This is a genomic window from Falsirhodobacter halotolerans, assembly GCF_022899245.1.
Lineage (GTDB): Bacteria > Pseudomonadota > Alphaproteobacteria > Rhodobacterales > Rhodobacteraceae > Falsirhodobacter > Falsirhodobacter halotolerans.
Window position 1 is genome coordinate 1118818 of the sequence record NZ_JALJAZ010000001.1, and the last position, 53659, is coordinate 1172476.

Sequence of the window (53659 nt, forward strand, 5' to 3'; positions counted from 1 at the left end):
GCCCGCCGCGCCTGTTCGTTCATCACCTGCAGCTGGCATTGCGCCTCCCACCGCTGCCCGCCAACCACGGCATCCACATGCCACGCGCCCTTGCCGTCCAGGCGCAAATCTTCGGCCACGTGCATCGCATCGGTCAGCCGCATCGCACCCCGCGCCGGAGCAACCGGAGCCGCCGCCATCGCCTTCGGGGGCGTGGCGTGGGTCAGGCGGAAGTGCCGCGCCCGCGCCTCGGACTGACCGGCCCGCCGAACACGGCCCACCCGATCAGCGCGATCCCGGTCCCGCTGGACCAGCCGATCGGCGGTGCGCCCGACCAAGGCCACCGCGTCATCCCACGCATCCCGCCAGACCCGCGCGGCCAAAGCTTCAAGGCTCTGCTGATCACCCCACGCGCGGATGCCCGCGATTTCCGCTGCCACTGTCGTCATGCCGTCATTCCTTCCTGCTTAGCGAACCGGCGTTCCGCACCCGCCCGCACAATGTCATTCGCCTCGCGCTGATCGGCGGCATAGGCCACGACCCACCGGCGTTCCTCTTCGGTGGCCGTGCCATGCTCCATCCGCTCGCGGAAACGGGCCAGCGTCCCGCTGTTGTTGCGCGCGGCCTCGTTGATCTTGATCTTGTCGAACGGCCCCGGCGGACGCCCGTTCTGGCGGAGGTAGCGGTAAAGCTCGACCAGATGCCCCGCCATTTGCGCGGACGGCCCCTCGATCGACGCGAGCCAGCTGGTCATGATCCGGTTTGCTTGTACCGGACGCTCCTGCAGCCCACGAGCCATTTGCCGGATCACCAACTCGGACGGGCACTGATCGCGCTTTGGCCCGCTCGCATTGTCCAGCACTTGTTCGGCCAACGTCCGCAGGTTCTCGGTGTGCATGTAGGCTAGCCACTCCACCTGCCGATCGAGCATCTGATCGAACGCGCCTGCCGCCATTCCCTTCGGCTTCTGGATCCCCGCATCGCGCAACCGCTCCACAAAGTGCACCCGCACCGCCTGCCGTCCCTCTGGGGCATCGTCGTGGTGTCCTGCCGTCATCGCCATTCCCCTTTCTCAGCCTGCCCACTTATCCACAGGCGCACCCGCCGGTCGGCCCGCGAAACGGTTAAGTCTCGTTTCATCTGATTTCTTCTTTTCTCCTCTCAGTCCGGAAGAAACCGAGGCGAAAAACAGCGCGGAATATTCCGAAACCTTCCGGTTTCTTTCCGGTTCATTCCCATTCTTTCCGGCGGAAGAAACTTGGAAGGTTTTCATGTCACCCCCCGACGCATGGACAGATGCTCCAGCGCGGTCCGCATGACAGTCACCGTGCGGTTCTTGTTCGGGTAGTGATCGAGGAGGAACTGGTCGACCTGCATGACGAATGCCTGATCCTGCGCCATGCGCTCGGTGCCACCGGCGCGCAGGATCTTCGCGGGCAGATCGCCCAACCGCTTGCGCTCGCGATCGGAGGCGAGGTTCTCCAGCGCCTGATCCCGCCGCGTGACGGCCTTTAGTGTCACCTTCAGAAGGCTGGGATTGTAAAGCCGGATGCGCCCGTCATCACAACGACACCGAACCCATTCCGACAGCGGGCCGACCTGTCGCGCGCTCAAATCTCGCCACACGTCGAGCGAGACTTTTACGAGGCTGGCGAGGATGCGTTCGTCGGTCGGAAGTGTCCCCACCGGCGTTTGGTCCTGCGCCTCACAAATCAGATCAAGCGCGATCCCCCGCACGTCCGGCGTCGCCAGCTGGCGGAAGTCGCTGCCCTGATATTCGCGATAGTTGAAGGCGATGAAATGGTGGCTGTCGAGCCGATCATCCGCCGACAGCGGATAATCGAACAGATCCTCATCCGACGCGGCAAGGCGGAACGCGGGGGCATTCATGCGATCGCCTCCAATTCCGCCAGAAACGCGGCAGTGACCGGCCCCGGCGCAACGCGCATGACGATCACCCCGTCCCGCACCACCAATTCACGGGTGATGTAAGTGTCGGGCTGATCGGTCAGGCGCAGGTTCTGGTGAAACGCGGTGACCCGCGCGGCTCCGTCCGGCAGACGGGATGCGTGGCTGTCCAGCGCCTGGACGGCAGCGAGCCATTCGGACGGATCGCGGCGGTAATCGGTCATCATTTGCGCATCGCCTCCATCGTGCCGATCAGCCGGTCAGCTGCGCCCCGCACATCGTGCAGTTCCTTGATGGCTTTTGCCTTGTCATCCGGGGTGCGGGCGGACAGCACGGCGCTCATCGCATCGCCGTATTCTCGGGACAGGTCAGCCGCGCCCGCGATGTGACAGGCCAGCACCTCCGGGTCATCGTCCAGCGAATTGAGCCAGTCGAACACGGGTCGCTTGCCTACCGCTTCTTGCAACGCGATCACGTCCGTGACCGTCCAGTCCAGAATGCCGGACTTCTTTTTCGACAAGGTGCCCTTCGAAACGGGGTGATCCCACCGCGCCTCCAGAATGGCGACCGCTGCGTCATATCCCCCGCATTGCGCGATGAGCTTTGACATGAAGGCCGTCAGGATCTTGCGCTCATCAGGCATGAGAAACCTCGTTTTCTTGTGGGGGTGGGGGCGGTGCGACATATCGACACTGCGCATTTCGTTTTTTGAAATCTGCGAGTTGGAGGGGCGAGTTGCATGAAGACAATTTCAAGACGCCCCGCCTGTAGGCGGGAGGAAATCATTGCCGGTAAGGCTAACACCTACACTCGCACCCGCAGCGATGATCTTGGGCACATGCCTCATGGGGATCATGCCGTTAGTGCCACCGCTCTCTCGAGAACGCTTCCAATTGGACACTCGAGTGCGGTGAATCCCAAGGATCTTTGCGAGCCGCGTTGGGCCGCCGAGCGTTTCAATGATCGAAGATGCAGGTTCCATAGCTCTCATGTAGCGATAAACGATACATCTGGCAACACTGATGTCGCGATTATAGCGACCGACATAAGTAGGGATAATCGCTACCTTATGCGTATGGCGAAAAAACCTTCATATGCGAACCCTCCGGTCTCACCAATGAATGCTTGGGTGCGCGAAGTTCTTGACCGCTCTGGATGGTCTTACCCCGAAGCTGCCGCCATCCTCACGCGAGCAGGTCTGGGGAACTACGACCGCTCCAAGGTGCAGAAGATGACCGTAGGGCGCAAAGTAACGCTGGCCGAAGCCGAAGCACTTGCTAAAGCTAGTGGAATTCAGGCACCTGTAACTAATCCGGTCGATGATTACGCATCAAAGATACGTCTTCTATCGGACAGCGATCGGGAGATGGTGTTTGCGCTGATTGACCGCCTGCCAAAAGCCGATCCACCAAATTGAGAACGAGCACTTGGCCGTCCAAGGTCAAACTTTCAAATTTGGCACGTGCACCTTGGTCGTCGTAGGTCACCCAGCCCCCCTCGCGTCTTGTTCTCTATAAGTTCACGTCCACCATATAACGGCTTCGCTTTAGAATTATAGATTTTTTTGGAACGCCGAAGAAAATTGTCATGACGTCGAACCACTTTCTTCATTGAAATAAGGCGTTTGGACGACCGACACCGCACCTACCAAGGACGCTTCAGCTTGTGGTTCTCGGGGAGACTAGCGGCAGAGCGCTTACATATCAGGCGCGGAAAATAGTTCGTATCGAATGTCGCTACATTAATTGTTGACCATGTAGCGTATTTCGCTACCTTGCAGCCATCGAACCCGATGGAGGCAACCCGTGTTCCACGTCACAGACAGCGCTTTGCGCACCCCACAGGCCTCGATCAACGCCCGCCGCATCTGGCGCGAGCGGATCGTCCGCAGCCTGCCCAATTTCGCCTACTACCTAACCGTCTTCGCAGGCGCCTCGTTTCTCGCGCTTGCCGTCATCCACATCACCTACATCGGCCTGACCCGTGGCGTCCCCGCTACGCTGGAGCAGGCCGACCGCTATCGGGGGATGTGAAGATGCAGCCCGAGCGCATAACCCCGACCCACCTGACCCGGTCGCAATTCCAAGCCTTCCTGCACATCCGTTGGAAGAACTCAGACGAGGCCGACACGGTATTCATCTCCGACCCGCAATCGAAGGATGACGCTGTAAAGACGGCTCAGAAGGCGACCGTCGATCTTGCAGATCATGTGAACATGCTCGGTCTGACGGGCTGGATTGCATTCTCAGGCTTCGTCATCGCCATGGATCACGTCGCCTTGATCGGTGCCGATGTCCAAGAAGTCGCGCCGAATGTGCGTGTGCAATGACCAGCCGCAAGATCACCCCCGCAATCCGCCAGAAGGCCCGCGCCTATGAAATCTGGTGCCACTGCAATGCGCGCAAATGGGACTGCACCATGGCCGAGGTGGCAGAGGCGCTGTCGCTGACGGTGAAGGTCGTGCGCAGCATCTGCGCCGTCGAAGGCTGGACCCGCCGCCTGCAGGCCGAGGTAGGGCACGAAAACGAAGCCCGTGATCTGATGGAGGAATTCGCCTGATGGACGGTAGCACGATGTTCCCGCCCGAGGATGAACCGAACCGCCCCGGCAAGGTGTCCGACATGGAAGCCGCCGCCCGCAAGGGACGCACCCCCATGCGCGAGACGGAAGCCGACCGCGCCGTGGCCGATCAGGCATACGGGATCGCCGCCGACGAACTGCGCCAATTCATCGAACGCTTCGAGCAGCTGGAGTCCGAAAAGAGGGACGTGAACGAGCAGCAGAAGGAGCTGATGGCCGAGGCAAAAGGCCGGGGCTACGACACCAAGGTGATGAAGAAGGTCATCGCCCTGCGCCGCCGCAAGCCCGACGAGATCGCCGAAGAAGAGGCGATCATGGACATGTATAAAGCCGCATTGGGGATGCAGTGATGGCCGACACACACTTGCTCATCGAACGCCAGCAGACTGCCCCGTTGGCCGATCAGCATGTCACGCAAATCTGGCTGTCAAACGGCACCTGCATCCGGGGCGAGGGGCCTACGTCTGCCGTCGCCAATCTGAATGCGGCATGGGCCTTCCGTATGGCCGAGGAAAACGCGCGACGTGGCGGTGAAATGGCGCAGCCGTTCCCGGTCGATTTCCCTGTGAAGTTTGCCCACCCGCGCGACGTGCTGCTAGCTCTCATCTGCGACCGCCTGGACGGTTGGCCCCAGTTCTCGGACGTGCGGCGCGAGGCCCTGATTGAGCTGTATGGGGAGATCCCCGAGTGAGCGTTACACTGGACTTCGCACCCCGCCTTATGCCCGCGCCGCAGGCGGCGCACTACCTCGGGGTGTCTGCAACGACGCTGCGGGATCTGCCAATCGCCCGTCGCGTATTGGGTGGCAAGCGGGTCTATGACCGCTTTGACCTTGACGCTTATGCATCCGGCCTGCCTGTTGAGGGCGAACAGGTCGAGGTGAACACATGCGCAGGCAGATTCGGGAGACGTGCGTGACACTGAGGCACGTTCAAACCATCCGAAAGGGATCGACGGTCTATCGATATCTGCGGATACCGGGCAAGCCGCGCATCCGCCTTCCTGACCTGCCGATGGATCATCCCGACTTCCTGACGGCCTACGCAACCGCGATGCGGGATGCCCCGACGAAGGTGCGCGCCCCCATCGGCTCGATTGCCGCCCTGATCGAGACATTCATGCGTTCGGAGCGATACCTTTCGCTCTCGCAAAGCTACAGGATGAAACTTCGCAAACACTGCGATGCCATACGCGATCAGGCGGAAGATGCGCAGTTGCGCCATCTTAGGCCTGAAGACATTCAGGCAGACTTGGCTGCGCTGACCCCGGTGGGCGCGCGGGACAGGATGAAGGCCTGGCGCAAGCTCTGCGACTACGCGCTTGAGGTTCAGTTGATCAAGGTCGATCCCACGGTGTCAGTGCGCAGAGCGAAGTATGTGGGAGGGGAGGGGTTCTTGCCATGGTCTGCCGACCAGATCGCCGCCTATCGCGCCCACTGGCCGATCGGCACCACACAGCGCGCGGCTATGGAGCTTCTCTATTGGACAGGATCGCGCGTCAGCGATGTTGTCATGCTCGGGAAAGGCATGATCGACCGGCAAGGCGTTCTGACCTATCGTCAACAAAAGACAAAGACTGAGGCTTATGTGCCCTGGACGTGTACGCTTCCGGCTCACGCTGCGCGTGGGGTAGGGGATCGAGACATGCTGCACGACGCTCTCAAAGCGTCGGACAATGGACATATGACCTTTCTGGCAACACGCGAAGGGCGCACCCGCTCGCATAAGTCACTCGGTCATATGATTGCCGAAGCCGCATCAGATGCTGGCTTTGACAGAAGTGCCCACGGGCTGCGCAAATCCCGCGCCGTATTTCTAGCCGAAGGCGGAGCGAACCCCCACCAGATCGGGGCTTGGACCGGGCACCTGAGTCTTTCCGAAGTTCAGCACTATACCAAATCGGCAAGCCGGAAATTGGCAGTCATCGGAACGGAACAGGACCAGAACTCTGTAAACTCGCCTCAGCCAACTGTAAACCGACAGTCTAAGTAGCTATAGTTCCAGTATATTCTTGTCGGGGTGGTAGGCCCGGAGGGACTCGAACCCCCAACCAAGGCGTTATGAGCGCCCTGCTCTGACCATTGAGCTACAGGCCCGACGGGAACTGCCTACGGCGAAGCGGAAGGCGGGTCAAGCTGCGTTGCGCTGGAACGGGGGATCGTCTAAGGCAGACACGAACGGGTTTTCGGGGGCTGATCCATGACCAAGACGAACGGTTTGACCTATGCCGATGCGGGCGTGGACATCGACGCGGGCAACGCTTTGGTGGACCGCATCAAGCCGGCGGCAAAGCGCACCGACCGACCGGGGACGATGTCCGGTCTTGGCGGGTTTGGCGCACTGTTCGATCTGAAGGCGGCGGGGTATCGGGATCCGGTTCTGGTGGCCGCGACCGACGGCGTGGGGACCAAGCTGCGGATCGCCATTGACACGGGCGTGGTGGACACGATCGGCATCGACCTTGTGGCGATGTGCGTGAACGATCTGGTCTGTCAGGGGGCCGAGCCCTTGTTCTTCCTGGATTATTTTGCCACGGGCAGGCTGGATGTCGATCAGGCCGCCCGCATTGTCGAAGGGATCGCCGAAGGCTGCGTCGCCTCGGGCTGTGCGCTTGTCGGGGGTGAGACGGCCGAGATGCCGGGCATGTATCACAAGGGGGATTTCGATCTTGCCGGGTTCGCCGTGGGCGCGATGGAGCGGGGGGGGAGCCTTCCTGCCGGCGTTGCGGCGGGGGATGTGCTGCTCGGCCTCGCTTCGGACGGGGTGCATTCCAACGGCTATTCCTTTGTGCGCAAAGTGGTTGAAATGGCCGGTCTGGATTGGGCGGCACCCGCGCCGTTCGGCGATGGGTCGGTGGGGGAGGTTCTGCTGACCCCGACCCGCCTTTATGTGAAACCGGCCTTGGCTGCCCTTCGTGCGGGGGGCGTTCATGGCCTGGCCCACATCACCGGCGGCGGTCTGACGGAAAATCTGCCCCGCGTCCTGCCCGACGATCTGGGCGCGACCATTGATCTGAACGCCTGGACCCTGCCGCCTGTGTTCCGCTGGTTGGCGGAAACCGCAAATATGGAGCAGGCAGAGCTGCTGAAGACGTTCAACTCCGGCATCGGGATGATCCTGGTCGTCGCCCCGGATCAGGCGGACGGGCTGACGGATCTTCTACGCGCTGTAGGCGAAACCGTCACCCGTCTGGGCGTGGTGGAGCAGGGGGCGGGCATCCGCTACTCCGGCGCCCTGCTGTGAAACGCGTTGCGATCCTGATCTCCGGCGGCGGGTCGAACATGCTGGCGCTGGTGCGCAGCATGACGGGCGATCACCCGGCGCGGCCGGTTCTGGTCGCCTCGAACGATCCCGCGGCGACCGGCCTGGCAAGGGCGGCGGCGGAGGGGATTGCGACGGCGGCGGTGGATCATCGCCCGTTCAAGGGCGACCGTGCGGCGTTCGAGGCGGCGCTGTTGGAACCCATTCTGGCAGCGCAGCCCGACATTCTGTGTCTGGCGGGCTTCATGCGCGTTCTGACGCCTGGGTTCGTGCAGCGGTTCGAAGGGCGGATGCTGAACATCCACCCGTCGCTTCTGCCGAAATATCCCGGTCTGCACACCCACCGACGTGCGTTGGAGGCGGGCGATACCGAAGCGGGATGCACCGTGCACGGGGTGACGGCGGTTCTGGACAATGGCCCGATCCTCGGTCAGGCCCGCGTTCCGGTGATTCCGGGCGACACGGCTGATACGCTCGCGGCCCGTGTCTTGGTGGAGGAGCACAAGCTCTACCCCGCCTGCCTGCGTCAGTTCGCCGGGGCGGGGCGGTAATCGCCGTCACGCCAGAAGGCGGGCCTCTCGTCGTGAAAGGCAGCGACGCGCTTTTTCGCGGTGCATGTCGTGCAGTTCGGGGAACAGGGCCTTCAACTCGTCCCGCATTGCATCGCTCATGCCGGCAAGGATGGTCGGTCCGAAAAACATCGTCTCCGTGATTGCGCCATCCGCCTCGATGATCTCATGCCCGGCGCAGGCGATGTGGACATAGGTGACATCGAACGTCGGCTCGATCCGAATGGTTGTTCCGTTCACCAGATGGACGGCGGCCACGAGAACCTCGGCCTCGGCGAACTGCGCCTCCACCGCCGTGCCGCGCAGCATCATGCGGTGTTGCTGCGACACGCGCATGTCGCTGGTGTTGCCAAGCGCTCCCGCCTCGATCAGCACGGGGGCGAAGGGGCCGACACCCAAGGTCCGTGACGCCCCCGCCCACAGGATCGGTTGCGGCCCGTTGTCCCGGGTCACCACCAGATCGCCGATGCGCAACGTCTCCACCGCGCGCAGGCCGTTCGGGGTGCGAATTTGCGTGCCGGGGGTGAAGCAGGCACTTGCGGTTTGCGGCGTGGTGGCCAGCGCGTTGAACGGCAGCTTGGTGTTGCGCTTCGGCTCCACCCCGGGACCATAGGTCAGGGTTCCGGGGGCGATGCCATGCATGTCGATGACGAAGTTCCTGCCGCTGAAGATTTCATGCGTGGTGCTGGCGGCTCGTCCCTGAAATTCGTCGTTCTGCGGATTGCCGGACGAGAAGATCACCTTGCCGCTGGCATCATAGACATCGACAAACTGCCCGTTCTGAAAATGCTGCGCGCCATTTGTCTGGCGAACAACAATCTTAAAAACATCCTGATTTGTCCCGAGAGGCTTCACACCTTTCATGACCACCTTCATCTCATCACCATTCCCCCCTTGGGACAGGCTGTCGTAACGCGCAATCTTGTCGCCGGAAATATAGAGGATGACGTCGGAACTCATGAAAAACTCCTTTGACTTCGGATTTTTTCATTCGATGCGGCGAACCCCGGATATACTCAACCAAGATAACTCAGCGCATATGTTTAAAATTATCATGATAACTGTTCTTACAACCAACTTAACAACCACAGGTTTTAATAGCGTGTCATGAACAGCAATAATCAACTTGGGGTAGAATTATGTTTCAATTGCATGTCCAAATAAGTTACCGCCGCGACCGACGAAGGCTGACTGCAAATGGCCAAAATCCCAGTATCCCTGTCTGAAATTTGGCGTCTTCACCTTCGGGCGTGCCGCCGATAAGAATCAGGTGCTGCCGGATGACCCGGCGTGAAAGGCGTTCATGCGTACCATCACCACCACCGATGACCTTGCCGCATTCTGCGAGGTTGCCAAGACCCACCCCTATGTCACCGTCGATACCGAGTTCCTGCGCGAGCGGACCTATTGGTCCAAGCTGTGCCTGATCCAGATGGCATTGCCGGATGGAGAGGCCCTGCTGATTGATCCGATCGAGGGCGAGGGGATGGACCTTGCCCCCCTCTATGACCTTTTCCGTTGGGAAAAGACCGTAAAGGTGTTCCACGCCGCGCGGCAGGATCTGGAGATTTTCTTCGTCGAAGGCGGCGTCATTCCAAAGCCTTTGTTCGACACGCAGGTGGCGGCCATGGTCTGCGGATTTGGCGAGCAGGTCGGCTATGAGACGCTGGTGCGCCGCATAGCCAAACAGGATCTGGACAAGACCTCGCGCTTTACCGACTGGTCGCGCCGCCCGCTTTCGGATGCACAGAAGAACTATGCGTTGGCTGATGTCACCCATCTGCGTGACATCTACGAATATCTTGACCAGCAGTTGAAGAAGACCGGGCGCGAACGGTGGGTGGGCGAGGAATTGGCGATCCTGAACGATCCCGCAACCTACACCGTGCATCCTGATGAAGCCTGGCTTCGTGTCAAGACGCGCACCACCTCGCCCAAGTTTCTGGCCATTGTGCGCGAACTTGCGAGGTTCCGCGAACATTACGCGCAGTCCAACAACGTGCCCCGGTCGCGGGTCCTGAAGGATGACGCCTTGCTGGAGGTCGCCTCCACGCGCCCCGCCACGGTCGAAGATCTGGGCCGGTCGCGGCTGCTTTTGCGCGAAGCGCGGCGCGGTGATATTGCCGATGGCATCCTTGCCGCAGTCAAGGCGGGGCAGGAAACGGCGCCCAAGGATCTGCCGAAGGTGGTCGCGACCAAGGACGCCGCGCAGGTCAATCCCGCGCTGGCCGATCTTCTGCGCGTGCTTCTGAAGGCGAAGTCCGAAACGCTGGGGGTCGCGTCGAAGCTGATCGCCTCCTCGTCCGATCTCGACGCCCTCGCGGCGGGGGAACGGGACCTGCTGCCGCTGAAAGGCTGGCGGATGGAGGCGTTCGGTGATGATGCCCTGCGCCTGTGCCGGGGCGAGATTGCCCTGTCGGCCAAGGGCAATTCGGTGAAAGTCGTGACGCTTTAACGCGCTTGGGACAGGGCGTTTGACGCGCCCTGCACCACGATCCGGCGCGTGTTGGCCAAGGTGGCATTGGTCAGCGCCGTCGCCGCGACGATCTGGCGGGATGTCGTCGTGCCCGTGGGCATGGCCGTGGCCGGGGCGGTCGCGTGGAACTTCAGGATCAAGGTGCCATCCGGCTGAGCCGTCTGCGCGATCAGGGCCGGGCCATACCAGCCCTCGGTGGGGGCGACCCCCGTGGCGCGGACGATCGCCCCGTTCGGGGTGCGGTCTACCTCCACCTCGGTGACCTGAGCGATCAGCGGGCGGGGGTCTTCGGTCACGACGGTCTGGGTGGGCGCGGGCGTGTCGCCCCCGCTGTTCAGCCAGGTGCCGGGGTTCAGGCGGTTGCAGCCGCCAAGTGTCGTGCCAAGGATCAACAGGGCCAAAAGCGGTCGTGTCATCGCCATCTCCATCACGTGCATCCGTGCTACCCCACGGGCCGCCGTTTGAAAAGCGCGGACTGGACGCGGGCCGCCGGTCGGCATACCTCTGCCGCAACGAAGGAGGTGCCGATGGCCACGCAAGCGTTCGAAGATATCGCCGACACATTCGAATTTCTGGACGATTGGGAGGACCGCTATCGCCACGTCATCGAATTGGGCAAGGCGATGCCGCCCATGTCCGATGCGTTGAAGACCCCGGCGACGAAGGTGGACGGTTGCGCCAGCCAGGTCTGGATTCATCCCACGGTCGCGGATGGCACCTTCACCTTTGCCGGCGACAGCGATGCGATGATCGTGCGCGGGCTGATCGCGGTCCTGCACGCCTTGTATGCGGGCGTACCGGTGGGCAAGGTGACCGCGATCGATGCGGGGGCCGAACTGGGGCGGCTTGGGCTGGACCGGCACCTGTCGGCGCAGCGGTCGAACGGCGTGCGAGCGATGGTCACCCGCATCCGTGAGGTGGCGGCGGCAGCCTAGAGCTGCTCCACCGTTACCTTAGCCCCGTCGAACGTGATATACCCGTCCAGACGTTCGGTGGACGGGCCGGTCGCCTCAAAGGCCCAGGCCACGTCCGTCACGGTGTCGGAGGCCGAGACGAGCGAAAAGCGCATCGCCTCTCCCCCACGCCGGTTTTCAAATCCGCTGGCATCCAGAAAGGCCATGGCCACATCGCTGCGTGGAAAGAACAAAAGCGGTGCCTGCGGCCCGTCCTCCATCTCCAACGCCTCGGACGTTTCGGCCAGGATGGCATCGCTGCTGCGCACGACCCAACGCCCCGGACGTCTGCGGATACGAATATCAGCCGGCATGGATACCCCCATCATGTGTGATTGGGCGCACTATACCGGCGGACGTTAGCGCTGTCACCCCACCAAAGGCTGTGTTGCGGCGATGAGCCAGTCCTTCGCCGCATCCCCCACGCGGGGGGCGATGCGGGCCGCGACCTCGGCGTGATAGGCGTCGATCCAGGCCCGCTCCTCGGCCGAGAGGGTGGCGGTCAGGATCAGCCGACGGTCGAAGGGGACGAAGGTCAATGTCTCGAACCGAAGCTGGGTCCGGTCATCCGCCATTCGGGGGGCGGGTTCGACCGCGATCAGGTTCTCAAGGCGGATGCCGAACGCGCCCTCACGATAGTATCCCGGTTCGTTCGACAGGATCATGCCCGGTTCCAGCGGCACCTCGGAAATGCGGGCGATACGCTGCGGCCCTTCATGCACCGAAAGGAAGGCCCCGACCCCGTGGCCCGTGCCGTGATCGTAATCACGCCCGTCCACCCAAAGCGGAAACCGCGCCAAGGCATCCAGATCCCGTCCGGCCAACCCTTTGGGCCAGCGCGCGCGCGAAACCGCGATAAGCCCGCGCAGAACGCGGGTGTAGCAGTCCCGCGCCTCGTCCCCCGGATCGCCGATGGCGATGGTGCGGGTGATGTCGGTCGTGCCGTCCACATACTGCGCGCCGGAATCGACCAGAAGAAGTTGGTCATTCTCGATCTTGCGGTCGCTGTCATGCGTCACGCGGTAATGCATGATGGCCCCATTGGGTCCCGCGCCGCAAATCGTCTCAAAGCTGATGTCATGAAGGGCGTTGGTCGCGCGGCGGAACCCCTCCAGCGCTTCAACCACCGAAATCTCGGTCAGGTCGCCGGGGGCGGTGCGGTCCAGCCATGCCAGGAACTCGACCACCGCCGCGCCGTCGCGCAGATGGGCCTCGCGCATACCTTGCAATTCGGCCTCGGTCTTGCGGGCCTTGGGCAAGCGGCAGGGATCGTCCCCCTCCACGATCTTGGTGCCGCAATCCAGCAGGATCTGCCGGATGGCAATCGGGGCGGTGGCGGCATCGAGGCGAACGGGGCCCGTGAGGCGGCGCAAGGCCGAGTCAATATCGTCGGGCGCGTGCAGACGCACATCCGGCCCCAGATGGGCGCGCACCTTCTCGCCCACCTTTTCGGGGGCGATGAACAGATCGACGGTCGCATCCTTGTGCAGCAGGGCAAAGCCGTGCGGCACCGGATTGCGCGGCACGTCCGATCCGCGGATGTTCAGCAGCCAGGCCAGGCTGTCGGGCAGGGTGATGACCGCCGTCTCGGCCCCCATGGTCGCGGCCAGATCGGCGCGTTTGTCGGCCGCGCTGCGCCCGGCCAGAGATTCTGGCTGAACGAAGGTCTGCCCCATCGGGGCGTCCGGTTGGTCGTCCCAGATACGATCCACAAGATTGGTGACCGGGCGCAGATGAACGCCCGCATCGCGCAGCTTCGTAATCTCGGCATGGGTGTGCAGCCAAGGATCGTAGCCGATGACATCCTTCGTACGCTCGGTGATCCACGGACCCGGCTGCGTCTCGGGCCACGGCACGGGGGTGTAGGCGGCCAGATCCACCTGACCCTTGATCTGGGTGCGATAGCGACCGTCGATGAACACCCCGGCCTGATCGGTCAGCGCAACGCAGAACCCGGCCGATCCGGTGAATCCGGTCAGCCACGCCAGACGTTCGTCCCGCCGGGCCACGTATTCGCCCTGATGGACGTCGGCGCGGGGGATCAGGAACCCTCCAAGCCCTTCGCGCGCCATCTCAGTCCGCAGGGCCGCCAGTCGGTCCGCCCCCAAATCGGGGCGCGCGGTCGTCGTAAAACTCTGCAGCATCAGCCCATCTTCCTCATTCCAAGAACGCGCGCGCGCTTGCGCGGATCGGCGTCGAACAACGAGGCGAGCTGCTCCGTCATCGCCCCCGCCAGCTGTTCCACATCCGTGATGGTCACGGCGCGTTCGTAATAGCGTGTGACGTCATGCCCGATGCCGATGGCGATAAGTTCGACCGCGCGGCGGCGCTGGACCATCGCGATCACATCGCGCAGGTGCTTTTCCAAGTAGTTTGCGGGATTGACCGACAGGGTGCTGTCATCCACCGGCGCCCCGTCCGAGATCACCATCAGGATCTTGCGGGATTCGTTGCGTGCGGTGATGCGGCGGTGCGCCCATTCCAGCGCCTCGCCGTCGATGTTTTCCTTCAGCAGGCCTTCCTTCATCATCAGCCCAAGGTTTGGACGGGCCCGCCGCCACGGCGTATCCCCCCCTTTGTAGATGATGTGCCGCAAGTCGTTCAGCCGCCCCGGGTGGGCCTTGCGCCCTTCGGCCAGCCACGCCTCGCGGCTTTGGCCGCCTTTCCACGCGCGGGTGGTGAAGCCGAGGATTTCGACCTTCACCTGGCACCGTTCCAGCGTCCGCGCCAGAACGTCGGCGCAGATCGCCGCGATGGAAATGGGACGCCCGCGCATCGAGCCGGAATTGTCCAGAAGCAGCGTCACGCAGGTGTCGCGGAATTCGGTGTCGTGTTCGATCTTGAACGACAGGGGGGTCGTCGGGTTCGCCACGACCCGCGCCAGACGGCCCGCATCCAGCGTGCCCTCCTCCAGATCGAATTCCCACGACCGGCTTTGTTGCGCCTGAAGGCGGCGTTGCAGCTTGTTGGCCAAACGGCTGACCGCGCCCTTCAGCGGATCCAACTGCTGATCGAGATAGGCGCGCAGGCGTTCCAGTTCCGCCGGTTCCGCCAGATCCTCGGCGTGGATTTCCTCGTCGAACCGCGTGGTGAAGGCGGTGTAATTCGGATCGGCGGCGGAATGGGGGGCAGGGGGCGGAGGTTCGTCCTGCGTGTCGTTCTCCGGCGCCTCGGCCTCCTCGCCCTCCATCTGGTCCTGCGTCTCGTCCATGGAGACCTGGGCCTGGGTCGCGTCCTGCTGCTGATCCTGGCTTTGTTCGGGCGAGGCGTCGGACTCGTCGGCCTCACCGTCCTGATCGGCGGTGGATTCGGGTTCCTCGTCGTCCTGCTGGGCGTCGTCGGGGGCCTCGTCGCCGGGATCGGCCTGATCGGGATCGTCGCCCAGCTGATCGGCATAGCCCATGTCGGCGATGGCCTGCCGGGTAAGCCGCGCGAAGGCCGCCTGATCGGACAGGACATCGCGCAGATCGCCAAGCGTGCCGCCCGCCTGATCCTCGATGAAGCCGCGCCACAGATTCATGACGTTGTCCGCCCCTTCGGGCAGGGGCCGTCCCGTCGCCAGATGGCGGACGAGATAGCCCGCCGCCACCGACAGCGGCGCATCCTGCGACCGGCGGATCTGGGCATACCCCTTCCGCGCCGCCTCGTGCCCGATCCGCGCGTCGATGTTGGTGGCGGTGCCGGGCATGTCCTCGGCCCCCATCGCTTCGCACCGCGCGGTTTCCATCGCGTCGTAAATGTCCCGCGCCAGGGGCCCGGTCGGGGCATAGCGGGCCGACGTCCCCTCGTCGTGATAGCGGCGGCGCAGCGCATAGGCGTCCGCCGTGCCGCGCGCCAGAAGCACCTCGTCGCGCGTCATGCGACGGGTGACTTGCGGCAGACGCATCCCCTCCGCCGTCATGCCCGGCGGATCGACCGAAAAGGCGACCGTCATGTCGCGGTCGCGGGCCATGGTCCGCGTCGCCTCGGTCAGGGCCTTCTTGAACGGATCGGCGGGATTGTCGGAGGGTTTGCTCATGGCCCCTTACTTCATCGCTGTGGAGGCGGCGCTTTCGGGCAGTTCCTCGCCAAAGCAGCGTTGATAGAATTCCGCCACGGTCTGCCGTTCCAGCTCATCGCATTTGTTCAGGAAGGTCAGGCGGAAGGCATAGCCCACATTGCGGAAGATTTCCGCATTCTGCGCCCAGGCGATCACGGTGCGCGGCGACATCACGGTGGACAGATCGCCGTTCATGAAGGCCGTCCGCGTCATGTCGGCCACGGTGACCATCTGGCTGATCTCCTTGCGGCCCTTTTCGGTGTTGTAATGCGGGGCCTTCGACAGGACGATGTTCACCTCGGCGTCATGCGACAGATAGTTCAGCGTGGCGACAAGGCTCCACCGGTCCATCTGACCCTGGTTGATCTGTTGGGTGCCGTGATAAAGGCCGGTCGTGTCGCCCAGACCCACGGTGTTCGCGGTGGCGAACATGCGGAAGGACGGGTGGGGGCGGATAACCTCGTTCTGGTCCAGAAGCGTCAGCTTGCCGTCGGTTTCCAGAACTCGCTGGATCACGAACATCACATCCGCGCGGCCCGCATCGTATTCGTCGAAGACGATGGCGCAGGGGTTGCGCAGCGCCCAAGGCAGGATGCCTTCCTGAAAGCTGGTGACCTGCTTGCCGTCCACCAGCTTGATCGCGTCCTTGCCGATCAGGTCGATCCGGCTGACATGGCTGTCGAGGTTGACCCGCACGCAAGGCCAGTTCAGGCGGCTGGCGACCTGTTCGATATGCGTGGATTTCCCCGTCCCGTGATACCCCTGGATCATCACCCGGCGGTTGTAGGCGAAGCCCGCGAGGATTGCGAGCGTGGTGTCGGGATCGAACTTGTAGGTGGGATCCTCGTCCGGCACACGTTCGGAGCGTTCGGCAAAGCCCTTCACCTTCATGTCGGTGTCGATGCCGAACACCTCGCGGACGGAAAGTTCCTCGGTGGGTTTGGCTGGCATGTCCGACATGGCGTCCTCTTATCTATGACTGGGTGTTTTGTGGAACATCCTCCGCGCGGGCGCAAGGCCGGAACCCATGGGAAATCCGCCCGTTGATTGGGCAGCATCCATCATCAACGGAGACGGAAAATGAGATTTCAGGACAAGATCGTTGTCGTGACGGGCGCGGGATCGGGCATCGGCGCGGCGACCGCCCGGCGGTTTTCGCAAGAGGGTGCGACGGTCGTTCTGGTCGGACGGACCCAAAGCAAGCTGACGGCCGTGGCGGCGGATCTGGACAGTGCGCGCACGCATGTGGTCGCGGGCGACATCGGGACCGAGGAGGGGATTGCGACCATCCTCTCCGCCGTCGAAGGGCTGGGGGGTCTGGACGTTTTGGTGAACAATGCCGGCATCGCGGTCATGGGCACGATCGAGGATATCTCGGTGGAGGATTGGCGTCGGCAGATCGACGTGAACCTGACCGGCACCTTCATGATGACCAAGGCCGCCTGGCCCCATCTGAAGGCGCGCAAGGGCAATATCGTCAACGTCTCCTCGGTTTCGGGCCTGGGCGGGGATTGGGAGATGCTCGCCTATAACGCGTCGAAGGGCGGGATCTCGAACTTCACCCGCGCGCTGGCGCTGGATGCGGCCAAGGCGGGGGTGCGGGTGAATGCGGTCAACCCGTCCTTCACCAAGACGGGCCTGACCGAGGATATGCTGGACAACAAGGATCTGGTCGCGAAATTCGCCGAGAGGATGCCCCTGGGGGCCCCGGCCGACCCCTCCGATATCGCGTCGGCCATCCTCTTCCTCGCCTCGGACGACGCGCGTTTTGTCACCGGGGTCAACCTGCCCGTGGACGGGGGGCTGATGGCGTCGAACGGCCAGCCCGCGCAATGATCAGTCGCGGAAAAAGCGGCTATCCTTGATCTGATCCCACGCCCAGACGACTTCCTGCAACCGCTCCTCATCGGCGCGGTTGCCGCCGTTCATGTCGGGGTGAAGGTCCTTGACCAGGGATTTGTATTGCTTGCGGATGTCCACGCGTGTCCAGGTGTCGCGCGCATCCAGGATCTCCAGCGCCTTGCGTTCGGTGGGGGGCAGTTTGCGCGTGGCACCGCCGGCCGGACGGGTCGGCGCCGTCGGGGTTTCGCCAAGAATGCCGATCGGATCGTCGATGCCCAGACGGGACCATACATGTCCTTCGTCCGGCTTCTTGGTCGGGCCCCACGCCCGATCCTTGTCAAGGAATTGCTGGAAATCCTCCTCGGTCTTGCCGGTGAAGAAGTTCCACTTCAGATTGTATTCCCGCACATGCTCCTTACAGAACCAGACATATTCGTCCAGATGGTCGGGCGACCGCGGGGCGCGGTAAAGGCCGGGTTCGGTGCAGCCCGCATGGGCACAGGGATGGGTGGAGCTTTCCTGCGCCCCCGACATGCCCCGACGCCCCGTCTTGCGGCGCTTCTTGTCGGATGACACACGCATGTCGAAGTCGAAGGGGGATTTGGTCATCGTAAGGGCCTTTCCGAGTCGGAGGCGAGAGTTTAGTCATTTGACGCGCAAGATGAAGGGGGGACCGCCCATGAAAATCGCGGACGAGATGGAGCGGCGGCTGATCGCCGCCTTCACGCCGACCGAGTTGACCGTGACGGACGAGAGCGACAAGCATATCGGCCATGCGGGGTATCAGGAGGGGGGGCAAAGCCATTTCCACATCCGTGTACGTGCGGCAGCCCTTGGCGACATGACGCGCATCCAGCGGCATCGCGCGATACATGCGGCACTGGGTGACATCGTTCCGCGCATTCACGCGCTGTCCTTGGATGCGGGAGCCTGACATGACCGTCCGCCTGGCCGATTACGCCCCGCCCAGCCATCTGATTGAACATGTGGATCTGTCCTTCCGGCTGGACCCGCAAGCGACGCGGGTTCTGTCCACCATCCGATTCGTCCCAAATCCCGCCGCCCCGTCCGCCACGCTCCGCCTGAACGGCGAGGGGCTGACCCTGATCGCCGCCAGCATCGACGATGCGCCGATCGCCGATGTGCCCGACGCGACCGGCCTGTCGCTGACCGTGCCGCCGCACCCTTTCACCTTCCGCGCCGAGGTGGAGATTTCGCCCGCCACCAACACCGCGCTGGAGGGGCTTTACATGTCGAACGGCATGTATTGCACCCAATGCGAGGCGGAAGGGTTCCGCAAGATCACCTTCTATCCCGACCGGCCCGACGTGATGGCCCCGTTCCGGGTGCGGATCGAGGGGGACCTGCCGGTACGTCTGTCCAACGGGGATGAGGTTGCGCCGGGTGAATGGCACGACCCGTGGCCCAAGCCCGCGTATCTTTTCGCGCTGGTCGCGGGGGATCTGGTGGCGCATTCGGACCGCTTCGTGACCCGATCGGGCCGCGATGTGGCGCTGAACATCTGGGTTCGCAAGGGGGACGAGGATCGCTGCGCCTATGCCATGGATGCGTTGAAACGGTCGATGGCCTGGGACGAGCGCGTCTATGGCCGGGAATACGACCTGTCGGTGTTCAACATCGTCGCGGTGGACGATTTCAACATGGGCGCGATGGAGAACAAGGGGTTGAACATCTTCAACTCCAAATACGTGCTGGCCCGTCCCGAAACGGCAACGGATGAGGATTTCGCCCGGATCGAGGCGATCATCGCCCATGAATATTTCCATAACTGGACCGGCAATCGCATCACATGCCGCGACTGGTTCCAGCTGTGCCTGAAGGAAGGGCTGACCGTGTTCCGCGATCAGCAGTTTTCCTCCGATGAGCGGGGCGAGGGGGTGAAGCGGATCGAGGATGTCCTGACCCTGCGCGCCCGCCAGTTCCGCGAGGATGCGGGGCCGCTGTCCCACCCGGTGCGGCCTGCGGAATATGAAGAGATCAACAACTTCTACACCGCCACGATCTATGAAAAAGGTGCGGAGGTGATCCGTATGCTGCGCCTGCTGGTGGGGCCTGAGGCCTATGACCGGGCGCTCGATCTTTATTTCACCCGCCACGACGGTCAGGCGTGCACGATCGAAGATTGGCTGACCGTGTTCGAGGATGCGACGGGCCGCGATCTGACGCAGTTCGCGCGGTGGTATACCGAGGCCGGAACGCCCGCCGTGACCATGTCCGAAGCATGGCAGGACGGCAAACTTACCCTGACCCTGACGCAAGCTGCCCCGGCGATGGTGATCCCGGTGGCGATCGGGCTTCTGGCGCCCGATGGGGCGGAGGTGCTGCCGACGACCGTTCTGGAGATGACGGAGGCCGAGCAGAGTTTCACCTTCGACGCCCCGACGCGTCCGGTGGTATCCGCGTTGCGCGGATTTTCCGCCCCCGTTCTGCTGTCGCGCCCCGATGCGCCGGAGGAGCGGGCGTTTCTGCTGGCCCACGACAGCGATCCCTTCACCCGATGGGAGGCGGGGCGGTCGCTGGGCAAGTCGGTCATGGCGAACGTCATTCTGGGCGACGGTGTTTCGACCAAATGGCTGGACGCGCTGGCACGCCTGACCACGGATGCGTCGCTGGACCCGGCGTTCCGCGCGCTCAGCCTGCGTTTGCCGGCCGAGGATGACATGGCCCGCACCTTGGCTGCGGCGGGCACGGTGCCCGATCCCGAGGCCCTTCACGCCGCGCGGGGTCGCATGGCGCAGGCGCTGGCCGAACGGCTGGCGGACGACCTTGCGGATCTATGCGCGCCGGTTCCGGGCGCATGGTCGCCCGATGCAGGGCAGGCGGGCCGGCGCGCGTTGCGGATGCAGGCACTTGCCCTGCACTCCCGTCTGGACGGCGGGGCTGTGGCGCAACAGGTCTTCGATCGGGCCGACAACATGACCGAGGAGGTGGGCGCCCTGACGGCATTGCTGGAGGTCGGGGTGACGGCGGCGGCGGATACGTTCCTGTCCCGCTGGCGACATGATCGTCTGGTGATGGACAAATGGTTCACGCTGAACGTCCTTCATGCCAAGGATGCCCCGGCGGTGGTGGCCGACCTGATCCGCCACCCGCTGTTCGATGCCGCCAATCCCAACCGCTTCCGCGCCGTCTTCGGCGCGCTTGCCGCCAACCATGCGGGGTTCCACCGCGCGGACGGGGCGGGGTATCGGCTGATGGCCGACGCGCTGATCGCGCTGGACCCTGTCAATCCGCAGACGGCGGCGCGGGTATCCTCGGCGTTCGAGGGAGTCGCGATCTATGACGCGGCCCGGCAGGCCCGGATGCGCGAAGAGTTGCAGCGGATCGCGGTCACCCCCGGCCTGTCGACCGATCTTCGGGAAATGGTGGCACGGATGCTGAAGGACCGGCGGAATTGATCCTTTCGCCGGGGCGTGCCCTTGCGTTTCGGGGGGTTTCACGCCATTTTCCAGATCACGCCGCCGTTAGGTAGAGATCATGAAAGACCGTATTGACCCCCTTATCGCCGAGCGCGCGCCTTGGCTGTTTTCGGGGCGACCTCATCATCGGCTGGCTTATGCGGCACTGACGCAAGTTTTGGGATATCCCAAGACCTTGGCCTTGGCCGAGGAATACCGCGATCTGACCACGCCCGAACTGATGGGACGCGTGGCCGCGCTGATTGCGCGGGACATCCAGATCACGGGGCTTGAGAACATTCCCCGCAACGGTCGGGCGATGATCGTGGCCAACCATCCGACCGGCATCGCCGACGGCGTGATCCTGCATCATCTTCTGTCGCCGCTGCGCCCGGACCTGTTCTTTTACGCCAACAGCGACATTCTGCGCGTGATGCCGCAGATGGCCGACCTGATCTGTCCGGTGGAATGGCGGCAGGAAAAACGCTCGTTGCAGAAAACGCGCGAGACGATGGAGTATACCCGCAAGGCGATGGAGGCGGGACGTCTGGGGATCATCTTCCCCTCGGGGCGTCTGGCCAAGCGCACGGGCCTGAAGCTGATGGAGCGGCCTTGGATGGCCTCGGCCGCGATGATCGCGCGCAAATTCGACGTGCCGGTCATTCCGCTGAACATCCGGGCGCGGAATTCCACGCTGTTCTATCTGTTCGATCTGGTCCACCCGACCTTGCGCGACATCACCCTGTTCCATGAGGTGCTGAACAAGCACCGTCAGCCGTATCGGGTCGCGGTCGGCAATCCGATCCTGCCCGACCGCATTTCGAACAAGTCCGAAGAGGGGATCGAGATGCTGCGCGCGGAAACGCTGGCGCTTGGCGGGGAATACGCCCCGGCGGTCAGCCTTGTGCAGATGACGAAACTGCCGACGTTCAAATCCTCGGCCCGTCTGACGACATGAAAAAAGCCCGGCAAGGCCGGGCTTTCGCATCAGATCGCGCAGTAATCCTGCGACCGGGTCCATTGCGCCATTTCGGCGCGTTTGGCCGAGGATCGGAAGGGGGCCCAGTCACGCCCCATACCGCGACGCCCCTGCGCGCCCGCCACCATATTGTCGCGCGACACCTGGGCCGAGGCGATGTTGACCGCGCAGGCCAGATTGGCCGAGCCGTTTTTCAGTTCGGACGTCGTCGTGGCATCGCAGTCATAGGCGCGGGCCGTGCGGGGGGCGATCTGCACCAGACCGATCCACTTGCCACCGCCGCCGGATGCGGCCGGGTTCCAGGTGCTTTCGTGCTTGGCCAGCGCCGACAGCATCGCCGTCCAGAATGCACGACGTTCGTCCATGGAGGCGGTGCGGTAACCGGGGCACCATGTGTCGATGTCATTGGGAACAAGGGCAGCCAGATCGGCGTCTTTCTGCGAAACCGCGGCGAGTGTCTGACGGGTCCAGGACGACGCTTCCGGGCGGAAGTCCCACCGCATCACCGGCAAGGAGGCCGGTTCGGTGGTTTTGGTCTGGGTGGCACATCCGGCAACCGGCAACGCGAGCATCGCGCCGAAAACAAGCTTCCTGAACGTCATGGATCCTGAAATGGTGGCACCGCCCGTTGCAGGCGGCCCGGCGCTTTTGGCCGGAATCGTCCCAAGTGGCAACCGTTTCGCGCGGATGCCGGCGGGAATCTGCCGGATGTGCGATCCTGCACAGGGTTGATGCGGGGGACGGAGCGGCATAAAACGTCAGCAATCCATGAGGAATGACGATGCTGGACCTGACCTACGACACCCCGACCCCCAAAGTCATCGCCGGCGCGCGCGAGGATTGGGAACTTGTGATCGGCATGGAAATTCATGCGCAGGTGTCGTCCCAGGCCAAGCTGTTCTCCGGTGCCTCCACGGGATTCGGGGCGGAGCCGAACAGCCATGTGGCCTTCGTCGATTGCGCGATGCCCGGAATGCTGCCGGTCATCAACGAATACTGCGTCGAGCAGGCGGTGCGCACCGGGCTGGGGCTGAAGGCGGGGATCAATCTGCGTTCGGCCTTCGACCGCAAGAACTATTTCTATCCCGATCTGCCGCAGGGGTATCAGATCAGCCAGCTTTACCACCCCATCGTGGGCGAGGGGGAGGTTCTGGTCGAGATGGGGCCGGGGGTCGCCCGTCTGGTTCGGATCGAGCGGATCCATCTTGAACAGGACGCCGGCAAGTCGATCCACGACATGGACCCGAATATGAGCTTCGTGGATTTCAACCGCACCGGCGTCGCGCTGATGGAGATTGTTAGCCGCCCCGATATTCGCGGCCCGGAAGAGGCGGCGGCTTATGTGGTGAAGCTGCGCCAGATCCTGCGCTATTTGGGCACCTGCGACGGCAACATGCAGAACGGCAACCTGCGGGCGGACGTGAACGTGTCGGTCTGCCGTCCGGGGCAATACGAGAAGTTTCAGGCGACGGGCGATTTCAGCCATCTCGGCACGCGGTGCGAGATCAAGAACATGAATTCCATGCGGTTCATTCAGGCGGCCATCGATTACGAGGCGCGCCGCCAGATCGCCATTCTGGAGGACGGCGGGTCCATCGTTCAGGAAACGCGGCTGTATGACGCCGAAAAGAATGAGACGCGGTCTATGCGCTCGAAAGAGGAGGCGCACGATTACCGCTATTTCCCCGATCCCGACCTTTTGCCGCTGGAGATTGAGCAGGCGTGGGTGGACGACATCGCGGCGCGGATGCCGGAATTGCCGGACGCCAAGAAGGCGCGCTTCATGGGCGATTTCGGCCTGACGGATTATGACGCGAACGTCCTGACCGCCGAACTGGATGCGGCCGGCTTCTTTGAGGATGTGGCCAAGGGCCGCGACGGCAAGCAGGCGGCGAACTGGGTCATCAACGAATTGTTCGGGCGTTTGAACAAGGAAGGGCTGGGCATCGACGCCTCGCCCATGTCGGCGGCACAGCTGGGCGGCATCCTCGATCTTATGGCGTCCGGCGAGATTTCGGGCAAGATGGCCAAGGATCTGTTCGAGATCGTCTGGCTGGTGGGGGGCGATCCGGCGGAGATCGCGGCCGCGCGCGGGATGAAGCAGGTGACCGACACCGGCGCGATCGGGACGGCGGTGGACGAGATCATCGCCGCCAACCCGGCGCAGGTGGAAAAGGCCAAGGCCAACCCCAAGCTGGCCGGGTGGTTCGTCGGTCAGGTCATCAAGGCGACGGGGGGCAAAGCCTCGCCGCAGATGGTGAACGAGGTCGTGGCGGCCAAGCTGGGCTTGTGATGGAGCGTGATGCGCTTGCCACCTTGAACGAGCGCATCAAGATGATGGCGGGGTTCAACAACGCCATGGGGCTGGGCCTGATTGCGGTGGGCGTTCTGCGCCCGCTGTCCGAGGGGCGGATCGGGTCGGTTCCAGTCTTTGCGATGTGGATCGTGGCGGGTCTGGCTTTTCACGGGTTCGAGCTCTATATTCTACGATACATGCGGAAGGAGGCTGTCATATGATGTTCCTCGATTACGGCATTCCCTTGATCGCGCTGGCGCTTGGCGGCTGCGGTATCCTTGCGGCGCGCGAGATGTCGCGCCGGTTTGACCGACAGATGGCCGAGGCGGCGCGACGCAAACACCATCCAGCCGAATGAAAAAGCCGCCCCCCGGGGCGGTTTTCCTGTTTCAGGACCGACCTTCGCCTGTGCCACGGGCGGATCTGCCGTCCGTCTTTGCGGGCGCGTCCGATATTTGGCCTTTCCTCGGCGGGGAAATTGCGACAGGACGCGCGAAAGGAGATATCCATGGCAGGTTTCGGTTTTCAGATTGATGCCACCGACGGCAAGGCGCGGCGCGGCACCATCCAAACGACGCGGGGCGACATCCGCACCCCGGCCTTCATGCCGGTGGGCACAGCGGCGACGGTGAAGGCGATGATGCCCGACAGCGTGCGCGCCACCGGGGCCGATATCCTGCTGGGCAACACCTATCACCTGATGCTGCGCCCGACGGCCGAACGGATCGACCGGCTGGGCGGGTTGCACAGGTTCATGAACTGGGACCGGCCGATCCTGACGGACTCGGGCGGGTTTCAAGTGATGAGCCTGACGGCCTTGCGGAAGATGAGCGAGGAGGGCGTGCGCTTCAAATCGCATATCGACGGCAGCACGCATCATCTGACGCCGGAACGCAGCATGGAGATCCAGCGGCTTCTGGGATCGGACATCGTCATGGCGTTCGACGAATGCACCCCCTTTCCGGCGGATGAGGCGACGGCCCGCAAGTCGATGGAGCTGTCGATGCGGTGGGCGAAACGGTCGCGCGATGCCTTCGGGGATCGTCCGGGTCATGCGCTGTTCGGCATCCAGCAGGGCAGCGTGTTCCCCGATCAGCGCGCCGAAAGCGCCGAGGCGCTGCGCGCGATCGGCTTCGACGGTTATGCCGTGGGCGGTCTGGCCGTGGGCGAGGGGCAGAAGACCATGTTCGAGGTGCTGGACTACGCCCCCGACATGCTGCCCCAGGACAAGCCGCGTTATCTGATGGGGGTGGGCAAGCCCGATGATATCGTGGGCGCGGTGGAGCGGGGGATCGACATGATGGATTGCGTCCTGCCGTCCCGCTCGGGGCGGACGGGGCAGGCGTTCACGCGGCACGGGGTGGTCAACATCCGCAACGCGCGCCATGCCGACGATCCGCGCCCGTTGGACGAGGCCTGCACCTGTCCGGCCTGCCGCAACTATTCCCGCGCCTATCTCCACCATGTGACCCGCGCGCAAGAGATCATCGGGTCGATGCTGATGACGTGGCACAATCTTCATTACTATCAGGAGTTGATGCAGGGTCTGCGCGACGCGATCGGGGCAGGGCGGCTGGCCGCCTTTGTGGCCGATTTTCACGCGCAGCGGGCGGCGGGGGATATCGAACCTCTGTGACGGCTGGTTGACACGATTTGTTCGACCCCCCAAATATGCTCGACAGACCCGGGGAGGGCCGAGTGTTGCCGATTGACGGGACCGGAGCCTTCCTGCGAAAGGACAAGACATGAACGACCTATCTGCACACAGCTTTCCCGTGCTGCCGCTTCGGGATATCGTCGTCTTCCCGCATATGATCGTGCCGCTGTTCGTGGGCCGCGAGAAATCGGTCCGCGCGCTGGAGGAGGTGATGGCCGAGGATCGCCAGATCCTGCTGGCCTCGCAGAAAGACCCCTCGGTGGACGAACCGGGCAGCGACGGAATCTACCGCACCGGCGTTCTGGCGAATGTGCTGCAACTGCTGAAATTGCCCGACGGCACCGTGAAGGTGTTGGTCGAGGGCAAGGCGCGCGTGCGGATCACCGATTTCCTGCCGAACGAGAGCTTTTTCGAGGCGAATGCCGAGACGCTGGACGAGACGTCGGGCGATGCGGACACCGTGAACGCGATGCTGCGGGCGGTATCGGAAGAGTTCGAGCGTTACGCCAAGATCAAGAAGAACATCCCCGAGGAGGCGCTGGCCGCGGTGTCGGACGCGCAGGATCCCGCGCGACTGGCCGATCTGGTCGCGGGACACCTTGGGGTGGATGTGGCCCAGAAGCAGGCGCTTTTGGAAACGCTGGTGATTTCCGAACGTCTGGAAGGCGTCTATGGTCACATGCAGGGTGAGATGGGCGTTCTTCAGGTGGAGAAGCGCATCAAGTCCCGCGTGAAGGGCCAGATGGAGAAGACGCAGCGCGAATATTATCTGAATGAGCAGATGAAGGCTATTCAGAAGGAGCTTGGCGACGGCGAGGACGGCCAGAACGAGATCGCCGAACTTGAAGCCCGCATCGCCAAGACCAAGCTGTCCAAGGAAGCGCGCGAAAAGGCCGATGCCGAGGTCAAGAAGCTGAAATCCATGTCGCCGATGAGCGCGGAGGCGACGGTGGTGCGCAACTACCTCGACTGGCTGCTTGGGGTGCCGTGGGGCGTGAAGTCCAAGGTGAAGAAGGATCTGGGCAAGGCGCAGGCCGTGCTGGATGCCGATCACCATGGGCTGGAAAAGGTCAAGGAACGCATCGTCGAATATCTGGCGGTTCAGGCGCGGGCGACCAAGCTGAAGGGGCCGATCCTGTGCCTTGTCGGTCCTCCCGGCGTGGGCAAGACCTCGCTTGGGAAATCGGTGGCGAAGGCGACGGGACGGGAATTCATCCGCATCTCGCTCGGCGGCGTGCGCGACGAATCCGAGATCCGTGGCCACCGTCGGACCTATATCGGGTCCATGCCCGGAAAGATCATTCAGGCGCTGAAAAAGGCCAAGACGACGAACCCGCTGATCCTTCTGGATGAGATCGACAAGATGGGGCAGGACTTCCGCGGTGACCCGGCCAGCGCCATGCTGGAGGTGCTGGACCCGGAGCAGAACGCTACCTTCTCCGACCACTATCTTGAGGTGGAATACGACCTGTCGAACGTCATGTTCCTGACAACGGCGAACTCCTACAACATGCCGGGGCCGCTTCTGGACCGGATGGAGATCATTCCGCTGGCCGGTTACACCGAGGATGAGAAGCGCGAGATCGCGAAGTCGCATCTGGTTGGCAAGCAGGTGGAGAACCATGGCCTGAAAAAGGGCGAGTTTGCGGTGACCGACGGCGCGCTGACCGAGGTGATCCGGTCCTACACCCGCGAGGCGGGGGTGCGGAATCTGGAGCGGGAGATTGCCAAGCTGGCGCGGAAGGCCGTGACGGAGATCGTGCGCGGTGACAAGACCAAGGTCGAGGTGACGGAGGCAAATGTCGGCGACTATCTTGGTGTGAAGCGGCATCGTTGGGGCCTGGCGGAAAAGGAAGATCAGGTCGGCGTCGTGACGGGCCTTGCCTATACGTCCGTCGGTGGGGAGCTTCTGCAGATCGAGGCGCTGCGCCTGCCGGGCAAGGGCCGGATGAAGACGACCGGGAAACTGGGCGATGTCATGAAGGAATCGATCGACGCGGCCTCCAGCTATGTCCGGTCGATCAGCCCTGAGCTGGGGGTGAAGCCCCCCAGGTTCGAGGCGATGGACATTCACGTCCACGTGCCCGAAGGGGCGACGCCCAAGGATGGGCCGAGTGCCGGTCTGGCTATGGTCACCTCCATCGTGTCGGTCCTGACCGGCATTCCGGTCCGGAAGGACATCGCGATGACCGGCGAGGTCACGTTGCGTGGCAACGCCCTTGCCATCGGCGGGTTGAAGGAAAAGCTCCTTGCGGCGTTGCGGGGGGGGATCAAGACGGTTCTGATCCCGCAGGAAAACGAGAAGGATCTGGCCGACATCCCGGAGAATGTGAAGCAGGGTCTGCGGATCATTCCCGTCAGCCATGTCCGCGAGGTTCTTCGCGAGGCGCTGGTCCGGACACCTGTGCCGGTTGAATGGGACGAGGCGGCCGAGGAGGCGGCGGCGGCCCGCCGCATGGCCGAGCAACCGACCCAAGCGCCTGTGGCGCACTGAAAACGAAAGGCGCGCCCAGACCGGTGCGCCTTTTTTCCATGGTGATGGGGGGCGGCTGCGCTATCGTCGGGCGAACCGCAAACGAAGGACGATTCGCATGGCCACCCCGCGCAAGACCCCCGCCAAACCGGCGCCTGAAACCCCAACCGTCGCCGCGACGAAGTTCCCCGAACTGATCGACGTCGTGGTCGAGCGGACGGGGCAGAAGCGCGCCGTCGTGAAGCCTGTGCTGGAAGCGTTTCTGGCGGCGATGAAAGAGAAACTGGTCGAGGGGAGCGATCTGACCCTGCCGCCGATGGGCAAGTTGAAGATGGTGAAGCGGAAAGAGGACGATGGGCCGATGACCCTGAAACTTCGTCCGCAAAATGCGTCGAAAACGGCCAAGTCGGGTCTTGCGGACGACGAGGACTGAGGGTAAACCCCCCTTCATCGGGCGATTAGCTCAGTGGTAGAGCGCTTCGTTCACATCGAAGATGTCGGGGGTTCAAATCCCTCATCGCCCACCATTATTGCAATGACATAATGGTCATTGACCAAACGGCCCCGGGGTATGTCCCCGCGGGCCGTTTTGGGTTTCAGGGTGATCGTGCGTGCCCCGCCGACGTGGGAAGGGCGCGTTGGTGCTGGGGATACCAGCAATCGTGCCTGATCTTGCCAGGTAATTGGCCGAGGAACCGGAATTGGTGTTCTATTGACGCATGATTTGAAACGGTTATGGCGGCAGGAGGGATCGGCTTTGGGAGTGGTCAGAAATCTCTTCCCAAATCGCGTGCGAAGATCAATTTTCCGAATTGGCCCGTTTCATGGCGCGGCGGTCATGTTTCATTTGCCGCAGATCACGCGATGCGGCCTGCATCACCTCGGTTCGGTCCAGCGCCTTGGCCAGCCGAACGAAATTATTCGAGGATCGGAATGGTCGGCGCGATCTTTGCCCCTTCCGTGAGATGGTTCAGGGCGGTTTCAAGATCGCCCTTCTGTTCGGCGCGGTTGCTTTCACCCGCATACCAATGCGGCGACGTCTGATCCCAGATCTGAATGGCGGGCGGCACGGTTCCGCAGAAGAAGCCGGATGCGATCGTTCCGAGGTGCACTGACGTCGCCAGACCGCCGATGACGTTGTGGCCGACGCGGATGTGGGCGTCGGGATAAGCGGCGCGAACCCATCTGTTCACCAACCGGGCGTCCTTTGGCTGCTTGGGATCGAAAAACACGACAGGCCGGTGCGAATAGATGGGGATCTCTGACAGATGTTCGTGGTGCTGGAGGCGTCCGGGCATGGCGTTGCACAGGGGATGCAGCCTGTTTCTGGGCGCAAGAGCGAGGATGCGCGCATCGAGTATGCCGCCGAAATACATGGCCGCATAAGCGCCAACGCTTCCGCCATAGGCGACAATCTCTCGTCCCGCAGCAACGGGGCGGATCTGGTCGGCCAATTCCTCTAATGAGATATCCTGATGATATTGGGTCCGATGGCTGCCGACTTAGGGGGTGTCGTATCCATGTTTCAGAGGGAGGCGGGTCCTGATTCTGTCCGTCTCGGGTGCGAAGGTGACGATCAGCCGATCGCTCGGGCCATCGGGATGTGCGTGACAGACCACCCGGTGCGTGGGCGAGGCGGACAGCATTACGGGCATCTTGACGTCTTCAACTGATCGACGTTGCCGAACGGTGGGAATCACGAGGCCCGATAGCAAGCGATCATCCCTTAGCAACGCCGCGATCCGGGGTGGCGCGCAACGTGCGGGAGCGGGCGGCGTAATGGGATCAGCCAATTTCTCCGGTGAGGTTTGGGCAGAGGGTCAGGCTTATTTGCTTGCGATCATTACAGATTCTTCACTTTGAATTGGACGATTCAATCAAGAATTGGGATCGGTGCGTCATGCATTAAGAATTCACCGGACCGGAATTGAGTTTCGCGACTGGGTGAAATTGGATAATGGTTAACGAGTCATTTATCCAAATGGCGTTTCGCAGGTCTGTCACTCGAAAGGTTCGATCATGCCCACACACAATTGGATGTACTTCGGCAATCGCGCGCGGTTGGACACAACGCCCACGACGAATGCCACCGCCGCACAACTGGCCCCCGCCGTCGGGTGGACGGCAACCGGGTCTGACGAGATGGGGCCCACGGCGGTCACCGGCACCGCATCCGGGACAGAAACATCCTATCGTACGACCTATCAGACGCAGCAATCGCCCGCAGTGGCGGCGCCGGCGCCGTTCAGCTATACCAACCCGGTAACCGGGGCGTCCGTCACCGGGCAGAACATCGTTTCATTCTACCGCGCGACGTTTGACGTTCGTGTTCCCGACAGCAACGGCAACCTGACCACCGTGCAGCGCAGCGGCGTCATGATGCAAATGCGCAATGGGGATGTGTTTTTCCGCCCGTCGTCGGATCAGATCAACAGCTGGGATGATTTGCCGGCGATCAACGGCGTGACGGTCACAAGCGTGACGCCTTTGGCCGACAATGTTCGCGTGGCCCAAGTTGGCTTCAATCCGGCCATCTACAACGTGCCGATCACCTGTTTTGCCGGCGATACGCTTATCGCGACCGAACGTGGTGACGTGCGCGCCCGCGACCTGTCCGCGGGTGACAAGGTCTGGACGGTCGATAACGGTCTGCAGGAAATCACCTGGGTCGGATTGACGACGATTTCGGCACGCCGTCTTGATCTGGACCGCCGCATTCGTCCGATCCGTATCAAGGCGGGCGCGTTGGGCAACGATATGCCGGAGCGGGATCTGCTGGTGTCACCTCAGCACCGGGTTCTGGTCCAATCGAAATACGCCCAGCTGATGTTCGGCATGAACGAAGTCCTGATCGCGGCAAAGCACCTTGTGCTTCTGGACGGGATCGATATTGCCGACGATATCGGGTCGGTGGACTATGTCCATTTCCTCCTGGGGCAGCATGAAATCGTCCTCGCGGATGGGGCGCGGTGTGAATCCATGTTCACGGGGCCGGAGGCGCTGAAGTCGGTGCCCCAGGACGCGCGGGACGAGATCATGACGCTGTTCCCGGAACTGGCCGAAATGGATTATCGTCCGGTCCCGGCGCGACGGATGCTTTCGGGGAAAATGTCGCGCACGGTGATCTCGCGCCACGTCCAGCACGGCCATCGGATGGCCGCGTGACAGAACCCGCAAGGCATCAGCCCCCCCACGGGGGGCTGATGCCTGAACCTTCGGGCGGGCGGCCCGTCCTTGGAATGCGACTTGGTCAGATGGGTTCGTGCATCCGGTCAAGACTGCGACAGGAGGTGGCATTCGCTCTGGTGATCGTCGTCATTCCGGCGCATGGTCAAGGCGGCTTCAGACGGGGGTGGAATGCGTATGACGGGGCAGGAACGTGACGGCAGGGCGACTGCCACGGTCAAGACCCATCCGTTGTCGCGTATTCCCCTGATCAGTGATCTGTCCATCGCGCGCTGGATGCTGTTGCTGGTCCTGATCGCGGCCGTGTATTTTTTCCATGGCTTTCTGGTTCCGGTTCTTGCGGCCATGATCATCAGCTTTGCCAGTTGGCCCGTGTTTTGCCGGGTTCGGACCCGGTTCGGGATCAGCTCGTTGCTGGCGGCAACCTTGTTCATCGCGGTGATCGTCCTGTTCCTCGTGACGCCGCTGACCCTTGCGCTGATCTACGCGTTTCAGGAGCTGCAGTCCTGGATTGCCTGGCTTTTCCAAGTGAATGCCGAAGGGGCGCCCACGCCGCAATGGCTGCTGTCCTTGCCCCAGATCGGGGATTGGATCGACGAAAAATGGGCAACCTATGTCGGCCGACCCGGCGCGATTGCCGAGGTCATTCAACTGACGAGCGGAAACACCATCGCATCGGTTTACCGAAGCGTGGTGACGGTGGGGGGAATTGCCTTTCACCTGGCGTTGAACTTGCTGTTCATGCTGATCGCCCTGTTCGTGTTTTATAAAGACGGTGATAAGATCGCGGCGCAGATCGACGTGGTCGGGGCACGGGTTCTGCCGGACCGTTGGACCCGCCTGTCGCGCGTGGTCCCGCTGACGATCAGTTCGACCGTCATGGGCATGACGGTCATCGCGATCGGTGAGGGGGTTATCCTGGGCCTCGCTTATTGGCTGGCGGGGGTGCCGTCGGCGGTGGCCTTGGGGGTGATCACGGGGTTCATGGCGCTTATTCCGGGTGGCGCGCCGTTGGCCTTTACCTTGGTCTCGGTCTATCTTGTGGCCAGCGGTTCGGTCTTTGCCGGTGTGGCCTTGTTTCTGTGGGGAACGGTGGAACTGTTCATCGTCGACAAAACGATCCGGCCGGTTCTTGTGGGTGGGCCGGTGAAAATGCCGTTTCTGCCGACCTTCTTCGGGCTTGTCGGCGGTGTGAAGACGATGGGACTGGTCGGCCTGTTCATCGGACCGGTGCTTATGGCGCTGCTTGTTGCGATTTGGCGGGAATGGGTGCGGGAGCGGGCACTGTAGGTTTGGTGGGCCGAGACGGGTTCGAACCGCCGACATTTTTGGGTAAGTAAGTGCCTGTTTGCACGAAAAAACGCGGTTCCGCTGCAATATTTTTGCGGAAAAGCGGCCAATTCGGGAAGTGGGGGAGGTATCCACTCCTTCGCGACGGTGCCGATCCATGCGGTTCCAATCCCGGTACGAGCGGCAAGGGACGGCTGGCGCACTGCTGGTCCTGTGGCGACGATTGACGAAGGTGCAGGAAGGCGGATTTCCGACCAGAAGCGCAACGCCGAACGGCTCGCGAAGCTCTCAACCGCATCCACCACCGCGATGAGCAACCTCGCAACCTTGTCCGAGTTCATTGGCGAGATGAATTTGCTGCCGTGGCAGGTGACGGAAGGCGGGGCCGCGGTGCAGAAATGCTCCGTCGTCAGCGTGCTGCCCTGCAAGGGGTTTTCAAAGAATTCACCGAGCGTAGGAGGGGGCGGAACGATGCCTGAACCGGTGAGAGAGCTGACCCTGACGGCCCACACGCTAGCGACAGCAGTGTTGGTGCTGATGCACCTTTTGATCCTGCGGGGTTTCCTGCCGCTGTTCCTGCGTCCGGACGGCACGGCGGTGTGGCATCCGGCGGCCAGCTATGTCCGGCTATCCAGCACGATCGGGGCGCGGGCGTTTTCGGGGCAGGGGATCATGAAGGAGCTGTTTGGGGAGACGCTGATCCATGGCGTTAAACTTGCTGCGACGGACCCCGGGCGGATGAGCACAAACATTCTTTACCTCGTCTTGTTCGTTCTGGTGGCAAGGTAGGATGTCTTCGCCAATCCCGCGGCAATGAACATGTATGCGGCCGTTTCGACGGTTTCCTCGACAACCTGCAGATCGCCGGGCCAGACATCGAGACTCATGCCCATATGGCTCTCAGCGGCGGTGGAAAGGAGCATTGCGATGGCAAATCCCAGAAATTCCATCAAAGGCAGACATGCATTCGCCGCGCATTCTTTCAGGAATGCGATTGGCCGTCCGAACAGGATCAGGAGCAACGCGCCAAATGCGGCTGCTCCGATAATCGGTGCGACCAAAGGACGATACCAGAGCCGGGACGATGAGAATGTCGGTCCGTGGGTCGTCACGCTGATCGGTTCCTGAAAGACAGCGCCCCAGCTCAATTCCCGCAACGTAAGGATTATCAATAAAATCGCAGCTCCGGACCAGATGTATGTCCGGCGGCCTACGTCGCTGCTTGCGGTTCGACATGCCTGAATGGACGCCACAAGCAATACAACGACCTGAGTGTTTTCCAAGACGCCGTTTTCCCAACTGATCCGAACCGGCAGAAACAGGCTGAACGGCCAGGCCAAAATGAGAAGGGCAGCCCCCGCAGCCATCCATCCTTGGTTCCATAGCGTCGCATTGCGTGCAGGTTTTGGTGTTGGCATCGACAGCTCCTTTCAAGGCCGCATACGACTCGCGGTCCGGAAAGTGAAGTCGCGTCGACCCGGACTATCCCACTCCGTCACCGCGCGGGATTTTTTGATATCAGGAGACCATTATGGTCCCAGTCGGGTTAACGGGCCGCGCGCTGGCCTTGGCCGCAACTGATGTTGCCCGCACGACGTTGCGCTCGGCGTCGTGGGGGTTAAAGCAGATCATTGGGTTCAATCATAAGGCGGCGGGCTATGCCAATGCCGGCGACATGATGGCGGCGTTCTGCGATGCGGAGGCCCTGCATCTGGAGGCGATGGTTGCGTTCATAGCATCCGAAGGCTTGGACGATGACCTGCGCCGTCACGACTGGTCCGGCTTCGCGCGCGGCTACAACGGGGCGGGCTATGCGCAGCACGGCTATCAGACCCGCCTCGCTGCTGCTTTCAAACGCTGGCAGGCCATCCCGGACGTGCTGGCGCCGACCCTTCCCAAGATCGGCCTCGGCGCGCGCGGCCCAGCGGTGAAGACCGCGCAGCAGCGGCTGCTGGCGGCCGGGCACGATCCCCGCGCCGTCGACGGCTGGTTCGGTGACAACACCCGCCACGCGACCATCGCCTTCCAATCCGCCCATGGCCTCGTGCCGGACGGCATCATCGGGCCCAAAACCTGGGCGTCCCTCACTCCTCACGTGGATACTGTCTGATGGGCGTGCTTGGGAAAAAACTGCGCGGCGGAGACGGCGGAAGCGTGTTCTTCGACTGCCCGGGGTGCGGGTGGCGTCATAGGGTTACCGTCGGTGACGGCCCCGGACCGAGGTGGGGCTACAACGGGAATCCCGACGCCCCGACATTCACGCCCTCGGTGCTGGTCACATACGACGGGCCCGATGCGGACTAAGATGGCGGACATCCAGCCATCTGCCACTCATTCGTCACCGACGGTCGCATCCAGTTCCTAGGTGACTGCACGCACGCCCTTGCTGGGCAAACCCTCGACCTTCCAAATATCAAAGGAGAATGACCATGAAACTCGCAACCCAATTGTCGGCCCTGCCGACGAACAAGCTGCTGGCTGGCACCGGCGTGAATGTCATAGCGGCCACCGCATGGGCCGAGGTGATGACGACCATCGCACCCTCGCTGGCCGGGCCGGGAATGTCGGCGCTGATTGGCGCGGCAATCGGCCTGCTGGCCGGTTACTTCGTGCCGGACCGCGTCAACGCCCCGCGCAACTGACCCATACCATAGGCCCTCGCCTTGCACGGCGGGGTTTTGATCGCGTAAACGATCATCACCACGCGGCCAAACCTCTCACAGCTGACCGCGCCGACCCGTCAGTGCTTCAAGGTCGCTTCGAACTGCATTGGGAACATCGAAAGAAAAATTGGGAAACTTTGAAAACCAAAACCGCTAAGTTATTGATTTTGGTGGGCCGTGACGGGCTCGAACCGCCGACATTTTCGGTGTAAACGAAACGCTCTACCAACTGAGCTAACGGCCCCCACGCGGCCATATATCGCCCCGGTTGATCCGAATGCAAGGGCCGAACGGTGGCTTTGACGTTCGTTAAGGTCGTTTGCTCAGATTGCCCTCAAGTCGCAATCTCGCGCCGCCTTGAGGGGATCAGATCATGCCAAGCCGTTTTGCCAAATTTCACAAGGGCGTCACGGCGCCCGCCGTCGGGGCCGTTGCCGTCACACCGTCCGACACCCAAGACCTGACCGAGGAGATTCGGGGGGTGACATTGGGCGTTGGGGGGACGCTGAGGTATCTGGGCGGCGATGGGATGACTTATACCACGGGCGACCTGCCCGCTGGCACATATCCCCTTTTTGCCCAACGCATTCTTGCATCAGGCACCACCGCTCAGAAGATCACCGGCTGGATCTGATCAGACATGCAGCGGATCGGCCTTGGCCAGCCGATCGAACTGCATAAGGCTGTCGATCACCCGGTCCATGTCGCGCAAGGCGATCATGTTGGGGCCGTCCGACGGCGAATTGTCGGGGTCTTCATGTGTTTCGATGAAGACGCCCGCAATTCCCAAGCTGACCGCGGCCCGCGCCATGACCGGCGCAAATTCACGCTGCCCGCCCGAGGAGCCGCCAAGGCCGCCCGGCTGCTGCACCGAATGAGTTGCGTCCATGATGACGGGATAACCGGTGCGGGCCATGATCGGCAGGCCGCGCATGTCGGCCACCAAGACATTATACCCGAAGGATGCGCCGCGTTCGGTCAGCAAGATACGCTCGTTTCCGGTTGATGCGACTTTGTCCGCGACATTCGCCATGTCCCAAGGCGCGAGAAACTGACCCTTCTTGATGTTGATCGCTGCGCCCGTCTCACCGGCGGCCAACAGCAGATCGGTCTGACGGCACAGGAAGGCGGGGATCTGGATGACATCCACGACGGTCGCCGCCTCTTTCGCTTGGGCGACATCATGCACATCGGTCAGGATGGGCAGGCCGGTCGCGCGGATCGTCTCCAGAATTTTAAGGCCAGCCTCCATCCCGACGCCGCGTCGCCCGCGTAGCGATGTGCGGTTCGCCTTGTCGAAGCTTGCCTTGAACACGTATTGCGCACCGGCCTTGGCGCAGATTTCCGCCATACGGCCGGCGATCATCTGGGCGTGATCCAGCGTTTCCAGCTGGCATGGGCCCGAGATGACAAGCAGGGGGCGATCGTTGCCGACGGTGCAGTTGCCGATGGTTACGGTTTTCATGGTCCAGCCTTACGAAGACACTTGTTCGCGAAGGATCGCGACGGTCATGGAAATCATCAGATAAATGCCCAGAAACACGAGAAACGACACGAGCGTATTCTCGAAGGCACGCGGATAGGCGGGTTCGTCCGGCAGCACCGGATTGACCGAGCGTGACAGATAGCGCGTTTGGCGCGTCGCCTCCACCCGGGCGGTTTCCATGGCGCGCAGGGAATCGGCCATGATCGTCTGGCGGGTTTCCACATCGGCCTGTGCCACCGCAAGCTGCGCCTGAAGCCGCGCGAGGGAATCGCCGCCCGCCGTGGTTTCCGTCAGCCGCGCGCGAAGGTCCGTCACCTCGCTTTCCAACCGTTCGATGCGGGCGCGAATGGGCTGCATCCGCGCCTCGTTCGGTGCGGCATTGGCCGAAAGCTGCGCCAGTGACAGACGCTCCTGCAGAAGTTGGGTGTCAAGCTGGCTCAATTGCTGCGTCACCAGCGTCACCTCCACATCCGAGGAAATGATGCGGAACCTCTCCTGCAGGTTCACAAGATTTTCCTGCGCCAGCGTCACCTTCGCCTCGGCATCCTCATACCCCTGACGCGCGCCCGCCATCTGGTCTTCGCGCATACGTTGGGTCAGTTGATCCACCTGCTGTTCGGCATATCCGATCAGCGCCTGCGAGAACCGGACCACGTCGCCGGGCTCGGGTGCGGTGACCTCCATTTTCACAATCCCTTCCGTGGGATCGTAGGAAATCTTCACGTTGTCTTCGTAGGTGCTGTAGACATCTTCAAGAGTCGGATTTGCCGGAAGACGCTGCAGCACATCCATATGGTCGCCCGAAAACGCTTCGCGGAACCCCTCATCGGCATCCAGACGCTCCATCGCCTCACGCGATTGCAGATAGCCCTGAACGGCAACGGAATCCTGCACCGTCGAAAGCGATGGCGTGGCCAGCATTCCCCCCAAGCCGCCGGATTCGGTCGGGTTCTGGGCCTGTTGAATGACGAATTGCGATTCGGTGGAGTAAAGCGGCGTGGCGACGGAATGGAAGTAATATCCGGCGATAACCGTCGGAAGCGCCACGAAAAACGCCAGGCGCGCGAACAGATAGGTCACCTTGCGACGACGTCGTTTGGCGATGTCCTTCTGGATCTCGCGCAGGTCGCGCAGGTGCGATTCCTCAGCCCGATGTTCGGTGGACGGAACCTTCATCGGTTCGATCTTCTGCGGCAACTGGACCGAAGTGTCGCCCTTGCCGGACACCACGAGATCCATCATCGACGACCGCTGCAACGGATCGACCCCCGCCCGCCGCAACAGCACGACCAGCGCCTCGTCCGAGGGGCCGGTGATGTTGTGCTTGGCGGCGATCCGGCGGGCCAGGCGCAACTGGCGGCCGGTCAGGCCTTCCGCCTGAACCGCGGCCAGTTCCTCCTCGGTCACGGGGGGGGATGCCTTTTCGGGCGGGATGGTGCCCGGCCCCAGTCCGTCATCCTGCGGCTCGAACAGGTTTTCAGGCTTCTGGTCAGAAACCGGGGCCGCCGCCGCGCTGCGCGTGTTGTAACGTTTAGCTGTGAGCTTGGTATTCATAAAGGCGCCGCGCCTCCTCCAGCGAGTCGAACATGTAAAGCTGGCCGTTGCGCAGAACCGCCGCGGTGCGACAGAACTTTTCCAGCGTGGACGGTTGGTGCGACACGATCACAAGCGTGCCGTTGGCCAAGCGCTGCTGCAGGATCATCCCCGCCTTGCGATTGAACTCGACATCGGTGGTGGACGGCATGCCCTCATCGATAAGGTAGATGTCGAATTCCAGCGCCAGCATCAAGGAAAACATGAACCGCGACCGCATTCCGGCAGAATAGGTCGCGACCGGCATGTCGAAGTATTCCTTGATGTCCGTCAGCCAGCGGCAAAAACTTTCGACATAATCGGGGTCCAGCCCGTAAAGGCGCGCGATATAGCGGGCATTCTCGTTCGCCGTATGCTTGTTGACGATGCCGCCCATGAACCCCAGCGGAAACGAGATGCGCGACTTGCGGGTGATCGTTCCCTCGTCGGGTTTCTCCAGACCGGCCATCATGTTGATCAGCGTGGTTTTGCCGGTTCCGTTCGGTGCAAGAATGCCGAGGGACCGCCCCAGTTCGACGCGGAACGACGCCCGGTCGAGGATGACCTTGCGCTGCGTTCCGGTCCAGAACGATTTGCTGACGGCGTTGAATTCGATCATCGTCCCTCTGGCGGTGATTCACGGTCGTATATTGCCCGATTATCCGGGTTTGGTGTCGAATTCCTTTCTAAATCATGCCGACCGCCATCACAATTCAGATCGCCTTGCCGTCCTGACGCCCCAGGGTTAGGCAGAAGGCAAAGCTGGAGAGATGCGATGACCCCCCTCGACAAGGCCTATGCCGCCATGGCCGCCCATCCCGATGACGACACCGCGCGGCTGGCCTTTTACGAACGGCTGGCGGATGGAGAGCTGGTCCTGCTGCTGGAGGAGGAGGCGACGGGCGGCAACGTCACCCCGCGTATCTTTCCGCTGGAGGATGGCCCCTATGTCCTGGCCTTCGACAGCGAGGAGAAAATGGCCGCGTTCTCCGGGTCGATCGCCGCTTATGCCGCATTGCCGGGCCGGGTGATCGCGCAGCAATTGGCGGGGCAGGGCACGGGGCTGGGTTTGAACCTTGGCGCCGACAGCGCGATGCTGCTCCCGCCCGAGGCGGTGGACTGGCTGGCGGGAACGCTGGGCCACGCCCCGGAGGCCGCCGAGGCGACGCCGGTCGCATTCCACGCGCCGCAGGTGCCGCAGCGGCTGCTGGACGCGCTTGGGCAGAAGCTTGCCCCGGCCGGGGGCTTGGCCTCGCACGCCTTGATCGCAGGCGTTTCCTACTCCGACGGCCGGCGGGGGCACCTTCTGGCCTTCATCGGCGCGCGCGACGGCGCGGAGGAGGCTCTGGCCCGCGCCGTGGGCGAAGCGCTTACGTTTTCGGGGATCGAGGCGGGCGAGATGGACGTCGTCTGCCTGCCAGACGGTCCCGCCGCGCGCCGGATGACCGAACTGGGCCTTCGTCTGGCGATGCCCGCCCCCGTCGCCCCCGAACGCCCGGCCCCCACCGCTCCGGGCCGCGACCCGGAGCGTCCGCCGCGGCTTCGCTGATGGGGTATTGAAATACCTTTTTTGTAAGTCGTTGTTTTCGCTAAATTCTTCTGGCTTCTTGGTGGTTGACCTTCGGGGCGAAGTGAAGGATACACCCTCATCAATCCGCAAGGCGTGCATGAGGCACGTCCGGCCTCACTTTCGATAGGGTTCAGAGATGAAAACCTTCACCGCTACTCCGGCGGACATCGAAAAGAAGTGGATCCTGATCGACGCCGAAGGCATCGTTCTGGGCCGCCTCGCCACGATCGTCGCCAACATCCTGCGCGGCAAGAACAAGCCGACCTTCACGCCGCACATGGACATGGGCGACAACGTGATCGTCATCAACGCCGACAAGGTGCAGATGACCGGCAACAAGCGCGCCGACAAACGCTACTACTGGCACACCGGCCACCCGGGCGGCATCAAGTTCCGCACTGCGGCCCAGGTTCTGGACGGCGCCCACCCCGAGCGTGTGGTGACCAAAGCCGTTGAGCGTATGATCACCCGCAACAGCCTTGGCCGTCAGCAGATGACCAATCTGCGCGTCTATGCAAGCGCCGAACATCCGCATGAAGCGCAGCAGCCGACCGTTCTCGACCTTGCGTCGCTGAACCCGAAAAACACGCGGAGCGCCTGATCATGGCTGACATCAAGACCCTCGACGATCTGAAATCGGCAGTGTCGGAGACGGCTCCGGCCCAAACCGAAACCCCGCTGCGCGAAGCTGTTCGCGACGCACAGGGCCGCGCCTATGCCACGGGCAAGCGGAAGGACGCGGTCGCCCGCGTCTGGATCAAGCCGGGTTCGGGCAAGGTCACCGTCAATGGCAAGGAAATGGCCGTGTATTTCGCGCGTCCGGTGCTGCAGATGATCCTGCGCCAGCCGTTCCAGATCACCAATGTCGAAGGCCAGTTCGACGTCGTGGCCACGGTTGCCGGCGGCGGTCTGTCCGGTCAGGCCGGTGCTGTGAAGCACGGCGTGTCCAAGGCCCTGCAGCTTTATGATCCCGCCCTGCGTGGGGCCCTGAAAGCCGCAGGCTTCCTGACCCGCGACAGCCGCGTGGTGGAACGGAAGAAATACGGTAAGGCCAAGGCGCGCCGCAGCTTCCAGTTCTCGAAGCGCTGATACGAACCGACATCGCAAAAAGGCCCGCTGGTTTCAGCGGGCCTTTTTCATGTCTCAGTCGCGGCGTGTCAGTCGGGGGGCGGCGTTCTTAAGATCCGTGCGGTGAAGGCCGACATCATGCAGCAGCCGATCATCCAGTTGCGCGACATGGCGACTGGCACGATAGCGGCGGTCCCATTCCACCAGCCTGGAGACAAAGCCGGTGACCAGCCGCGCGATCGGCGGACGGGCCGGGGCAACTACGGTGGTAGGCAGGGGCGACATCGGACATTCCTTTTCATGTATTGATACAATGCAGATCATCTGCTACGGATAAATATACATTCTCTGATCAACGCGGCGAGATTATTTTTGTGACAGATACAAATTGGTGCCCTGACCTGACACAATATGAAGGTCCGAAGTATCTCGCGCTATCGCGCGCGCTGCGTGATGCGGTGCGGAATGGAACATTGCCGGCGGAATCACGGCTGCCCACCGTGCGGGATCTGGCGTGGCGGCTGGAGATCACGCCCGGGACGGTCTCGCGCGCCTATCAACTCGCGACGCAGGAAGGTCTGTTGCAGGCGACCGTGGGGCGGGGCACCTTCGTGGCAGCCACATCGCCGCAACTGGGGCCGACGCAACCGTTGATCGTGGACCGCGCTCTGGTCGGGCAGGGGACGGTGGACCTGCGCTCGCCCAGCCTGCCGCATCTGGGGCAGGCGCAGGCCTTCCGGTCGGCCATGCTCCGCGTGGCCGACAAGATCGAGGATGACTATGTCGATTATCAGACCCAGGCCGCCGAGATGGATCTGCGGCTGGCCGTGGTCGACTGGGTGGCGGATCGGCAGATGGGGCCGGTGGACGAGGATGACATCGCCCTGACCTATGGCGGGCAGGCGGGCATCAATCTCGTGCTGAACTGCTGCCTGCGTGGGGATCGCCCCGTCGTGCTGGCCGAAGATCTGGCCTATCCGGGGTTTCGCCATGCCGCCCGCCTGTCGCGGGCCGAAATGATCGGCGTGGCCCTTGACCAGCATGGCCTGCGCCCCGACGCGTTGGAAGCGGCCTGCCGCCGCCATCAGGCACAGATCCTGTTCCTGACGACCGAGGCGCAGAATCCGACGTCCGTCCGAATGCCGGAACACCGCCGGTCGGAAATCGCGGTGATCGCCCGCGCCTATGATCTGCAGATCGTCGAGGATGACTGTTATACCGTGCCGGATTGCCCGTATCCCATGATCCGCGCGCACGCCCCCGAACGGACGTGGTATATCGGCAGCTTTTCGAAATCCGTCTCGGCCGCCCTGCGCTTTGGATATCTTGTCTGTCCCCGGGGCATGGGAAATGCGGGACGTCTGACGGCGCAGCATATCAGCTTTTCCTTGCCGCGCCCGGTCGCCGACATGGCGCTGGACCTTTTTCAAAGCGGCGCGGCCCAGCGTCTGCGGGCCGAGGTGCAGGCCGAACTGTCGGCCCGCCTGACCATGATGGTGGAATCCCTGTCCACGCAGGACATCTTGTGGCAGCCGGGGTTGCCGATCCTGTGGCTGCGCCTGCCGTCGGGGTGGCGATCCTCCACCTTCACCCGCGCGGCGCAGGCGGCGGGCATCCTGATCCGGTCGGCGGACGAATATGCGCTGGTGAACGGCCACGCGCCGAACGCGGTGCGGCTTGCCGTCGCGGGGGGCGTTCCGCGCGATCTTTATGCACGCGCCTTGCAGCGACTGCGGGATCTGCTGAACAATCCACCAGCCGATCTGGCGGTCTGAGGGGAATTGCCCGCACGCGCCACTTCGCTCTTGAACCGTCTCGCGGCCTTGGGCACATTCGCCGCGACACCAGCCCGGAGGGATTCATGGCGCAGACAGGGCGGGGACCGGGGTCCGACGCGCGGGGGGGCCTGTTCCTCATCGCGCCACCGGCGATCTATGCCCTCCTGCTGCTGGCGGTTCCGTTGGCGCTCCTCGCGCTCTACAGCGTCTGGACGGACGGTTATCTGGAGATCGTGCGGGAGTTCACCTGGGCCAATTACATCGAAACCTGGACCAACCCGCTTTACCGCTCGGTCCTGATCCGGTCGCTGGTGGTGGCCTTGCTCGTCACGCTGGCCACGGTGGTGCTGGCCTTTCCCGTCGCCTATTTCGTCAGCTTCCACGTCAAGCCGCAGCGAAAGGCGACATGGCTGTTCCTGATCACCATTCCATTCTGGACCAGCTATCTGATCCGTGTGTTTCTGTGGAAGGTCATCCTCGGCTATAACGGGGTGATGAATGCCGGCCTGATGAAGCTGGGTGTGATCTCGGAGCCGTTGACCTTCCTGCTCTACAACACCAACGCGATCGTCATCACGCTGGCGCACGCCTATGCGCCCTTTGCCATTCTGCCGATCTTCGTCGCGCTGGAACGGATTGACCGTTCCCTGCTGGAGGCGGGGCAGGATCTGGGGGAATCGAAATTCGCCACCTTCCGCCGGGTCACGCTGCCGCTGGCGATGCCGGGGGTGGTGGGGGCCGTGCTGATCGTCTTCATCCCCACCATTGGCGACTACGTGACACCGCAGCTTGTGGGCGGGCCGGAGGGGCGGATGGTCGCAAACCTGATCCAGTTGCAATACCTGCGGCTGGACAATTACCCCCTCGGGTCGGCCATCGCGATTTCGGCGATGGGGGTCGTGGCGATCCTCAGCGCGGTGCTGTTGCTGGCGACGCGCCGTTACACGCGGGTCCGGGCATGAGCGGGGGCCTCTTTCGCATCTATGCGCTGGCCTATCTGGTCTTTCTTTACGCGCCGATCGTCCTGCTGCCGATGTTCGCGTTCAACGACGGAACGGTCATCGCCTTTCCCTTGCAAGGGTTCACGACCCGCTGGTTTTCCGCCATGTGGGAGGCGCCTGGCCTTGGCCCCGCCTTGCGCAATTCGCTGATCATCGCCGTCAGCAGCGCGGTCATCGCCACCGCCCTGGGGATCTTCGCGGCCCGCGCCTCCACCCGTTATCGCTTCGCCGGGAAGGGCCCGCTGATGGGCCTGATCATGCTGCCCCTGGTCCTGCCGGAGATCATCGTCGCGGTGTCGCTTCTGGTGGTGCTGCTGGCCCTCGGGATTCCGCTGTCGCTGTTCACCATCATCCTTGGCCATGTGCTGATGGCTACGCCCTTTGCCATCGCGATCCTGACCTCCTCGTTCCAAAGCCTCGATCTGTCGTTGGAGGAGGCGGCGTACGATCTGGGGGAAACGCCCATCTCGGCCTTCCGCCTCGTGATCCTGCCGCTGGTCATGCCGGGGATCATCTCCTCCCTGCTGATCTCGTTCACGCTGTCGCTGGACGAGTTCATCATCGCCTTTTTCCTGGGTGGAACGCAGGTGACGCTGCCTGTCTACATCTTCTCGCAGTTCCGGTTCCCGCAATCGGTGCCGGTCATCATGGCGCTTGGAACGGTCCTTGTCGCCGCGTCGATCCTGCTGCTTGTCCTGGCCGAATACGCCCGCCGCCGGGGCGTCGCCCGGTCCGGCGGCACCGATACCGGAGGTTTCTTGTGAAGCCCGTTCAGACCATGCCCAACCAAGCCATGCCCAATCAAACCATGATCGAATTCCGCGATGTCCATAAATGGTACGGCGATTACCACGCGCTGCGCGGCATTACCGCCTCCATCCGCGCGGGGGAGTTCTTTTCGCTTCTCGGGCCGTCCGGCTGCGGCAAGACGACCCTGCTGCGCACCATCGCGGGGTTTGAGGGGATATCCGACGGCGTCTTGCTGATCGACGGCAAGGACATGGCAAAGGTGCCGGCGAACAAGCGCCCGACGAACATGGTGTTTCAAAGCTATGCCATCTTTCCCCACCTGACCGTCGCGCAGAATGTGGGCTTCGGCCTGCGCAAGGCGCGACTGGCCAAGGCGGATCTGGACGCCCGCGTGGCCGAGGCATTGGAGATGGTGGGCCTGAAGGGCTTTGGTGCGCGCGCCGCCCATGCGCTGTCCGGGGGGCAGCGGCAACGCGTGGCCTTGGCCCGCGCGTTGATCCTGAAACCCAAGGTGCTGCTTCTGGACGAACCGCTTTCGGCGCTGGACAAGAAGATGCGCGAACAGATGCAGGTGGAACTGATCCGCCTGCAACGGCAGGTGGGCATCACCTTCATCCTCGTGACCCACGATCAGGAGGAGGCGCTGGTCATGTCTGACCGGATCGCCGTCATGTTCGATGGCGAAATCGCGCAATTGTCGGATGCCGAAACATTGTATCGCCGGCCCAATTCCCGCCGGGTGGCCGATTTCATCGGCACGATGAATTTCCTGCCCGCCACCATCCTGTCCGAGGGGGAGGTGGTGGAGATCGAGGCGCCGGGCTTCGGTCGCATGACCGTGCCCGCCAGCCAGATCGCGGGGGCGCCGTCGGATCAGCCCAGCATCGGCTTTCGCCCCGAAACGCTGACGCTGCTGCATGACGGGCAGACCGGGCCGGGTCGCGAGGTGGCAGGCCGGATCGAGGAGGTCGTCTATTACGGCGACATGACCTATTACGACGTGCGGATCGATGGCGCGCAAAAGCCCGTGCGCCTGTCGATGCGCAACACCTTCGGCCGGCCGGTCATGGACCGTGGCCAGCCCGCGCGCGTGGGGTGGAGCCCGGAGGCGCTCGTCCTGTTCCGCTAACGATCCTGCGGCAACAGCCCCAACCCGCGAAGATAGATGCCGATCCCGGTTTCCAGAAGATCATCGGGCGCAAACGGCGCGCGGCGCCCGCCGCGGGTGTAAAGTTCCACCACGCCATGCGCCATGGCCCACATATGCGCCGAAAACATGCTGGCGGGGGGGCGCTTTTCGGGCGGAAGATGGTCCGACAGGCGTGTGGCGGCGCGCTCGAGAACGTCGGTCGCCTTGCGCGCGGCCAGATCCAGATCGGGATGTTCCTGAACCGAAATCCCGCTTTCGAACATCGCCTGATAATGGCCGGGATATTTCCGCGCAAAGGCGAGATAGGCGCGGCCCACCGACTCGAACGCCGCCAGCGCGGTCGGCTTGCCGTCGTCGAACGCAAATTCCATCAACGCGCCGAAAATGTCATAGCCTTGGCGCGCGATCTCCACGATCAGTTCGTCGCGGCCGGTGAAATGGCGATAGACGGCGGCGGGGGTGACATCGGCCTTCTTGGCCGCCTCGGACAAGGTGAAGCCCTGCGGCCCCTTTTCCGCGATCAACCCCAGGGCCGCGTCGACCAGGGCCTGCCGCAGGTTGCCGTGATGATACCCCCGTCTAGTCACGAAGCTCCGGCCCCCCGCAGATGGCCGGATCAGGTGCGCCGATCATCGTGGTGTCCTTGTCGGCATAATCTACCGCCCGCAGCACCGATTGTATCGCCGCAATCCGGGCGCGCCGTTTGTCGTCGGCGCGGATCACCGTCCAAGGTGCGGTGTCCGTATGGCTGCGGGCCAGGGTTTCATCAATCGCGACCGAGTAATCGTGCCATTTCGCAAGGCCTTCCACATCGATCCGGCTCAGCTTCCATTGCTTCAGCGGATCATCCTCACGCGCGAGAAACCGGCGAAGCTGTTCGGCGCGGCCGACTTCCAGCCACAGTTTGACTAGGGTGATCCCGTCCTCCACCAGCATCCGTTCGAAATCGGGCACCTGATGAAAGAACCGCTCCCGCTCGATGTCGGTGCAGAAGCCGAACACTTTCTCCACCACGCCGCGATTGTACCAACTGCGGTCGAACAGCGCCATTTCGCCCGCGGCGGGCAGGCGGCCAATGTAGCGTTGAAAATACCACTCCCCCGCCTCGCGATCCGTGGGGGTGGAGAGGGCGACCACGCTGGCGACGCGCGGGTTCAGATTGTCACGCATCGTGTCGATTGCGCCGCCCTTGCCGGCGGCGTCGCGCCCCTCGAACAGAACGACCACGCGCTTGCCCGTGGCCTTCACATCCGCCGCCATGCGCACCAGCTGACGTTGCAGCGGCTCCATGATCCGGGAGTAATCCTTTTTCGACATGACCGCATCATAGGGATAGCCGGGCGAGAGGATGTCGTGCTTGTCCCCCTTCAGCACCGCATGGCGCAGATCCGTGTCACAGGCGTGAAGATAGCGCGTGATCGCTCCCTGAAAGGGGTGGGGCATCAGAACCTCCTGCCGTTTCGGCTCAGTATCGCCGCCATGCGGCGGGCGTCAATCGGAACGGGCGGCGGCGCGGTCGATGGCAGCGATCACGGCGTCCTGCGCGACATGGTGCCCCATATGCCCGATGCCGGGCAAAGAGGTCAGATGCACATTGGGCAGGTTCTGCGCCATCGGCACTGCCTGCACCTTGTAGGAGACGACGGGATCGTCCACGCCATGCACCATCTCGATCGGCAAGGTCAGATCCTGATATTTCGGGGCCATCAGGTAAAGGTGCGGCTTCAACCGTTTCAGTTGCCGCAGGTTGTTGCGCAGCGTGTCGGGCCGGATCGCCAGCGCTGCCCCAATTTCGTTTGCATAGCCGACGGGCGGCGTCTGCGGCTTGAACAGGTCCGTCACGATGCGATCAAGCGCCCAGTCAGGCAGAAAGGCCGAGGCCAGCGGCTCCAGCGTGGCTTCGCCCACGGGGGTCGCGGCGGCGGTATAAAGATCGCTCAGCCCCCCCTCCCACGGCAGAACGGCGGCCGAAAGCAGCACCACGGCCCGCGTCTCCGGCGCTTCCAGCGCCCAAGCCATTGCCACGGCACCACCGTAACTGTGGCCCAGCACGATGGGATGGGTGACGCCCAACTGCTGCGAGGCCGCCCGCAGATAATCGGCCTGGATCAGCGGGCTGTTGAACGTGGCGTCGGGGGCCGTCGAATACCCCAGGCCCGGCCGGTCGAAGCGGATGACACGGTAACGATCCGACAGCCGCGCCGCCAGCGCGGCCATGTCGCGCGTATTGCCGCTGGCCCCATGAATCAGAATCAGGTCCGGGCCCTGGCCCGACACCTCGGCATGGATAACCGCCCGGCCCACCTGAAGGAATTGCCCTTGCGGCGGAAACCGGGCGTCGATCCGGTCCGCGCGGGCATTGGCAAGCGGGCCGCAGGCGGCCAGCAGGCTAAGCGCCGATATCGCGCAGATCGTAAGGCGTCGACTGATAGATCTCATTGATCCAGTTGCCATAAAGAAGGTGGGCATGACTGCGCCAACGGTTGCGCGGCGGGCGGGACGGGTCGTCCTTGGGATAATAGTTCGTGGGCACCGCAATGGGAGTGCCGGAGGCCACATCGCGGTCGTATTCCTGCTTCAGCGTGTCGCTGTCATATTCGAAATGGTTGAAGATATAGAGCGCGCGATGGGCGGCATCCTCGATCAGGCAGGGGCCCACATCCTCGGACCCCAGAAGGGTGGTCAGGCCTGGGGTCGCGGCGATGTCGCCGCCGTTCATCTCGGTCCAACGGCTGACGGGGATGACGAAGTCATCCGAAAACCCGCGCAGATAGGGGGAGGTGGGGGCAAGATTGTCATGCGTGAAACAGCCGAAGGCCTTGGCGTCCAGCACATCCTTGCGCACCCCGTGGAAGTGGTGGACCATCGCCATCCCCCCCCAGCAGACGCCGAAGGTCGAATGCACATGGGTCTGCGTCCAGGCAAACACCTCGCGCAACTCGTCCCAATAGGTCACCTCCTCGAACGGAAGGTGTTCGACCGGTGCGCCGGTGATGATCAGACCGTCGAACCGTTCCTCCTTCACCTCCTGAAAGGGGCGGTAGAACGCTTCCATATGCTCGGCCGCCGTGTTCTTCGCCTGATGTTCGGTCATGCGGATCAGGTGGAAATCGATCTGCAACGGGGTTGCGCCGATCAGGCGGGCGAACTGGTTCTCGGTCTGGATTTTTTTCGGCATCAGGTTCAGCAGCCCGATCCGCAGCGGGCGGATGTCCTGCATCGCGGCGCGCCCCGGCGACATGACCATGACCCCCTCGGACCGGAGGATGTCATAGGCGGGCAGCGTTTCGGGCAGGGTGATGGGCATGATCGAACCTTTCGTCGGGGCCTATCTATGCCCCCGCGCCCCGCTTGGCCAGTGCATCGGCGATCAGATCGGTGAACCCCGCCTCGTCGCGAAGGGCGGACACATCCTCCGCCCGGACGGTGACACCCCATTTCGCCATCGCGGCATAGCGCGGCTGACGGTGGGCGAGGGCCCGGGCATAGGTCCATCGGATGAAGTCGTCGGGATCGACCTTGCTTTCCGCCACGCCCTTTTCCGACAGATAGGCGGTCCAGCAGGCGGTCAGGAATTGCGGTTGATAGCACATGGGCTTTGGCGCGCGATCGAAGCGACGGATCAGCTCGTCGGTATGCGCCTCGCTCCCCTTGATCCAGACCAGCAGCAGATGCGCCGACAATTCCCGCATCACGCGGTCGTCCGGGTCGTCGGGGTTCACCACTTCGCAGATGGAGCCGCCGGAATCGCAGATGAAGTTGGGATAGCCGTAGATCTCATGCGCGCGGCGGATGAAATGCGTGCTGTCCAGAAGGGCGGATTCCTCGGCCCTCGTGTGCTGCTCCTGGCGGGTGCGGTATTCGGCGATCGGCAGGCCGCCCTTGGCCGGATCGCCCGGCTTGCCCAGATAGGTGGACAAAGGCGACAGGTTGTCGAAGGTGATGTTCGACGCGATCGACACCGAATCCGTCATCAGCAGATCGCGCAGGAACGGCACCTTCATCGCCTCGCGCTTGAAGTTGTCGGCGATGTGTTCGCCCATGTACCGGGTGCCGATGCGGTAATCGATCGAGTAGTGGAACCACGATCCCGTCTGGCGCAGCAGCGTGGAGGCGTGCGTTTTGCCCAAACCCGACATGCCGAACAGCAAGACCCGTTTGCCGGCGGCCGCGCGCCATTCGGATGGGGTGGTATAGATCATCGCGTCATCCTTTGCCGGGTCTGCGCAGGGGTATACGGGAAAGAATGCGCCCGTCCAGTATCAGAAGCCCGATCGCGATCCCCGCGAACCCCGCAAAGGCGCGCGCGGGCAGGGCCTCCTCCAGCACAAGCGCGCCCAGCAGAACGGCCAGGGGTGCGACCAGCAGGGTCACGAGGCTGGTGTTTCCCGCCCCCGCCGTCGCCAGAAGCTTGTAATACACAAGATACGCCACCGCCGTCGCCATGACCGCCAGATAAAGAATCGCCAGCCCCGACGTGGCTCCGGGCATCGGCGGTCCTCCTTCGGTGATCAGCGCCACGGCGCCCCCCACAACCGCCGACCCGCCCAGCATCCCCGCGGCCAGTATTTGCGGCGCGACCCCGCGCCCGATCACCCGCCCAAGCGATCCGGCAATGGCATAGGAGATGGATGACCCGATCAACGCAAGTTGCCCGAACGATGTCGGATCCAGGCTGTGCAGCAAGGACGGCCCGATGACCGTGATCACCCCCGCAAACCCGACGGCCACTCCGATCAGGCGGCGGGGGGTCAGGCGTTCGTCGGCGAAGGCGATGGCGGCGACCACCACCCCGAACAGGGCGGTGGAGGCGTTGAGGATGGACGCCAATCCGCTTGGCACCGTGATCTGCGCCCAGGTGATCAGCGAAAAGGGAATGATGTTGCCAAGAACGCCCAAGGCCAGACAGGAGAGCAGGAACCGCCCGCTCCACGGCACCGGCATCCGGCGCAGGGCGACATAGGCCGCAAGGATGACGAAGGCGCCAAGGCAACGATAGGCGACGACCCAATGCGGCCCGATATCGTTCAGCGCCAGACGGATCGTCAGAAACGACCCGCCCCAAAGGACGGCCACACCCAGAAGCTGGGCCCATGCAAGGCCCGATAACGACCGCTGCGCAATCATGAAAGGATCAGATCACCGTTTGCATCCAGTGGGTCACGACCTTTGGTCCGGGCAATCCGCCCAAGGCCAGATCAAGCGCCGTCAGGCCCGCGGTCGCCAACCACAGCGTTACAAGCAGGGTCAGACGGCACGCCTCGTTCCCACTTATGCGGAAGAGGGGGATCGGCATCGGACCCACCCAGACCGCCCCCATCAGAACGGTATATTCGGCCGTGCCAAGAAACCGCAGGCTGCGGCGCAGGAAACTGATCATGCCCCTCTCCGTTCGTTCGATGCCGGATGTTCTTTGGCCTTAACATGCAGACCCAGCCTGGCACCAGTCAAACGGTTGTGTAGGGGGGATTTTCACGGGTCGTTGCGTGGGGGGGCTATCTGAGCTATGCCGCGCAAAACGAAAGGACGCATGATGGGCAATGATGAGCTTATGGGCCACATCTACTACTATGCCTTCTGGGGCATCGGCATTTTCAGCTGTTTTGCCATCATCGCGTTGGCGTACGTCGTGACCCGCGCCCTTTTGCAGGCGCGGGACAAGAGCTGAGGCATCAGTTCGCGGCGGGAACCTGGGCGGCCGCCTGGGTCACCAGCTCGGCCATTTGCTGGCACAGCGCTTCCTCGGTGGTGGAACGGGCGGTTGCCACTTCGGCCAGCGTCGTTTCCTGCCCCATCGAGGCAACGGTGCCTTCCTTGCCCTTGCCATAGGCTTCAAGCGCGGGGGCGGTGTCCTCAGGCGTGGGGATCATGGCCAGAAGGCGGTTCTGGGTGTCGATTACCTCATCCGTCACGCCGCCTTCGGTCTGGCAATATTCCAGAACCCCAAGCTGGTTCTGGGCGGCGGCATAGGCATCCTCCATCGTCATCTGCGGCGCGGCGGCGTCCTGGGCCAGCGCAGTCCCGGCAAGCATCACGAGTGCGGACGAGGCGGCGAGCATGGTTTTCATCATCAGATCCTTTTTCTGGAAACTGACGCGACGCTAGTTTTCATGGCTCCGGGCCACAAGCGGATCGCGTGGAATGCGCGGCATCTTGCAGAGTGCCGCGCATTCGAGGTGCGAAAAACCGCCCTACCGTTCCGGCAGAAGGCCGCGCGGATGGAACCGGAGGACGACCAGCAGGATCACCCCCATCGTCAACAGACGGATGTGGGCCATGCCGTCGCGCAGGTGGGTCTTAAGCCATCCATCGGCCATCAGGTCGGTGGCGGCGGTCAGAAGGCCGGTGCCGATCGGCTCCACCATCACCCACAGCCACCAGATCAGGAACCCGCCCAGCATCGCACCCCAGTTATTGCCGGACCCGCCGACAATCACCATGACCCAGATGAGGAAGGTGTAGCGGAGCGGCTGATAACTGCTGGGCGTCAGCTGGCTGTCGAGCGTGGTCATCATCGCCCCGGCGATCCCGAGCACCACGGCGCCCAGAACGAAGATCTGCAGATGCCGGGCCTTCACGTCCTTGCCCATCGCACCGGCCGCGGCCTCGTTGTCGCGGATAGCGCGCATCATGCGGCCCCAAGGCGACCGAAGCGCCAGTTCCGCAAGCAGCATGATGGCCGCCAGAACCGCGACGAACAGACCCAGATAGCACAGCTTCACCACGATCGCGGCGGCGGGTGCGATGTCGAACCCGTATCCCGTCGCCCAATGGATGAAGGCAGGGTTCTGCTGCAAGGCCACCTCATACGGAACGGGGCGGGGCAGGCCGATGACGTTCTTCACGCCGCGGGCCAGCCACTCCTCATTCCGCATGACCGAGAGAATAATCTCAGCAATGCCAAGGGTCGCGATGGCCAGATAGTCCGACCGCAGGCCAAGCGCGGTCTTGCCGATGGCCCAGGCCGCCGCCGCCGCCAGCGCCCCGCCGATGGGCCAAGCCAAAAGGACGGGCAGACCCAGACCGCCAAGATTGCCTTGCAACGTGGGATTGATCGCCTCAACCCCCGCGACGCCGGGATCGAACAGGGCGCGGAACACCACGAATCCGAGGATCAGGATGACCGTCGTGGCCACGCCCCGCATCCGGCCCGCCAGCCTGCGCCAGGCCAGAACGGCCAGCCCGATCGCCGCCGCCCCCACCAACAGCGCCAGCAGGATGCGCCAGCCCCCCGCCGCCATCGCCCCCGCAACCGGCGGGGTGGAGGACAGGACGACCCCCAGCCCCCCCAACGCCACGAAGCCCATCACGCCCACGTTGAAAAGGCCGGCATAGCCCCACTGCATGTTCACCCCCATCGCCATGATGGCCGAAACGACCGCCATGTTGAGGATGGTGAGCGAGGTGTTCCAGCTTTGCGTGACGCCGGTGAAGATGAACAGCAGCGCCACACCCGAGAACAGAAGAACGCCGCGCATCATACCGATTTTCCTTTGAAGATGCCCGTCGGGCGGAACAGCAGCACAAGGACGAGGATCGCGAAGCTGACCGCGAATTTGTATTCCGTGGACAGAAGTTGCAGCAGCCCGTCGGGCATCAGCGCCTCGGGCATGAGATATTCCGCCACCTTCTTCCAGGCATAGGTCACCCCCACTTCGGTGAAGGCGATGACGAAACCGCCCACCACCGCGCCGATCGGACTGCCAAGGCCGCCC

67 protein-coding genes and 3 tRNA genes (2 of these 70 running past the window's edge) are annotated in these 53659 nt (G+C 63.1%); 38 read left to right on the top strand and 32 right to left on the bottom strand.

Translation table 11 applies throughout. The annotated features are described in order from the left end of the window. The 6 genes in view from MU449_RS05870 to MU449_RS05895 are tightly spaced (at most 15 nt apart) and all read right to left on the bottom strand, a layout consistent with a single transcriptional unit that may run on beyond the window. Positions 1-428 carry the beginning of a hypothetical protein gene (locus tag MU449_RS05870; RefSeq protein WP_244737065.1) on the bottom strand. The gene continues 439 nt to the left of window position 1, outside the view, so 428 of the gene's 867 nt are visible here — the first part of the coding sequence; the start codon lies at positions 426-428; its stop codon lies off the left edge, out of view. Beyond that, the gene (locus MU449_RS05875; RefSeq protein WP_244737066.1) at positions 425-1036 is read right to left on the bottom strand and encodes a hypothetical protein; all 612 of its coding nucleotides are present in this window, start codon (positions 1034-1036) and stop codon (positions 425-427) included. Before MU449_RS05875 ends, MU449_RS05870 begins: the two co-directional genes overlap by 4 nt. 15 nt (positions 1037-1051) lie before the next feature. Then, a complete protein-coding gene (locus MU449_RS05880; protein ID WP_244737067.1) occupies positions 1052-1252 on the bottom strand; it encodes a hypothetical protein in 201 nt (66 codons plus the stop codon). Continuing rightward, positions 1249-1869 (bottom strand): hypothetical protein, encoded by a 621-nt coding sequence (locus MU449_RS05885; protein ID WP_244737068.1) that lies wholly within the window; start codon positions 1867-1869, stop codon positions 1249-1251. The genes MU449_RS05880 and MU449_RS05885 overlap by 4 nt, the downstream gene beginning before the upstream one ends. Then, positions 1866-2114, bottom strand: coding sequence for a hypothetical protein (locus tag MU449_RS05890; protein WP_244737069.1), 249 nt, complete (start codon positions 2112-2114; stop codon positions 1866-1868). The genes MU449_RS05885 and MU449_RS05890 overlap by 4 nt, the downstream gene beginning before the upstream one ends. Further along, complete coding sequence (locus MU449_RS05895; protein WP_244737070.1) at positions 2111-2530, bottom strand: hypothetical protein; 420 nt, start codon at positions 2528-2530, stop codon at positions 2111-2113. The genes MU449_RS05890 and MU449_RS05895 overlap by 4 nt, the downstream gene beginning before the upstream one ends. A gap of 486 nt (positions 2531-3016) precedes the next feature. Between MU449_RS05895 and MU449_RS05900 the strand changes: the two genes are divergently transcribed. The 7 genes from MU449_RS05900 (at position 3017) to MU449_RS05930 (ending at position 6458) form a co-directional block, all read left to right on the top strand. After that, complete coding sequence (locus MU449_RS05900; protein WP_244737071.1) at positions 3017-3304, top strand: hypothetical protein; 288 nt, start codon at positions 3017-3019, stop codon at positions 3302-3304. Positions 3305-3692: 388 nt separating this feature from the next. Then, complete coding sequence (locus tag MU449_RS05905) at positions 3693-3920, top strand: hypothetical protein (protein WP_244737072.1); 228 nt, start codon at positions 3693-3695, stop codon at positions 3918-3920. Positions 3921-3922: 2 nt separating this feature from the next. Continuing rightward, complete coding sequence (locus tag MU449_RS05910; RefSeq protein WP_244737073.1) at positions 3923-4216, top strand: hypothetical protein; 294 nt, start codon at positions 3923-3925, stop codon at positions 4214-4216. Continuing rightward, positions 4213-4446 (top strand): hypothetical protein, encoded by a 234-nt coding sequence (locus tag MU449_RS05915; RefSeq protein WP_244737074.1) that lies wholly within the window; start codon positions 4213-4215, stop codon positions 4444-4446. Before MU449_RS05910 ends, MU449_RS05915 begins: the two co-directional genes overlap by 4 nt. 95 nt (positions 4447-4541) lie before the next feature. Further along, positions 4542-4817, top strand: a complete 276-nt coding sequence (locus MU449_RS05920) for a DUF2312 domain-containing protein (RefSeq protein WP_280517714.1) — start codon at positions 4542-4544, stop codon at positions 4815-4817. Then, complete coding sequence (locus MU449_RS05925; protein WP_244737075.1) at positions 4817-5158, top strand: hypothetical protein; 342 nt, start codon at positions 4817-4819, stop codon at positions 5156-5158. Before MU449_RS05920 ends, MU449_RS05925 begins: the two co-directional genes overlap by 1 nt. Positions 5159-5381: 223 nt before the next feature. Further along, positions 5382-6458: a tyrosine-type recombinase/integrase gene (locus tag MU449_RS05930; RefSeq protein WP_244737076.1), complete on the top strand. Its 1077-nt coding sequence runs from the start codon at positions 5382-5384 to the stop codon at positions 6456-6458. Positions 6459-6486: 28 nt separating this feature from the next. Here the strand turns inward: MU449_RS05930 and MU449_RS05935 are convergent. Beyond that, positions 6487-6562, bottom strand: a tRNA-Ile gene (locus MU449_RS05935). 103 nt (positions 6563-6665) lie between these two features. Here MU449_RS05935 and purM point away from each other — a divergent pair. Both purM and purN read left to right on the top strand, forming a co-directional pair. After that, the gene (gene purM / locus MU449_RS05940; protein ID WP_244737077.1) at positions 6666-7709 is read left to right on the top strand and encodes a phosphoribosylformylglycinamidine cyclo-ligase; all 1044 of its coding nucleotides are present in this window, start codon (positions 6666-6668) and stop codon (positions 7707-7709) included. Continuing rightward, positions 7706-8278 carry a phosphoribosylglycinamide formyltransferase gene (gene purN, locus MU449_RS05945; protein WP_244737078.1) on the top strand — a complete coding sequence of 191 codons (573 nt, stop codon included), beginning with the start codon at positions 7706-7708 and terminating at the stop codon, positions 8276-8278. The genes purM and purN overlap by 4 nt, the downstream gene beginning before the upstream one ends. A 6-nt stretch (positions 8279-8284) precedes the next feature. Here the strand turns inward: purN and MU449_RS05950 are convergent, their stop codons facing one another. Then, positions 8285-8938 (bottom strand): Hint domain-containing protein, encoded by a 654-nt coding sequence (locus MU449_RS05950; RefSeq protein ID WP_244737079.1) that lies wholly within the window; start codon positions 8936-8938, stop codon positions 8285-8287. Here MU449_RS05950 and MU449_RS05955 point away from each other — a divergent pair. Together MU449_RS05955 and rnd are read left to right on the top strand one after the other, a co-directional pair. Then, the gene (locus tag MU449_RS05955; protein WP_244737080.1) at positions 8933-9271 is read left to right on the top strand and encodes a hypothetical protein; all 339 of its coding nucleotides are present in this window, start codon (positions 8933-8935) and stop codon (positions 9269-9271) included. The two genes, MU449_RS05950 and MU449_RS05955, sit on opposite strands and share 6 nt — an antisense overlap. Before the next feature lie 328 nt (positions 9272-9599). Continuing rightward, positions 9600-10751 carry a ribonuclease D gene (rnd, locus tag MU449_RS05960; RefSeq protein WP_244737081.1) on the top strand — a complete coding sequence of 384 codons (1152 nt, stop codon included), beginning with the start codon at positions 9600-9602 and terminating at the stop codon, positions 10749-10751. Here the strand turns inward: rnd and MU449_RS05965 are convergent. Beyond that, positions 10748-11188: a hypothetical protein gene (locus MU449_RS05965; protein WP_244737082.1), complete on the bottom strand. Its 441-nt coding sequence runs from the start codon at positions 11186-11188 to the stop codon at positions 10748-10750. The genes rnd and MU449_RS05965 overlap by 4 nt on opposite strands. Positions 11189-11299: 111 nt before the next feature. On the opposite strand from MU449_RS05965, the gene MU449_RS05970 reads away from it, so the two are divergent. Then, entirely contained in the window at positions 11300-11707 is a 408-nt protein-coding gene (locus tag MU449_RS05970; RefSeq protein ID WP_244737083.1) for a SufE family protein, read from the top strand. Here MU449_RS05970 and MU449_RS05975 read toward each other — a convergent pair. From MU449_RS05975 to cobS, 4 genes are read right to left on the bottom strand one after another with little or no spacing between them, the layout of a single operon-like run. After that, positions 11704-12039 carry a DUF427 domain-containing protein gene (locus MU449_RS05975; protein WP_244737084.1) on the bottom strand — a complete coding sequence of 112 codons (336 nt, stop codon included), beginning with the start codon at positions 12037-12039 and terminating at the stop codon, positions 11704-11706. The genes MU449_RS05970 and MU449_RS05975 overlap by 4 nt on opposite strands. 54 nt (positions 12040-12093) lie before the next feature. Further along, positions 12094-13869: an aminopeptidase P family protein gene (locus MU449_RS05980; protein WP_244737085.1), complete on the bottom strand. Its 1776-nt coding sequence runs from the start codon at positions 13867-13869 to the stop codon at positions 12094-12096. Further along, a complete protein-coding gene (gene cobT / locus MU449_RS05985; protein ID WP_244737086.1) occupies positions 13869-15743 on the bottom strand; it encodes a cobaltochelatase subunit CobT in 1875 nt (624 codons plus the stop codon). Before cobT ends, MU449_RS05980 begins: the two co-directional genes overlap by 1 nt. 6 nt (positions 15744-15749) lie before the next feature. Next, positions 15750-16724 (bottom strand): cobaltochelatase subunit CobS, encoded by a 975-nt coding sequence (gene cobS / locus MU449_RS05990; protein ID WP_244737087.1) that lies wholly within the window; start codon positions 16722-16724, stop codon positions 15750-15752. A 120-nt stretch (positions 16725-16844) separates the two neighbouring features. Here cobS and budC point away from each other — a divergent pair, with 120 nt between their 5' ends. Continuing rightward, entirely contained in the window at positions 16845-17600 is a 756-nt protein-coding gene (gene budC / locus MU449_RS05995; protein ID WP_244737088.1) for a meso-2,3-butanediol dehydrogenase, read from the top strand. Here budC and MU449_RS06000 read toward each other — a convergent pair whose 3' ends face one another. Continuing rightward, positions 17601-18215 carry a J domain-containing protein gene (locus tag MU449_RS06000; RefSeq protein ID WP_244737089.1) on the bottom strand — a complete coding sequence of 205 codons (615 nt, stop codon included), beginning with the start codon at positions 18213-18215 and terminating at the stop codon, positions 17601-17603. Positions 18216-18285: 70 nt separating this feature from the next. Here MU449_RS06000 and MU449_RS06005 point away from each other — a divergent pair, with 70 nt between their 5' ends. The 3 genes from MU449_RS06005 to MU449_RS06015 all read left to right on the top strand — a co-directional run bounded on the left by MU449_RS06005 (position 18286) and on the right by MU449_RS06015 (position 21983). Next, positions 18286-18540, top strand: coding sequence for a BolA family protein (locus MU449_RS06005; RefSeq protein WP_244737090.1), 255 nt, complete (start codon positions 18286-18288; stop codon positions 18538-18540). A gap of 1 nt (position 18541) precedes the next feature. Next, positions 18542-21025 carry an aminopeptidase N gene (gene pepN, locus MU449_RS06010; protein WP_425310073.1) on the top strand — a complete coding sequence of 828 codons (2484 nt, stop codon included), beginning with the start codon at positions 18542-18544 and terminating at the stop codon, positions 21023-21025. A gap of 79 nt (positions 21026-21104) precedes the next feature. Next, a complete protein-coding gene (locus MU449_RS06015) occupies positions 21105-21983 on the top strand; it encodes a lysophospholipid acyltransferase family protein (protein ID WP_244737092.1) in 879 nt (292 codons plus the stop codon). Between the two features lie 29 nt (positions 21984-22012). Here the strand turns inward: MU449_RS06015 and MU449_RS06020 are convergent, their stop codons facing one another. Next, a complete protein-coding gene (locus MU449_RS06020) occupies positions 22013-22606 on the bottom strand; it encodes a lytic transglycosylase domain-containing protein (protein ID WP_244737093.1) in 594 nt (197 codons plus the stop codon). Between the two features lie 179 nt (positions 22607-22785). On the opposite strand from MU449_RS06020, the gene gatB reads away from it, so the two are divergent. From gatB to MU449_RS06055, 7 genes are all read left to right on the top strand, one after another. Then, on the top strand, positions 22786-24297 hold the full coding sequence (gene gatB, locus MU449_RS06025; RefSeq protein ID WP_244737094.1) for an Asp-tRNA(Asn)/Glu-tRNA(Gln) amidotransferase subunit GatB: 1512 nt from the start codon (positions 22786-22788) through the stop codon (positions 24295-24297). After that, positions 24297-24521, top strand: a complete 225-nt coding sequence (locus MU449_RS06030; RefSeq protein ID WP_244737095.1) for a hypothetical protein — start codon at positions 24297-24299, stop codon at positions 24519-24521. The genes gatB and MU449_RS06030 overlap by 1 nt, the downstream gene beginning before the upstream one ends. After that, a complete protein-coding gene (locus MU449_RS06035; protein ID WP_244737096.1) occupies positions 24518-24658 on the top strand; it encodes a hypothetical protein in 141 nt (46 codons plus the stop codon). The genes MU449_RS06030 and MU449_RS06035 overlap by 4 nt, the downstream gene beginning before the upstream one ends. Positions 24659-24808: 150 nt before the next feature. Then, entirely contained in the window at positions 24809-25936 is a 1128-nt protein-coding gene (gene tgt, locus MU449_RS06040) for a tRNA guanosine(34) transglycosylase Tgt (protein ID WP_244737097.1), read from the top strand. Between the two features lie 109 nt (positions 25937-26045). Beyond that, positions 26046-28451 (top strand): endopeptidase La, encoded by a 2406-nt coding sequence (lon, locus tag MU449_RS06045; RefSeq protein ID WP_244737098.1) that lies wholly within the window; start codon positions 26046-26048, stop codon positions 28449-28451. Positions 28452-28548: 97 nt separating this feature from the next. Further along, positions 28549-28863, top strand: a complete 315-nt coding sequence (locus MU449_RS06050; RefSeq protein ID WP_244737099.1) for an HU family DNA-binding protein — start codon at positions 28549-28551, stop codon at positions 28861-28863. A gap of 19 nt (positions 28864-28882) precedes the next feature. Next, a tRNA-Val gene (locus MU449_RS06055) sits at positions 28883-28957 on the top strand. Between the two features lie 390 nt (positions 28958-29347). On the opposite strand, the gene MU449_RS06060 is transcribed toward MU449_RS06055, so the two are convergent. Continuing rightward, complete coding sequence (locus tag MU449_RS06060; RefSeq protein ID WP_244737100.1) at positions 29348-29884, bottom strand: hypothetical protein; 537 nt, start codon at positions 29882-29884, stop codon at positions 29348-29350. Between the two features lie 565 nt (positions 29885-30449). Here MU449_RS06060 and MU449_RS06065 point away from each other — a divergent pair. From MU449_RS06065 to MU449_RS06075, 3 genes are all read left to right on the top strand, one after another. Then, positions 30450-31595 (top strand): Hint domain-containing protein, encoded by a 1146-nt coding sequence (locus tag MU449_RS06065; protein WP_244737101.1) that lies wholly within the window; start codon positions 30450-30452, stop codon positions 31593-31595. Between the two features lie 198 nt (positions 31596-31793). Further along, on the top strand, positions 31794-32906 hold the full coding sequence (locus MU449_RS06070) for an AI-2E family transporter (RefSeq protein ID WP_425310582.1): 1113 nt from the start codon (positions 31794-31796) through the stop codon (positions 32904-32906). A 213-nt stretch (positions 32907-33119) separates the two neighbouring features. Then, the gene (locus tag MU449_RS06075; protein ID WP_244737102.1) at positions 33120-33695 is read left to right on the top strand and encodes a hypothetical protein; all 576 of its coding nucleotides are present in this window, start codon (positions 33120-33122) and stop codon (positions 33693-33695) included. Here MU449_RS06075 and MU449_RS06080 read toward each other — a convergent pair. Further along, positions 33662-34324: a hypothetical protein gene (locus tag MU449_RS06080; protein ID WP_244737103.1), complete on the bottom strand. Its 663-nt coding sequence runs from the start codon at positions 34322-34324 to the stop codon at positions 33662-33664. The two genes, MU449_RS06075 and MU449_RS06080, sit on opposite strands and share 34 nt — an antisense overlap. A gap of 113 nt (positions 34325-34437) precedes the next feature. Here MU449_RS06080 and MU449_RS06085 point away from each other — a divergent pair, with 113 nt between their 5' ends. The 3 genes from MU449_RS06085 to MU449_RS06090 all read left to right on the top strand — a co-directional run bounded on the left by MU449_RS06085 (position 34438) and on the right by MU449_RS06090 (position 35548). After that, entirely contained in the window at positions 34438-35016 is a 579-nt protein-coding gene (locus MU449_RS06085) for an N-acetylmuramidase domain-containing protein (protein ID WP_244737104.1), read from the top strand. Then, positions 35016-35210, top strand: a complete 195-nt coding sequence (locus MU449_RS15910; RefSeq protein ID WP_425310079.1) for a ubiquitination-like system serine protease family protein — start codon at positions 35016-35018, stop codon at positions 35208-35210. The genes MU449_RS06085 and MU449_RS15910 overlap by 1 nt, the downstream gene beginning before the upstream one ends. 125 nt (positions 35211-35335) lie before the next feature. Continuing rightward, positions 35336-35548: a hypothetical protein gene (locus tag MU449_RS06090; protein WP_244737105.1), complete on the top strand. Its 213-nt coding sequence runs from the start codon at positions 35336-35338 to the stop codon at positions 35546-35548. Positions 35549-35737: 189 nt separating this feature from the next. On the opposite strand, the gene MU449_RS06095 is transcribed toward MU449_RS06090, so the two are convergent. After that, positions 35738-35813: transfer RNA gene (locus tag MU449_RS06095), tRNA-Val, on the bottom strand. Between the two features lie 129 nt (positions 35814-35942). Between MU449_RS06095 and MU449_RS06100 the strand changes: the two genes are divergently transcribed. Then, positions 35943-36203, top strand: coding sequence for a spike base protein, RCAP_Rcc01079 family (locus MU449_RS06100; protein WP_244737106.1), 261 nt, complete (start codon positions 35943-35945; stop codon positions 36201-36203). On the opposite strand, the gene kdsA is transcribed toward MU449_RS06100, so the two are convergent. Genes kdsA through MU449_RS06115 form a run of 3 tightly spaced genes read right to left on the bottom strand, consistent with a single transcriptional unit; the run spans position 36204 to position 39246 of the window. After that, positions 36204-37034 (bottom strand): 3-deoxy-8-phosphooctulonate synthase, encoded by an 831-nt coding sequence (gene kdsA / locus MU449_RS06105; RefSeq protein ID WP_244737107.1) that lies wholly within the window; start codon positions 37032-37034, stop codon positions 36204-36206. A 9-nt stretch (positions 37035-37043) separates the two neighbouring features. Further along, entirely contained in the window at positions 37044-38609 is a 1566-nt protein-coding gene (locus MU449_RS06110; RefSeq protein ID WP_244737108.1) for a KpsE/RkpR family capsule polysaccharide export protein, read from the bottom strand. Next, positions 38587-39246 carry an ABC transporter ATP-binding protein gene (locus MU449_RS06115; protein WP_244737109.1) on the bottom strand — a complete coding sequence of 220 codons (660 nt, stop codon included), beginning with the start codon at positions 39244-39246 and terminating at the stop codon, positions 38587-38589. Before MU449_RS06115 ends, MU449_RS06110 begins: the two co-directional genes overlap by 23 nt. A gap of 156 nt (positions 39247-39402) precedes the next feature. Between MU449_RS06115 and MU449_RS06120 the strand changes: the two genes are divergently transcribed. The 3 genes from MU449_RS06120 (at position 39403) to rpsI (ending at position 41286) form a co-directional block, all read left to right on the top strand. Continuing rightward, on the top strand, positions 39403-40176 hold the full coding sequence (locus MU449_RS06120; RefSeq protein WP_244737110.1) for an SseB family protein: 774 nt from the start codon (positions 39403-39405) through the stop codon (positions 40174-40176). A 157-nt stretch (positions 40177-40333) separates the two neighbouring features. After that, on the top strand, positions 40334-40798 hold the full coding sequence (gene rplM, locus MU449_RS06125; protein ID WP_244737111.1) for a 50S ribosomal protein L13: 465 nt from the start codon (positions 40334-40336) through the stop codon (positions 40796-40798). 2 nt (positions 40799-40800) lie between these two features. Continuing rightward, positions 40801-41286 (top strand): 30S ribosomal protein S9, encoded by a 486-nt coding sequence (gene rpsI, locus MU449_RS06130; protein WP_244737112.1) that lies wholly within the window; start codon positions 40801-40803, stop codon positions 41284-41286. A 54-nt stretch (positions 41287-41340) separates the two neighbouring features. Here the strand turns inward: rpsI and MU449_RS06135 are convergent, their stop codons facing one another. After that, the gene (locus MU449_RS06135; RefSeq protein WP_244737113.1) at positions 41341-41550 is read right to left on the bottom strand and encodes a DUF1127 domain-containing protein; all 210 of its coding nucleotides are present in this window, start codon (positions 41548-41550) and stop codon (positions 41341-41343) included. Between the two features lie 89 nt (positions 41551-41639). On the opposite strand from MU449_RS06135, the gene MU449_RS06140 reads away from it, so the two are divergent. The 4 genes from MU449_RS06140 to MU449_RS06155 all read left to right on the top strand — a co-directional run bounded on the left by MU449_RS06140 (position 41640) and on the right by MU449_RS06155 (position 45923). Beyond that, on the top strand, positions 41640-43040 hold the full coding sequence (locus MU449_RS06140) for an aminotransferase-like domain-containing protein (RefSeq protein ID WP_342345646.1): 1401 nt from the start codon (positions 41640-41642) through the stop codon (positions 43038-43040). Between the two features lie 86 nt (positions 43041-43126). Next, positions 43127-44005 (top strand): ABC transporter permease, encoded by an 879-nt coding sequence (locus MU449_RS06145; protein ID WP_244737115.1) that lies wholly within the window; start codon positions 43127-43129, stop codon positions 44003-44005. Beyond that, the gene (locus MU449_RS06150; protein ID WP_244737116.1) at positions 44002-44808 is read left to right on the top strand and encodes an ABC transporter permease; all 807 of its coding nucleotides are present in this window, start codon (positions 44002-44004) and stop codon (positions 44806-44808) included. Before MU449_RS06145 ends, MU449_RS06150 begins: the two co-directional genes overlap by 4 nt. 29 nt (positions 44809-44837) lie before the next feature. Next, complete coding sequence (locus MU449_RS06155; RefSeq protein WP_244737117.1) at positions 44838-45923, top strand: ABC transporter ATP-binding protein; 1086 nt, start codon at positions 44838-44840, stop codon at positions 45921-45923. Here MU449_RS06155 and MU449_RS06160 read toward each other — a convergent pair. From MU449_RS06160 to MU449_RS06190, 7 genes are read right to left on the bottom strand one after another with little or no spacing between them, the layout of a single operon-like run. After that, complete coding sequence (locus MU449_RS06160; RefSeq protein ID WP_244737118.1) at positions 45920-46531, bottom strand: TetR/AcrR family transcriptional regulator; 612 nt, start codon at positions 46529-46531, stop codon at positions 45920-45922. The genes MU449_RS06155 and MU449_RS06160 overlap by 4 nt on opposite strands. After that, the gene (ppk2, locus tag MU449_RS06165) at positions 46524-47387 is read right to left on the bottom strand and encodes a polyphosphate kinase 2 (RefSeq protein ID WP_244737119.1); all 864 of its coding nucleotides are present in this window, start codon (positions 47385-47387) and stop codon (positions 46524-46526) included. The genes MU449_RS06160 and ppk2 overlap by 8 nt, the downstream gene beginning before the upstream one ends. Before the next feature lie 48 nt (positions 47388-47435). Next, a complete protein-coding gene (locus MU449_RS06170; RefSeq protein WP_244737120.1) occupies positions 47436-48383 on the bottom strand; it encodes an alpha/beta fold hydrolase in 948 nt (315 codons plus the stop codon). Further along, positions 48334-49251 (bottom strand): homoserine O-acetyltransferase MetA, encoded by a 918-nt coding sequence (gene metA / locus MU449_RS06175; protein WP_244737121.1) that lies wholly within the window; start codon positions 49249-49251, stop codon positions 48334-48336. The genes MU449_RS06170 and metA overlap by 50 nt, the downstream gene beginning before the upstream one ends. Positions 49252-49276: 25 nt before the next feature. Beyond that, a complete protein-coding gene (locus MU449_RS06180) occupies positions 49277-50146 on the bottom strand; it encodes an ATPase (RefSeq protein ID WP_244737122.1) in 870 nt (289 codons plus the stop codon). 4 nt (positions 50147-50150) lie between these two features. Next, complete coding sequence (locus MU449_RS06185; RefSeq protein ID WP_244737123.1) at positions 50151-51071, bottom strand: DMT family transporter; 921 nt, start codon at positions 51069-51071, stop codon at positions 50151-50153. A 7-nt stretch (positions 51072-51078) separates the two neighbouring features. Further along, a complete protein-coding gene (locus tag MU449_RS06190; protein ID WP_244737124.1) occupies positions 51079-51324 on the bottom strand; it encodes a hypothetical protein in 246 nt (81 codons plus the stop codon). Between the two features lie 150 nt (positions 51325-51474). Here MU449_RS06190 and MU449_RS06195 point away from each other — a divergent pair, with 150 nt between their 5' ends. Then, positions 51475-51612, top strand: coding sequence for a hypothetical protein (locus MU449_RS06195; protein ID WP_244737125.1), 138 nt, complete (start codon positions 51475-51477; stop codon positions 51610-51612). Positions 51613-51616: 4 nt separating this feature from the next. Here MU449_RS06195 and MU449_RS06200 read toward each other — a convergent pair whose 3' ends face one another. The 3 genes from MU449_RS06200 to MU449_RS06210 all read right to left on the bottom strand — a co-directional run. Next, complete coding sequence (locus MU449_RS06200; protein WP_244737126.1) at positions 51617-52015, bottom strand: pore-forming ESAT-6 family protein; 399 nt, start codon at positions 52013-52015, stop codon at positions 51617-51619. Between the two features lie 120 nt (positions 52016-52135). Further along, on the bottom strand, positions 52136-53425 hold the full coding sequence (locus MU449_RS06205; RefSeq protein ID WP_244737127.1) for a branched-chain amino acid ABC transporter permease: 1290 nt from the start codon (positions 53423-53425) through the stop codon (positions 52136-52138). After that, positions 53422-53659, bottom strand: the final stretch of a protein-coding gene (locus tag MU449_RS06210; protein ID WP_244737128.1) for a branched-chain amino acid ABC transporter permease. 773 nt of this gene lie beyond the right edge of the window; only the last 238 of its 1011 coding nucleotides appear in the window; the start codon falls outside the window, past its right edge; it ends in the stop codon at positions 53422-53424. Before MU449_RS06210 ends, MU449_RS06205 begins: the two co-directional genes overlap by 4 nt.

Coding starts and splice junctions, on each gene's coding strand:
- MU449_RS05875 (WP_244737066.1), bottom strand. CDS start 1,036: ATGACGGCAGGACACCACGACGATGCCCCAGAGGGACGGCAGGCGGTG.
- MU449_RS05880 (WP_244737067.1), bottom strand. CDS start 1,252: ATGAAAACCTTCCAAGTTTCTTCCGCCGGAAAGAATGGGAATGAACCG.
- MU449_RS05885 (WP_244737068.1), bottom strand. CDS start 1,869: ATGAATGCCCCCGCGTTCCGCCTTGCCGCGTCGGATGAGGATCTGTTC.
- MU449_RS05890 (WP_244737069.1), bottom strand. CDS start 2,114: ATGATGACCGATTACCGCCGCGATCCGTCCGAATGGCTCGCTGCCGTC.
- MU449_RS05895 (WP_244737070.1), bottom strand. CDS start 2,530: ATGCCTGATGAGCGCAAGATCCTGACGGCCTTCATGTCAAAGCTCATC.
- MU449_RS05910 (WP_244737073.1), top strand. CDS start 3,923: ATGCAGCCCGAGCGCATAACCCCGACCCACCTGACCCGGTCGCAATTC.
- MU449_RS05915 (WP_244737074.1), top strand. CDS start 4,213: ATGACCAGCCGCAAGATCACCCCCGCAATCCGCCAGAAGGCCCGCGCC.
- MU449_RS05920 (WP_280517714.1), top strand. CDS start 4,542: ATGCGCGAGACGGAAGCCGACCGCGCCGTGGCCGATCAGGCATACGGG.
- MU449_RS05925 (WP_244737075.1), top strand. CDS start 4,817: ATGGCCGACACACACTTGCTCATCGAACGCCAGCAGACTGCCCCGTTG.
- purM (WP_244737077.1), top strand. CDS start 6,666: ATGACCAAGACGAACGGTTTGACCTATGCCGATGCGGGCGTGGACATC.
- MU449_RS05955 (WP_244737080.1), top strand. CDS start 8,933: ATGCATGTCGATGACGAAGTTCCTGCCGCTGAAGATTTCATGCGTGGT.
- MU449_RS05950 (WP_244737079.1), bottom strand. CDS start 8,938: ATGCATGGCATCGCCCCCGGAACCCTGACCTATGGTCCCGGGGTGGAG.
- rnd (WP_244737081.1), top strand. CDS start 9,600: ATGCGTACCATCACCACCACCGATGACCTTGCCGCATTCTGCGAGGTT.
- MU449_RS05965 (WP_244737082.1), bottom strand. CDS start 11,188: ATGACACGACCGCTTTTGGCCCTGTTGATCCTTGGCACGACACTTGGC.
- MU449_RS05970 (WP_244737083.1), top strand. CDS start 11,300: ATGGCCACGCAAGCGTTCGAAGATATCGCCGACACATTCGAATTTCTG.
- MU449_RS05975 (WP_244737084.1), bottom strand. CDS start 12,039: ATGCCGGCTGATATTCGTATCCGCAGACGTCCGGGGCGTTGGGTCGTG.
- MU449_RS05980 (WP_244737085.1), bottom strand. CDS start 13,869: ATGCTGCAGAGTTTTACGACGACCGCGCGCCCCGATTTGGGGGCGGAC.
- cobT (WP_244737086.1), bottom strand. CDS start 15,743: ATGAGCAAACCCTCCGACAATCCCGCCGATCCGTTCAAGAAGGCCCTG.
- cobS (WP_244737087.1), bottom strand. CDS start 16,724: ATGTCGGACATGCCAGCCAAACCCACCGAGGAACTTTCCGTCCGCGAG.
- budC (WP_244737088.1), top strand. CDS start 16,845: ATGAGATTTCAGGACAAGATCGTTGTCGTGACGGGCGCGGGATCGGGC.
- MU449_RS06000 (WP_244737089.1), bottom strand. CDS start 18,215: ATGACCAAATCCCCCTTCGACTTCGACATGCGTGTGTCATCCGACAAG.
- MU449_RS06005 (WP_244737090.1), top strand. CDS start 18,286: ATGAAAATCGCGGACGAGATGGAGCGGCGGCTGATCGCCGCCTTCACG.
- pepN (WP_425310073.1), top strand. CDS start 18,542: ATGACCGTCCGCCTGGCCGATTACGCCCCGCCCAGCCATCTGATTGAA.
- MU449_RS06015 (WP_244737092.1), top strand. CDS start 21,105: ATGAAAGACCGTATTGACCCCCTTATCGCCGAGCGCGCGCCTTGGCTG.
- MU449_RS06020 (WP_244737093.1), bottom strand. CDS start 22,606: ATGACGTTCAGGAAGCTTGTTTTCGGCGCGATGCTCGCGTTGCCGGTT.
- gatB (WP_244737094.1), top strand. CDS start 22,786: ATGCTGGACCTGACCTACGACACCCCGACCCCCAAAGTCATCGCCGGC.
- MU449_RS06030 (WP_244737095.1), top strand. CDS start 24,297: ATGGAGCGTGATGCGCTTGCCACCTTGAACGAGCGCATCAAGATGATG.
- MU449_RS06035 (WP_244737096.1), top strand. CDS start 24,518: ATGATGTTCCTCGATTACGGCATTCCCTTGATCGCGCTGGCGCTTGGC.
- tgt (WP_244737097.1), top strand. CDS start 24,809: ATGGCAGGTTTCGGTTTTCAGATTGATGCCACCGACGGCAAGGCGCGG.
- lon (WP_244737098.1), top strand. CDS start 26,046: ATGAACGACCTATCTGCACACAGCTTTCCCGTGCTGCCGCTTCGGGAT.
- MU449_RS06050 (WP_244737099.1), top strand. CDS start 28,549: ATGGCCACCCCGCGCAAGACCCCCGCCAAACCGGCGCCTGAAACCCCA.
- MU449_RS06065 (WP_244737101.1), top strand. CDS start 30,450: ATGCCCACACACAATTGGATGTACTTCGGCAATCGCGCGCGGTTGGAC.
- MU449_RS06070 (WP_425310582.1), top strand. CDS start 31,794: ATGACGGGGCAGGAACGTGACGGCAGGGCGACTGCCACGGTCAAGACC.
- MU449_RS06080 (WP_244737103.1), bottom strand. CDS start 34,324: ATGCCAACACCAAAACCTGCACGCAATGCGACGCTATGGAACCAAGGA.
- MU449_RS06085 (WP_244737104.1), top strand. CDS start 34,438: ATGGTCCCAGTCGGGTTAACGGGCCGCGCGCTGGCCTTGGCCGCAACT.
- MU449_RS15910 (WP_425310079.1), top strand. CDS start 35,016: ATGGGCGTGCTTGGGAAAAAACTGCGCGGCGGAGACGGCGGAAGCGTG.
- MU449_RS06090 (WP_244737105.1), top strand. CDS start 35,336: ATGAAACTCGCAACCCAATTGTCGGCCCTGCCGACGAACAAGCTGCTG.
- MU449_RS06100 (WP_244737106.1), top strand. CDS start 35,943: ATGCCAAGCCGTTTTGCCAAATTTCACAAGGGCGTCACGGCGCCCGCC.
- kdsA (WP_244737107.1), bottom strand. CDS start 37,034: ATGAAAACCGTAACCATCGGCAACTGCACCGTCGGCAACGATCGCCCC.
- MU449_RS06110 (WP_244737108.1), bottom strand. CDS start 38,609: ATGAATACCAAGCTCACAGCTAAACGTTACAACACGCGCAGCGCGGCG.
- MU449_RS06115 (WP_244737109.1), bottom strand. CDS start 39,246: ATGATCGAATTCAACGCCGTCAGCAAATCGTTCTGGACCGGAACGCAG.
- MU449_RS06120 (WP_244737110.1), top strand. CDS start 39,403: ATGACCCCCCTCGACAAGGCCTATGCCGCCATGGCCGCCCATCCCGAT.
- rplM (WP_244737111.1), top strand. CDS start 40,334: ATGAAAACCTTCACCGCTACTCCGGCGGACATCGAAAAGAAGTGGATC.
- rpsI (WP_244737112.1), top strand. CDS start 40,801: ATGGCTGACATCAAGACCCTCGACGATCTGAAATCGGCAGTGTCGGAG.
- MU449_RS06135 (WP_244737113.1), bottom strand. CDS start 41,550: ATGTCGCCCCTGCCTACCACCGTAGTTGCCCCGGCCCGTCCGCCGATC.
- MU449_RS06145 (WP_244737115.1), top strand. CDS start 43,127: ATGGCGCAGACAGGGCGGGGACCGGGGTCCGACGCGCGGGGGGGCCTG.
- MU449_RS06150 (WP_244737116.1), top strand. CDS start 44,002: ATGAGCGGGGGCCTCTTTCGCATCTATGCGCTGGCCTATCTGGTCTTT.
- MU449_RS06155 (WP_244737117.1), top strand. CDS start 44,838: ATGCCCAATCAAACCATGATCGAATTCCGCGATGTCCATAAATGGTAC.
- ppk2 (WP_244737119.1), bottom strand. CDS start 47,387: ATGCCCCACCCCTTTCAGGGAGCGATCACGCGCTATCTTCACGCCTGT.
- MU449_RS06170 (WP_244737120.1), bottom strand. CDS start 48,383: ATGAGATCTATCAGTCGACGCCTTACGATCTGCGCGATATCGGCGCTT.
- metA (WP_244737121.1), bottom strand. CDS start 49,251: ATGCCCATCACCCTGCCCGAAACGCTGCCCGCCTATGACATCCTCCGG.
- MU449_RS06180 (WP_244737122.1), bottom strand. CDS start 50,146: ATGATCTATACCACCCCATCCGAATGGCGCGCGGCCGCCGGCAAACGG.
- MU449_RS06185 (WP_244737123.1), bottom strand. CDS start 51,071: ATGATTGCGCAGCGGTCGTTATCGGGCCTTGCATGGGCCCAGCTTCTG.
- MU449_RS06190 (WP_244737124.1), bottom strand. CDS start 51,324: ATGATCAGTTTCCTGCGCCGCAGCCTGCGGTTTCTTGGCACGGCCGAA.
- MU449_RS06195 (WP_244737125.1), top strand. CDS start 51,475: ATGATGGGCAATGATGAGCTTATGGGCCACATCTACTACTATGCCTTC.
- MU449_RS06200 (WP_244737126.1), bottom strand. CDS start 52,015: ATGATGAAAACCATGCTCGCCGCCTCGTCCGCACTCGTGATGCTTGCC.
- MU449_RS06205 (WP_244737127.1), bottom strand. CDS start 53,425: ATGATGCGCGGCGTTCTTCTGTTCTCGGGTGTGGCGCTGCTGTTCATC.